We start from the raw sequence: 57671 nt of genomic DNA, 5'->3' as shown, positions 1-57671 counted from the left end.
CACCCGCTATATGGCCCCCGCCGTGGACGCACTCCGTCAGGCCGCCGGCGCGATCACCCCCGCGGACCCTGACCGGAGGATCTGGTCGAACCGGGACGGGGCGAGCATCGGCTCCGGCGCAGAGTTCGTCGACCTGCTGGTCGACCAGGTCGCCTCGCCGGTGCGGTGGGATCTGTGCATGGCGGCCTTCGCCGCCGACGATGTCACCGGAATCGTGGAGCTCTCCCCAGCCGGAACCCTCATCGGCCTGGCCAAGCGTGCGCTGCGAGGCGTGCCGGGTGTCGCCGTCAAGACGCCCGACGACCTTTCCGCCGCACAGGCGCTGCTCCGCAGCGTCGCAGCATGAACGGCACCGACGCATGACCGGAGACTCCGCATGACACGCACGCTCACCCAGCCGACCGGGCCGGCGCACACGCGCATCTACTCCTACGGCGCCGCCCGCGGGGAGCTCTCGGTGCCCAACGACGACCTGATCGGGCCGATCGATTCCAGCGATGAGTGGATCCGTCAGCGCACCGGCATCATCACGCGCACCCGCGCCGTGCCCGAGACGACCGCCATCGAGCTGGCGACGGATGCCGCGGCCGAAGCCGTCGCCCGCTCCGGCGTGGATCCGCAGCAGATCGACGCGGTCATCGTCGCCACGGTCAGCAACCCGAAGCAGACTCCCTCCGTCTCGGCGATCGTGGCCGACCGGATCGGAGCGAACCCGGCCGCCGCCTACGACATCAATGCCGCCTGTGCGGGATTCGCGTACGGCGTCACCCAGGCCGACGCGCTGATCCGCGGCGGCGCGGCGAACTACGTGGTCGTGGTCGGCGCCGAGAAGCTGAGCGACATCGTCGACCCGGCCGATCGCAGCATCTCCTTCCTGCTCGGCGACGGCGCCGGCGCCGTCGTGATCGGGCCCAGTGAGACCCCGGGCATCGGCCCCACCGTGTGGGGCTCGGACGGCTCGCGCGCCGATGCGGTCGGAATGAACCACACGCTCAACGAGTTCCGCTACGGCCAAGCACCGTGGCCGACCCTCCGCCAAGAGGGTCCTGCGGTCTTCCGCTGGGCCGTGTGGGACATGGTGAAGGTCGCGCGTCAGGCTCTCGCCGCGGCCGGGGTCGAAGCATCCGATCTGGCTGCGTTCGTGCCCCACCAGGCCAACATGCGCATCATCGACGAGTTCGCCAAGCAGCTCAAGCTGCCCGAAGGCGTCGTCATCGGTCGCGACATCGAGACGACCGGCAACACCTCGGCCGCCTCCATCCCCCTCGCCACGCACCGCCTGCTCGAAGAGCACCCCGAACTGAGCGGGGGTCTCGTTCTGCAGATCGGGTTCGGTGCCGGACTCGTCTTCGGCGCGCAGGTCGTCGTCCTGCCCTGAGGCAGACGGGACCCGACCCTAGACTGAACAGGCCCCGACGGGGCACCGCCGAAGAACAGGAGAAACAATGGCATTCAGCAACGACGAAGTCCTCGCCGGACTCGCCGAGCTCATCACCGACGAGACGGGGATCTCGACAGACGAGGTAGCCCTCGAGAAGTCCTTCACGGATGACCTCGACATCGACTCGATCTCGATGATGACGATCGTCGTCAATGCCGAGGAGAAGTTCGGCGTCACGATCCCCGACGACGAGGTAAAGAACCTCAAGACCGTCGGCGACGCCGTCACCTTCATCACGTCGAACCAGGCGTGAGCGCAACCGGTGGGGGCCGCGTGCCCCCACCGGCACATCAGCCGTGGGCTGTCGGCCCTGACTGCAAGGAACAAGGACTCACCTACATGACCACGTCACGCATCGTCGTCACCGGGATCGGAGCGTCGTCTCCGATCGGAGGGACCGCTCCGGAGAGCTGGTCCGCCCTGATGAGCGGCGCCTCGGGTGCGCGCACCCTCGACTACGAATGGGTGTCTCAGTACGAGCTGCCCGTGACCTTCGCCGCAGAGGCGCTGGTTCGTCCCGAGACGGTGCTCGAACGCCCAGAAGCCAAGCGCCTGGATCCCGCCGCGCAGTTCGCGCTCGTCGCGGCACGTGAGGCCTGGGCGGACGCCGGCAGTCCGGATGTCGAACCGGAACGGTTCGGAGTCGACTTCGCCACCGGCATCGGCGGCGTCTGGACACTGCTGGATGCGTGGGACACTCTGCGCGAGAAGGGCCCTCGGCGCGTGATGCCGATGACCGTCCCGATGCTGATGCCGAATGCGGCGGCGGCGGCGGTGTCGATGCATCTGAACGCCCGAGCGTATGCACGCACCGTCGCGTCGGCCTGCGCGTCGAGCACGGAGTCGATCGTCAATGCTCTCGAGCATCTGCGGCTCGGTCTGGCCGACATCGTGATCGCAGGAGGCACGGAGTCCGCGATCCACCCGATCACCGTTGCCTCCTTCGCGTCCATGCAGGCGCTGTCCCGGCGCAACGACGATCCTGGGCACGCCTCACGCCCGTACAGCGTCGACCGTGACGGCTTCGTCATGGGCGAAGGTGCCGCCGCCGTCGTCCTGGAGACCGAGGAGCACGCACGAGCGCGCGGGGCGAAGATCTACGCCGTCGTGGCGGGCGGCGGCATCACCGCCGACTCGTACCACATCACCGCGCCGGAGCCGGAGGGTCTGGGGGCATCCCGGGCGGTCCGCCTCGCGCTCGAGGCGGCCGGTGCGTCGGTGGACGACGTCACGCACATCAACGCGCACGCCACCTCGACCCCGACCGGCGACATCGCGGAGTACCGGGCGCTGCTGAGCGTCTTCGGCGATCGGGTGCACGAGATCCCGGTGTCGGCGACCAAGGCCTCGACCGGCCACCTGCTCGGTGGAACGGGTGCGCTGGAGGCGATCTTCACGATCCTGGCGCTTCGCGACGGGCAAGCCCCCCCGACGATCAACCTGACCACGCAGGACCCCGACATCCCGCTGCGCGTCTCCGGCTCGCCGATCCCGCTCGGTGACGGTCCCCAGCTGGCCATCAGCAATTCGTTCGGCTTCGGCGGGCACAACGCCGTCGTGGCTTTCGCATCGGTCTGATCCGCCGCACGACAGACGCCCCCGCGAACGACGCGGGGGCGTCTGTCGTTTCAGGCGGCGATTCGCGGTCTCGGCATCCGGGATTGTCGGCCTCCGACTGCCGGTAGTGGCGCCTCGATCCGCCTGAAGCCTCTTCGGGTCTAGCTCACCTTGTGCAGCCAGACCACGGATGCGTCATCGCTCGCGTGGCGGAACGGCTCCAGCTCCGCGTCCCACGCCGCACCGAGGGCGACCTGCAGCTCCTGGTGCAGCTCAACGGGGTCGCCGGCGGCCAGCTCCATGGCGTAGCGGATGCGGTCCTCGCCGACCACCACATTGCCGGCAGTGTCGGTCTGCGCGTAGTGGATGCCGAGGCCGGGAGTGTGCAGCCACCTGCCGCCGTCGCTGCGCGGGGTGGGATCCTCGCTCACCTCGAACCGCAGATGCTCCCATCCCCGGATCGCCGTTGCCAGGGCGGCACCGGTTCCGGCCGGCCCCTCCCAGTAGAACTCCGCGCGGCGGCTGCCCGAGAGCACAGGCTGTTCCGCCCAGTCGAAGCTGACCGGATGGCCGAGGGCGCGACCGACAGCCCACTCGAGGTGGGGGCACAATGCACGTGGCGCGGAGTGAATGAAGATCACTCCACGCGCCTTGGTCGTCGCCATGATCTCTCCGTTTCGTCAGGTGCGTCTTCCCCTACGACCTGATCCGGAGCGTTCGTGGCTGTGCGGTTGTGCTTGCCATTATCGCCTACCGCCAGCGCGAATGACAAGACTGTCATTCAGCGATTCGCGATGTGGTGACCGCACCGATCGAGAAGGCCGTGGCCCCGACCGATCGGTCGGGGCCACGGCCGCTGCAGGTCCGGCGATCAGGCCTCGCTCATCGCAGTCACTTCGGCCTGTCCCTTGGCCGCATAGTACGCGGCGCGGGCGGCCAGCCGGCGGGCCTGCTCGGCCTGTCCGGCGTCCAGCACGTCCTGAGGCACCTCGACGTTCGGGACGCGCGCCTGGCCGTGGTACTTCTCGATGTACGCGTCCAGCTCGGGGCCGGACGTCCAGGACGTGATCAGGCAGTATCGCGCCTCGTCGCCCGTGTGGGTCGCTGCGTGCCACAGACGCTGCGTGTCGACGATCAGCTGGGCGCCGGCCGGGAGCGCGATGCGGTGCTCGACACTGGGATCGGTGCGGTTCTCGCGCAGGACGAAGTAGCTGTCCTTGTCATCGGTGAGGTTGAAGAATCCCCGCACGACCCAGCCGGTACCGTCCGGGTTCAGACGGTTGTTGTCATCCTGGTGCAGGTTGTAGAGGCAATCCGCGTAGGTGTTCGGCTGCAGCTCGATGACACGGCACCGCCCGACGTTCGCACCGGGCTCCTGAGCGCGGCGGGTCAGGTTCGGGGCCTTCTCGACCTGCGAGGGGATCCACACGCCGTCCTTGTCCGTGCGCGGCGGCTTGTGATTCCAGAATCCGTTGCACTCGATGTCGCCGGCGAAGCTGGCCAGCGGCGCGAAGCGGGTGTCCCCGGAAGACTTCCAGTCGTTGTACTCGAGATCGAGCCACTCCTTGGGATCCAACTCCTGGTTGTAGCGATCGAGGACGACATAGCCGGTCTCTTCCAGAGCGGCGGATTTGATGTAACCCATGATGAGGATCATGCCTTTCGTAGGGGGCCAGCACGTTTTAACAGGCCCGACTTAGGCAAGCCTACATCGGGGTCCCGAGGGCTCCCCGAACGCAGCCGGGACCGCGATCCCCCGGCGCTTCCAGGCGGGTCGGAGGACGGATCAACTAGGCTCGACGGCGGCGTTGTCCGTCTCAGCGAGGGTTCGCACGCCGTACACACAGCGTTCCGAGGGGCGAAGCGAAACCATGGCCACTGCCACGAATATCGATGCGACCGCAGTCAACACCATCGCGTGGCTGTCCGGTTCGGAGGCGACCATCGTCGTCCCGGTCTACCAGCGCCAGTACCGGTGGGACATCGGCGCCTGCGAACAGCTTCTCGCCGACATCCGCGCCGTCGCCGACTCGGACGACCGGCACATGCACTTCATCGGATCGGTGCTCTCCTCCCTCAGCATCGATGCGGGATCCGCGGAGCTGGTGCTGATCGACGGGCAGCAGCGCATCACCACCCTCATGCTTCTGGTCGCGGCGCTGCACCACACCGTCAAGTCCGATCGGCCCGATCTGGCCGGCGACCTGGAAAGAGTCCTCGTCCGCGCGTCCGACCCGACACGGACCAAGCTGCGACCGCATCGTGCGTGGGCGGACGTGTTCGAGAGCGTCGTTCTGGACCGCCGTTCCCCCGACGACGAACAGCGGGAATCCCGCTTCGACGACAATTACGCCTTCTTCCGCAGCCAGATCAGCGCGGAGGAAGCCCCGCGGATCTGGGGCGGCCTGCAGAAGCTCGAGCACGTGGCGATCACGCTCGGCGCGGGTGCCAATGCCCAGCAGATCTTCGAAAGCCTCAACTCCACCGGCGAACCGCTGCGCGATCACGAGCTGATCCACAACTACGTCTTGATGGGGCTCTCCCACCTCGAGCAGAGCGAGATCGAAGACTCCTTCTGGGTCCCCATCGAGCAGAACACCGGTGAGTCGATCGGAAGCTTCTGGCGCCACTTCCTGGTCATGCGAACCGGACGCGAGGTGACCCTGCCCGGGGAACGTGGGGTCTATGACGCGTTCCGGCAGGAGTTCCCGCGGCTCGAGCTCGACAGCCTGCGCGTGCACGCCGCCGAGTGGAAGCAGTACTCGGAGATCTATCGCATCCTGCTCGGTCCGGCTCACGCGCCCGACCCCGACATCGCCAAGATCCTGGGCCAGCTCAACACGTTCGGGCGCGGCATGTACCCGCTCGTGATGCGCGCCTACCGTGACTATGCGCGTGGCGAGCTGGACAAGGCAGCGATGGTCGCGACCCTCGACGACATCCAATCGCTCCTGCTGCGACGAAGCATCGTGGGCGTCAGCACCGACCGACTGGTGGCGCGGCTGTGCCGCGCGCGCGAGCAGGGCCAGCGCACGCTGGAGAACGCGTTCAGCCGGATCACACCGTCGGACGAACGGGTGCGGGTGGCTCTGAAGTACAGCGACCTTCCGCATCCCGCCTACGTTTTGGCGCGTCTGGCGGACGTCGAGAGCCTTGCCGATCTTGCGGTCGACCACGTCCTGCCGCTCGCCCCCGGCGACGGCTGGAGTGGGGACGGCACCCGCACGTGGGCGGACTACAGCGAGGACGAGCAGAACAGCCACCGCGCGCTGGCCGGCACGCTGGGCAACCTCGCTCTCGTCGAGGACCCCATCGCGGAGCGGATCGCCGACCAGTCCTTCCCCGCCAAGCGGCCCGCCTACGCACGGAGCGCCATCGCCACGACCCGCGAGATCGCCGACGTCCCGGTATGGGGCACTGCGGCGATCGCCGCACGGACGGTGGAGCTCACCGACGCGATCCTCGCCGTCTGGGCGCACCCCCCGATCGTCGGCATCGACGACGATGGACTGACTCCCATCCTCGACGCACAGCGTCGGCGCGGTTGGCCCCGCGGCTGGCAGCGCGAGTTCGAATACGTGGAGTACCGCGGCGAGCACTGGGAGGTGCACGACGTCAAATACCTCTTCAACCGCGTGTTCAAACGGCTGTGGGCGGATGCACGCGCAGACGTCGTGGCCTTCAGCGCACGGCGCGGTGGGCCGATCTACACAGCGCAGGCGTGGAACGGCCACTGGGACGCGCTGGACGAGTCCCACTTCCTCTACATGGGCTGGGACTCCAAGTACATGCTCACCGCAGTACAGGGCGTGCTGGAAGAGGCCGACCTTGCTGCGGAGGTGTTCGTGAAGTACTCCTATATCGGCGCCGCGATGTAGGAGCCGCGTGCACCGGCCGTCCCGCAGGCGGTGCACGCTCTGCGTCGGGTCGGTGCGTTAACGAGAAATGGCCACCCAGCGATGGGTGGCCATTTCACGAAAGAAGTCCGGCGGTGTCCTACTCTCCCACAGGGTCCCCCCTGCAGTACCATCGGCGCTGTGAGGCTTAGCTTCCGGGTTCGGAATGTAACCGGGCGTTTCCCTCACGCTATGGCCGCCGAAACACTATTGATGTTTCAATCGTTCAAAAGCATGAATTGCTACACGAATGTAGCGGTCGCTGCGTGGACGCAGCTCATGCGGTTCTCGACCGTACATCGAGAACCACTCAGTGGACGCAAGCACCTGGAACGGTGATTATCAAGTCATCGGCTTATTAGTACCGGTCAGCTGCACGTGTTGCCACGCTTACACATCCGGCCTATCAACCCAGTAATCTGGCTGGGAGCCTCTCGCCCGAAGGCATGGAAATCTCATCTTGAGGCCGGCTTCCCGCTTAGATGCTTTCAGCGGTTATCCATCCCGAACGTAGCTAATCAGCGGTGCTCCTGGCGGAACAACTGACACACCAGAGGTTCGTCCAACCCGGTCCTCTCGTACTAGGGTCAGATCCTCTCAAATTTCCTGCGCGCGCAGCGGATAGGGACCGAACTGTCTCACGACGTTCTAAACCCAGCTCGCGTACCGCTTTAATGGGCGAACAGCCCAACCCTTGGGACCTACTCCAGCCCCAGGATGCGACGAGCCGACATCGAGGTGCCAAACCATGCCGTCGATATGGACTCTTGGGCAAGATCAGCCTGTTATCCCCGAGGTACCTTTTATCCGTTGAGCGACAGCGCTTCCACAAGCCACTGCCGGATCACTAGTCCCGACTTTCGTCCCTGCTCGACCTGTCAGTCTCACAGTCAAGCTCCCTTGTGCACTTACACTCGCCACCTGATTGCCAACCAGGTTGAGGGAACCTTTGGGCGCCTCCGTTACTCTTTAGGAGGCAACCGCCCCAGTTAAACTACCCATCAGGCACTGTCCCTGAACCGGATTACGGTTCTAAGTTAGATATCCAGAGTGACCAGAGTGGTATTTCAACAATGACTCCACATGAACTAGCGTCCACGCTTCAAAGTCTCCCACCTATCCTACACAAGCCACACCGAACACCAATACCAAACTATAGTAAAGGTCACGGGGTCTTTCCGTCCTGCTGCGCGTAACGAGCATCTTTACTCGTAATGCAATTTCGCCGAGTTCGCGGTTGAGACAGTTGGGAAGTCGTTACGCCATTCGTGCAGGTCGGAACTTACCCGACAAGGAATTTCGCTACCTTAGGATGGTTATAGTTACCACCGCCGTTTACTGGGGCTTAAATTCTCAGCTTCGCCTTGCGGCTAACCGGTCCTCTTAACCTTCCAGCACCGGGCAGGCGTCAGTCCGTATACATCGTCTTGCGACTTGGCACGGACCTGTGTTTTTAGTAAACAGTCGCTACCCACTAGTCTCTGCGGCCTCCAAACGCTTTCGGAGCAAGTCCTAATACGTCGAAGGCCCCCCTTCTCCCGAAGTTACGGGGGCATTTTGCCGAGTTCCTTAACCACGATTCTCTCGATCTCCTTGGTATTCTCTACCTGACCACCTGAGTCGGTTTGGGGTACGGGCGGCTTGAACCTCGCGTCGATGCTTTTCTTGGCAGCATAGGATCACCCACTTTTTATCCGCATCGTGTCTCAGCCTTAATGAGTGACGGATTTGCCTATCACTCGGCCTACGCACTTGCACCAGGACTACCATCGCCTGGCTTGGGCTACCTTCCTGCGTCACACCTGTTAATACGCTAACCGCCTCAGCATAGGGTCGTGTGCTAGGCCCAACGCCTCACCCCGAAGGGATCGGTCACTGGGATTCAGACACTTAGCATTACTGGATTGGTTTGGGCGGTTCTTCGCCGGTACGGGAATATCAACCCGTTGTCCATCGACTACGCCTGTCGGCCTCGCCTTAGGTCCCGACTTACCCAGGGAAGATTAGCTTGACCCTGGAACCCTTGGTCTTTCGGAGGACGTGTTTCTCACACGTCTTTCGCTACTCATGCCTGCATTCTCACTCGTGTAGCCTCCACGGCTGGTTCACACCGCCGCTTCGCTGGCCACACGACGCTCTCCTACCCATCAATACGGCTGGACCACGAAGGCCTACCAATAATATCAATGCCACAGCTTCGGTGGCGTGCTTGAGCCCCGTTACATTGTCGGCGCGGAATCACTTGACCAGTGAGCTATTACGCACTCTTTCAAGGGTGGCTGCTTCTAAGCCAACCTCCTGGTTGTCAAAGCAACTCCACATCCTTTCCCACTTAGCACGCGCTTTGGGACCTTAGATGGTGGTCTGGGTTGTTTCCCTCTCGACTATGAAGCTTATCCCCCACAGTCTCACTGCTGCGCTCTCACTTACCGGCATTCGGAGTTTGGCTGACGTCAGTAACCTTGTAGGGCCCATCGGCCATCCAGTAGCTCTACCTCCGGCAAGAAACACGCAACGCTGCACCTAAATGCATTTCGGAGAGAACCAGCTATCACGAAGTTTGATTGGCCTTTCACCCCTATCCACAGCTCATCCCCTCAGTTTTCAACCTAAGTGGGTTCGGTCCTCCACGACGTCTTACCGTCGCTTCAACCTGGCCATGGATAGATCACTTCGCTTCGGGTCTAGGACATGCGACTGAATCGCCCTATTCAGACTCGCTTTCGCTACGGCTACCCCACTCGGGTTAACCTCGCCACATATCGCTAACTCGCAGGCTCATTCTTCAAAAGGCACGCTGTCACCCCTACTAAGGAGGCTCCAACGGTTTGTAAGCAAACGGTTTCAGGTACTATTTCACTCCCCTCCCGGGGTACTTTTCACCTTTCCCTCACGGTACTTGTCCGCTATCGGTCATCTGGGAGTATTTAGGCTTATCAGGTGGTCCTGACAGATTCACACGGGATTTCTCGGGCCCCGTGCTACTTGGGATACTCTTCGCGCCAAGGGAGGCATTTCGACTACGGGGTTCACACCCTCTATGACCGGCCTTTCAATGCCGTTCGTCTATACCTTCTTGTAACGCCGGCTGCTCGGCAGAGCAGCCCGAAAAGTCCCACAACCCCGAATACGCAACTCCTGCCGGATATCACGCGTACTCGGTTTAGCCTGTTCCGGTTTCGCTCGCCACTACTAACGGAATCGCGGTTGCTTTCTCTTCCTGTGGGTACTGAGATGTTTCACTTCCCCACGTTCCCTCTACCCGCCCTATATATTCAGGCGGGAGTCACTAGGTCGGCACGCCGCCCAGCGGGGTTTCCCCATTCGGACATCCTCGGATCAAAGTGTGCTTATCCACTCCCCGAGGCTTATCGCAGATTGCTACGTCCTTCTTCGGCTCCAGATGCCAAGGCATTCACCGTTTGCTCTTAAAGACTTGAAAATCACATGAGTTCGTCTCTTCGGCCCGGACCTAAATCCGGTTTGAAATTGACTAATGATCTTTAAAAGATCATCTTGATGAAACGACCTACGCAACACACACACCAGCAAGCCGGCACATCCATCACGAAAGCCATCTCAAAGATGCTCGCGTCCACTGTGTAGTTCTCAAAGTACGGGCGGTACCCTCCCCCGCTCACCGAAACCGGCAAACCAGAAAAGGTCCTGAGTAATCGTCTGGCCCGAAAAAATCCGAGCACATCCGGTCCCTCAGGACCCAACAGCGTGCATGTGCGATCTCCACCATCCCCCACCGTTCCGGCTGCAAGCAGCGTACTGAGTGAAAAACACCTTCCTTCGCACCTCATCAAATGTTCCACCCATGAGCTACCGGTCGAGAACATACGTCCCGAATCCGGCGCCTGGACACCCCGAAGAGTGCCAGATGCTCCTTAGAAAGGAGGTGATCCAGCCGCACCTTCCGGTACGGCTACCTTGTTACGACTTAGTCCTAATTACCAATCCCACCTTCGACGGCTCCCTCCACAAGGGTTGGGCCACCGGCTTCAGGTGTTACCGACTTTCATGACTTGACGGGCGGTGTGTACAAGACCCGGGAACGTATTCACCGCAGCGTTGCTGATCTGCGATTACTAGCGACTCCGACTTCATGAGGTCGAGTTGCAGACCTCAATCCGAACTGGGACCGGCTTTTTGGGATTCGCTCCACCTTACGGTATTGCAGCCCTTTGTACCGGCCATTGTAGCATGCGTGAAGCCCAAGACATAAGGGGCATGATGATTTGACGTCATCCCCACCTTCCTCCGAGTTGACCCCGGCAGTATCCCATGAGTTCCCACCATTACGTGCTGGCAACATAGAACGAGGGTTGCGCTCGTTGCGGGACTTAACCCAACATCTCACGACACGAGCTGACGACAACCATGCACCACCTGTTTACGAGTGTCCAAAGAGTTGACCATTTCTGGCCCGTTCTCGTATATGTCAAGCCTTGGTAAGGTTCTTCGCGTTGCATCGAATTAATCCGCATGCTCCGCCGCTTGTGCGGGTCCCCGTCAATTCCTTTGAGTTTTAGCCTTGCGGCCGTACTCCCCAGGCGGGGAACTTAATGCGTTAGCTGCGTCACGGAATCCGTGGAATGGACCCCACAACTAGTTCCCAACGTTTACGGGGTGGACTACCAGGGTATCTAAGCCTGTTTGCTCCCCACCCTTTCGCTCCTCAGCGTCAGTTACGGCCCAGAGATCTGCCTTCGCCATCGGTGTTCCTCCTGATATCTGCGCATTCCACCGCTACACCAGGAATTCCAATCTCCCCTACCGCACTCTAGTCTGCCCGTACCCACTGCAGGCCCGAGGTTGAGCCTCGGGGTTTCACAGCAGACGCGACAAACCGCCTACGAGCTCTTTACGCCCAATAATTCCGGATAACGCTTGCACCCTACGTATTACCGCGGCTGCTGGCACGTAGTTAGCCGGTGCTTTTTCTGCAGGTACCGTCACTTTCGCTTCTTCCCTGCTAAAAGAGGTTTACAACCCGAAGGCCGTCGTCCCTCACGCGGCGTTGCTGCATCAGGCTTGCGCCCATTGTGCAATATTCCCCACTGCTGCCTCCCGTAGGAGTCTGGGCCGTGTCTCAGTCCCAGTGTGGCCGGTCACCCTCTCAGGCCGGCTACCCGTCGACGCCTTGGTGAGCCATTACCTCACCAACTAGCTGATAGGCCGCGAGCTCATCCCTGACCGAAGTTCTTTCCAGCTGCTGAAGATGCCTTCGCAGCTCGTATCCGGTATTAGACGCCGTTTCCAGCGCTTATCCCAGAGTCAGGGGCAGATTGCTCACGTGTTACTCACCCGTTCGCCACTGATCCAGAGAGCAAGCTCTCCTTCACCGTTCGACTTGCATGTGTTAAGCACGCCGCCAGCGTTCATCCTGAGCCAGGATCAAACTCTCCGTAAAAGAATTTTGCTGCGAACGAACCGGAATAGGTTCGACCGAGCGAGTTTGAACTGACGATCGGATGTCATTACTGACAAATCCGTTTAATCTCAAAAGAATCTCACCGGCCAGCAAAGCTGACCGCGAGGTTTTTTGGCATTTGACAAGTGCACGCTGTTGAGTTCTCAAGGATCGGATGCTCCCGCAGGTCAGCCTCTCGGCATCCCCATCAGGGCAACTTCTCTATCTTATTCCCCGCGACCCGCCTGTCAAATCCGCACAATCCAACGTTTCCGCCGGAAGCACAATCATCGACCGCGACTCACGAGAAGTCAGGTCCGCCCTGCGTTTAGGCCTTTCAGCCGGTCTCGCGGGGCAACTTGTCTAGCTTACCCCACGAAATCCCGAACCTGCACCACGGCCACCAGACTGACATCCGGGGTCTGATTCTCACTCGCAGCCGATGCCGTCGCCGTCTCGGTCGAGCTTGCTCGAGTAGCCCGGTTCGCCGGCTCGGATGGGTGCGGCACCGGCGGCGCGCACCGCGGTGCAGTTCTCGTAGTAGACGCTCACCGGTGGGGCGGGGGCCGGCTCCACGGGCGCTGGCTGCACGGGCGCCGGTGCGGGCTCGGCGGGCGCGGGTGCAGGCGCGGGAGCGGGAGCGGCGTACGCCGAGGTCGCTGCGGGTTCCTCTGGGCACCCCGCGAGGACGCGGGCGATGGCATCGTGTTCGGCTTGGGTCACCCACAGCCTGTACGTCGCCTTCACCGATACCTGCCGGGCGACGTATGCGCAGCGGAACGCCTTGTTCTTCGGCAACCAGGTCGCCGCGTCCCCGTCGGCCTTCTGCGCGTTGGACTTGCCGTCCACGGCAAGCAGATTCAGCGGATCGTTCGCGAACGTTGCGCGCTGGTCGGCAGTCAGCTGCTGGGCTCCCTTCTGCCATGCGTCCGAGAGCGCCACGACATGGTCGATCTGCACCAGTTCGGAGGTCCCTTGGCCGCGGACGAAGCTGATGCTGGTCCCCGTGAGCGGGTCCGCGAGGACACCGCTCATGACCTTGCAGACTCCGGACTTCACCACGGCGGTCAGGTCCCGAGCAAGGGTGTCGTTGCGGGTGTCGCAGCCGTTTCGGTCGACATCCAGCCAGCGCTGTCCGAACTGATCCCGGTCATACCCGGTCCGCGCCGCGCGTCCCTTCACCTCGAGCGTTGCCAGGACGGCCAGCGCGGTCCTGTCCGCCGTCGCAGACCTGTCCGAGACCGTGGCGGCATCCCCCGCGAATGCGACCAGCGTCTCATCCGGCTCCGGCGCGGCAACCGACGTGGGGGTCGGGGTCGGCGTCGCGGCCGGGATGGCCCTCGCTGCGGCGGCGGGCTCCTTGTTCTGGGGGCCGAGCACAACTGCACTGAGGCTCCCCGTGATCAGGAACCCGATCAGCACCCAGGCCCACATCGGCAGGCGTCTGTGCACCTTTCCCGGAGCAGACGCGCGCGGCGGCACCGTCACAGGACCACCTCAGCCCACGCCGACACGGCGCGTCTCTTCGAGGCGAACTTTTGGCAACGGGTCCCCATGATTTTCCCCTGTGAAAGTCAACGAGGTGAATGCTATATGCACGGCGCCGATATTGTGGCAGCGGCCACGCGCTGCGGGTTATGCAGGCGGCCGTTATACAAAGTCCGGCGACCGGGCAGAATGCGCACTTCGCCGCACCGAATGGCAAGAATGGCCGGAAACGGCTGCATTCCCGACAGTGAGCCGCATTCCACAACTGTGAACGCTCATGCCGCGGATTTCCGCGGCTCGTGGTGGGGCGGGTGGGACTTGAACCCACGATCGTCGGGTTATGAGCCCGCTGCCTTGACCAGCTTGGCCACCGCCCCTCGAGCACCGAGCCTAGCGAACCTCGGTCGCACGGACACGCGTCACACGTTCGCGGCCTCAGCGCGCCGGGCGGTGATCGTCGTCGTCGTCGTGCACCGGCGGCTCCGGCCACACCTTGGAGACCGCCTCCGTCAACCGGACGGATCCGGTGCTCGGGGGCGCGTCGCGTCCGCCGGTCGCGCTGCCGCGTTCGATCGGCAGCTCCTGGCTGTCGCTGAGCACCTGCGGATGATTGCGCGCGAGCGAGATCACCCCGTACACGGCGACCGCTCCGGCCAGCCCGAAGCCGACCAAGGCGGGCCAGGGTGCGGTGGCCGCCTCCTGCAGGATGATCAGCCCGATCAGAACGGCGACCATCGGGTCGATCACGGTGAGCCCGGCGATGACCAGGTCGGGCGGACCGGCCGAATACGCGGTCTGCACGAAGTACGCGCCGACAGCGACCGCCGCCAGCAGTGAGATCAGACACAGCAGCGTGAGCCACTCGAAGTTGCCCGCCTGCACCCGCTTGATCACGACCTTGGCCAGCGTCGCGACGAACCCGTAGATCACGCCGGACGCGACGATGTAGAACAGCGCCTGCGCGCGCTTGCGCAACCAGATCCACAGGATGCTGAACGCGACGATGACCACCAGCAGCAGCAGGAGGATCGTGACCAGCTGCTGATCAGTCACCTTCTGCTCGGTGGCCACGAACGCGGCGATCGTGACGAAGATGAGGATGCCGCCGACGCAGGCGACGATGGCACGGATCGACTTCTTCGTCGGCTTGTGCCCGCTCACGCGCGAGTTCAGCAGCGTGGTGATCACCAGCGCAAGAGCGCCGAGAGGCTGTACGACGATCAAGGGCGCCAGGGCCAGCGCGCCCAGCTGACACAGGATGGCAAGAGCCAGCATCACGGTGCCGGCCACCCACGAGGGCCGTTTCAGCAGGCTCAGCAGCTGCCGTCCGGTCAAGCCCCGGCTGCCGGAAGAACCGGTCAGGCGCTCCACCTTCGCCACACCGCGGTGCTGATACTGCGCGCCGAAGGACATGAAGACCGCGCCCAGCAGCGCAAGGGGAATGCCGAAGAGGATGGCAGGATCGCGGAAGACGCCGACCACGTTCTGGGTCACGTCTTCGAGCGACAGGGGCAGCCACAGCACCCCTCGACACTAACCGCCAAGGCCGCTCGATAGGCTTAAGGCGTGGCCGTTCTGCCGATTCGCATCATGGGTGACCCCGTACTCCATGCCCCCGCTGACGCGGTGGGCGAGATCACCGACGAGGTGAAGCAGCTCGTCGCCGACATGTTCGAGACGATGGATGCCGCCCCCGGGGTGGGGCTTGCCGCCCCGCAGGTGGGCGTGCCGTTGCGGATCTACACCTACAGCTACCAGGACGACACCGGCGCACCCTGGCGGGGCGTGCTCATCAATCCCGAACTGTGGATGACTCCGCCCGAGCCGGGGCAACCGGACCCCGAGGAGGAGTCCGAAGGCTGCCTCTCGTTCCCGGGCGAGCGGTTCCCGCTCCGTCGCTCCGAGCGGGTTCTGGTCACCGGTCTGGACCTGGACGGGGCTCCGGTCGAGATCCGCGTGGACGGGTGGCGGGCCCGCATCATGCAGCACGAGTTCGACCACCTCGACGGCATCCTGTACGTCGACCGGCTGGACGACAGCGATTGGAAGACCGTGCAGAAGATCGCCCGCAAGCGGGGCTGGGGCCGTCCGGGCGCGTCCTGGACGCCGGGCGTCGATGACATCGACGCCTGAGGGAGCGCCTCGGGAAAAAGAAGCGACCCGGGGTGGAAGCCCGGGTCGCAGGTGAGGTCCGCGTTAGATGACGCGGGATCCTCGCTCCCCGGCTTGGACTCGAACCAAGAACCTATCGGTTAACAGCCGATTGCTCTGCCAATTGAGCTACCGAGGAAGACGCCCACCGGAGCGGGCAACTCGATCAGCTTAGCAAAAGGTTGAGCATCCTCTGAACGTCATGACACGACGAGTCGGCGGTCGGCGCCGCCGCTCGGAGTCCAGAGCAGATCATCCGCGCCGCGCCCGTACGCGATCGCGTGACCGCCGCGCAGAACGAGCACCTCGGCGGCGAGCTCGCGGGCCACGTCGGCTTCGTTGGTGACGATGATCGCGGACATGCCGTAGGCCTGCCGACGCCGCAGAATCGCGTCCCTGGCCGCGCGGCGAACTTCCACATCCATGTTGGAGAACGGCTCGTCCGCGATCAGGGTGCGAGGCTGCAGCACCAGCGCGCGGGCGAAGACGACCCGCTGGCGCATCCCTGCGCTCAGCTCGTACGGGTATTTCGCCGCCGCGCCGAGCGGGAGCATCAGCTCGTCCAGAAGGGTCGCCACCCGCACAGCCAGTGCCCGCTGATTCACGCGACGGTCCCGGCTGGTGATCGGCTCGCCGATCACTTCGGCGACCGTCATGCGGGCGGGCAGCCGCGCTCCCGCCGTCTGCGGCAGGTAGCCGGTCAGGTAGGTCAGCGTCCGGTGTGCTCGTCCCGGTCGCCGCACGGCGATCCCCTCGACATGCGCACTTCCTCCGACCACCCCCAGTCCCGGCTCGTCGGCACCCGCGAGCACGGCGAGCAGACTCGACTTCCCGGATCCGGTCGGGCCCATCACCGCCAGCGTCGCACCGTGGGCGACCTCGAACGAGACACCGTCGATGACGCGCAGATCGGGCCCCCCGCGCGCCGCCCGTGCGATCGAGAGGTCATTGGTGCGGATCGCGACGTCGGCGTCTCGAGGGCGTGGCATGTGTTCATCCTGCCGTGCGGCCCGGCTCCGCGCCAGCGACGCCGTCCGCGCTGTCTGCACGGTGCTACTGGTCGGACGCGTACAACTGGCGCTCGGCATCCAGTTCGCGCAGCCGCATCCGGATCACGCGACCCTCCTGCGAGTCTGGAGCGACGCGCTGGATGGCACCCAGCAGCTCCGTCTTCTGCCGATCCACGGCTCGGCCCACCAGCCTTCGTGCCAGCGACCCGGCCGATACGGTCGCGGCCTCATCCGAGAGCGCGGGGAAGTCCGCGGTCAGCAGCTCCGCCGCGAGCGAGCGATAGGGCTCGCGCACGGCGGACACGGCATCCGCAGCCCATCCGGGCCGGCTCATGTCCGGCGCGGCGGCGACGGCCTGGCGGACCGCTTCCAGGGCAGGATGCCGGAAGGGCAGTGAGAGGGAGCGATCGAGCAGGCTCGCGTCCAGGCGGTGTCCGAACTGGAGGATGCCCATGAGGGCGTCCCGTTCGAGCGCGACCTCCGCGCTGCGCGGAAGCGAGGCGATCGTGACGCGAACCGCAGGCTCCGGCTCCCCCGGCTCCTGCCGCGCGGGCGCAGCCGGGGCGCCCTCCCCCGGTCGCTGGGACGCGCCGCGTGCGGCCCGCTCCACCGCGGCGCGCACCTCAGCCAGCTCCAGTCCCAGGCGTCGGGCCAGGACGCGCACATAGCCGGGACGAAGGGACGGGTCCCGGATCTCGGCGACGATCGGAGCCGCGGCGCGCAGGCCGCCGGCACGCCCTTCCACGGTGGACAGGTCGAAGCCGGCCAGTCGTTGGTCGATGACGAATTCGAACATCGGGACCTTGTTGTCCATCAGTGCCCGCACCGCTCCGTCGCCGCGCTGCAGCCGCAGATCGCACGGATCCAGGCCACCGGGCGCGACTGCGACGTAGGTCTGCGCGGCGAAGCGCTTCTCCTCGCCGAACGCGCGCATCGCGGCCTTCTGCCCTGCGGCGTCCGGATCGAATGTGAAGACCACCTCGCCGGAGGCGGAGTCATCCCCCATCACCCGGCGCAGGACAGTGATGTGGTCGGTGCCGAAGGAGGTGCCGCAGCTGGCGATGGCCGTGGTGACGCCGGCCAGGTGGCAGGCCATCACGTCGGTGTAACCCTCCACGACGACGACGCGGTGGTCGCGGGAGATGTCCCGTTTGGCCAGATCCAGACCGTAGAGCACGTGCGATTTGCGGTAGATCGGCGACTCCGGGGTGTTCAGGTACTTCGGTCCCTGGTCGTCGTCGTAGAGCTTGCGCGCTCCGAACCCGATCACCTGACTGGTCACGTCGCGGATCGGCCAGACCGCGCGGCCGCGGAAGCGGTCGTACACGCCGCGCTGGCCCTGGGAGACCAGGCCGGCCGCGCTGAGCTCGTCGTCGCTGAACCCGAGCTTGTGCAGGGCGTCCCGCAGGTTGGACCACCCTTTCGGGGCGTATCCCACGCCGAAGTGGGCCGCTGCTCCCGCGTCGAAGCCGCGTTCCCCGAGGAACCGCCGCGCGGTGTCGGCCTCGGCCGTGGACAACTGGGTTCGGAAGTACTCCGCGGCTGCTGCGTTCGCCGCATACAGCCGCGCGCGACCGGTGGTCTCCGGCACCGCTCCGCCGTCCTCGTAGCGCAGCGTGTAGCCGATGCGACCGGCCAGTCGTTCCACCGCTTCGGTGAACGAGACATGATCCATCGCGCGCAGGAACGAGTACACATCACCGGACTCGTTGCAGCCGAAGCAATGGTAGAAGCCCGCCTGGGCGCGCACGTTGAAGCTGGGGCTGCGTTCGTCGTGGAAGGGGCACAGACCTTTCAGCGAGCCGATCCCGGCCGGCTTGAGCGCGACCCGTTCGCCGATGATGTCCGCGATGTTGGTCCGCGCCTTGACCTCGTCGACGTCCGCCTGCAGGATCCGCCCGGCCATCAGCTCTCGACCCCGCGACCGGGGCGCGACGCCCGGGGGGCCCACACCCCCAGCGATGCGGCGTCCACCTCGCCGACGAGGCGGCCGTGCCATGCGATCGCATGCTGGTCGGTCAGGCTGGCGACCTGGTCGACGACCACGCGGCGGCGCGCGGCATCGGTCTGCGCATCACGGAAGTCCTCGGCGTACACGGCGTCCAGCTCCTCCGGTCGCTCCCAGAGCGCCGTCGCCAGCCGTTTGAGCACCCGGCGCTGCTCCTTGTACACGCTCTTGCGTCCTTCGATCGATACGACCACCGCCCCGATGATGCCCTTGAGGACGGCCATCTCGGCCTCCACCACCCGCGGCACGACGACGTGAGCACGATAGCGCGTCAGCACAGAGGTGGCGTGGGCCTCGCGGGTCGCCGTCGTCGCGGCCCGCGCGAATCGGCCGATCAGATCGGACGTGAGGTTCTTCAGTCGCGCGTGGGACGCCCGCGTCCCGTCGAAGGAGGCGATCCACTCGGGCAGGCGCATCAGCCGGTACAGGGCGTCTTCGAGCTCGTCGCGCGCGAAGTCGAAGCCGACCCAGGACTGGATCGCAGACAGCAGCGCGGCGTGCTCGGAACCGGCGGACAGGAACGCCGGGTCCAGATAGCCGTTGACGATCGCGTCCTCGAAGTCGTGCACCGAATAGGCGATGTCATCGGAGAGGTCCATGACCTCAGCCTCGATGCAGCGCACACGCCCGGGGGCGTCGGCGCGGAGCCAGCGGAAGACGTCCTCGTCGTCCGGATACACCCCGAACTTCAGCCTGCCGCCGGGATCGGGCAGCGGGTGCTCGGACGTCCAGGGATACTTGCAGGTGGCGTCCAGGCTCGCCCGGGTCAGGTTCAGACCGTGGCTGCGCCCCGCCTGGTCGATCACCTTCGGCTCCAGCCGGGTCAGGATGCGCAGCGTCTGCGCGTTGCCCTCGAACCCGCCGCAGTCTGCAGCCCAGTCGTTGAGGGCGCGTTCGCCGTTGTGGCCGAACGGCGGATGGCCGAGGTCGTGACTGAGGCAGGCGGTGTCGACGACATCGGGCGAGAGCTGCAGCGCGGTGGCCAGCTCCCGGCCCACCTGGGCGACCTCGAGCGAGTGGGTGAGCCGGTTGCGGGCGAAATCCGCGGGGCTGGCCGGGCTGAGCACCTGGGTCTTGGCCGCCAGCCGGCGAAGTGCGGCCGAATGCAGCACGCGCGCCCGGTCACGCGCGAAGTCGTCGCGGCGAGAGCGGTGGTGCTCGGTGTAGAAGCGCGCGGCGTCCGCGTCGTCATAGCCTGAGGGGCGCTCGGTGGACAGCCGCAGCGCACCATCAGCCGCCACTGGTGTCCAGTTCCGCTTCGGCCAGGGTGCAGGATGCCTCGACCCCGAGGACTCGCGAATCCAGCCAGCCGTCCGGGAGCGCCGGCCGTTTCGGGGTGCCGGAGCGACCGCGCTGGCCTTCTGCCGGAGCGCCCGGGTAGGGCGCTTCCAGATCGAGCGTCGCGAGGAGAGCGTCGATCTCCTCCAGCGTGGACGCCGTCGCCAGTGCCGCACGGGTGTCGCCCCCGACCGGGTAGCCCTTGAAATACCAGGCGACATGCTTGCGGATGTCGCGGCATCCGCGTCCCTCGTCCTCGAAGAACTCCACCAGCAGTTCCGCGTGCCGGCGGAAGGCGCGCGCGACGAACCCGAGTGTCGCATCCACCGGATCGCCGGCGGCGATCCCCGGAGCGCCGAGCGCACGGGCCAGGTCGCCGAACAGCCACGGGCGACCCAGGCATCCGCGCCCGACGACCACGCCGTCGCAGCCGGTCTCGGCCATCATGCGGACCGCGTCCTCCGCCGCCCAGATATCGCCGTTGCCCAGAACCGGCACGCTGGTCACCGCCTGCTTGAGCGCGGCGATGGCACTCCAGTCCGCCTCTCCGGAGTAGAACTCCGAGGCGGTGCGGGCGTGCAGCGCGATGGCCGCCACCCCCGCGTCCTCGGCGATCCGGCCGGCATCCAAGAAGGTGAGGTGGTCGGAGTCGATGCCCTTGCGCATCTTGATCGTCAGGGGGATCTCGCCCGCTGCGCGCGCCGCACGCGAGACGATCTCTGTGAAGAGCTCGAGTTTCCACGGCAGCGCCGCACCGCCGCCCTTGCGAGTGACTTTTGGGACGGGACACCCGAAGTTCAGGTCGATGTGGTCGGCCCGGTCTTCTGAGACGAGCACGCGCACGGCCGCTTCGACGGTGGCGGGGTCCACGCCGTACAGCTGGATGGACCGCGGCGTCTCGGATTCGTGGTGCGTGATCAGGCGCATGGTCGTGGCGTTCCGCTCGACCAGTGCACGGGAGGTGATCATCTCGGAGACGTACAGTCCGGCGCCGTACTCACGACAGAGGCGACGGAAAGCGGTGTTCGTGATGCCGGCCATCGGCGCCAGTACGACCGGCGCGTCCAGCGCGATAGGCCCGATGCGCAGGGCGGATGCGGGAGCGATGGCAGTGGTCACAGCGTCCATTCTCCCAGAACGAGGCTGGGTACCGGCCTGCGCGCTAGCCTGTGGATATGACAGAGGCGACCAAGACCGATCTGCGCAGCATCCCGTTCGACACCGCCGATGGCGGTACGGCCACTCTTGCTGACTACGGCGATCAGGTGGTGCTCATCGTGAACGTGGCATCCAAGTGCGGATTGGCCCCGCAGTACGAGCAGCTCGAGGAGCTGCAACGGACGTACGGGGACCGCGGGTTCACCGTACTCGGCTTCCCCTGCAACCAGTTCATGGGACAGGAGCCGGGCTCGATGGAGGAGATCCTCGAGTACTGTGCGACCACCTGGGGCGTCTCCTTCCCCATCCTGGACAAGGTGAAGGTCAACGGCGGCAAGGCAGCCCCGCTCTACAAGGCGCTGAAGAAGGCGGACGACGCCGAGGGCGCCAAAGGCCCGATCCTGTGGAACTTCGAGAAGTTCCTGGTCACCCCCGGCGGCGACATCCACCGGTTCCGGCCGAAGGTCAAGCCCGACGACCCGGCGATCGTCGAGCTGATCGAGTCCAACCTTCCCCGCTGAGCCCGCTGAGCCGGCTCAGGCCTGGACGGGTTCCCGGCGTTCGTCCCAGACCTGACGGACGATCTGCGCGAATGCCTCTGCGGGCTGAGCTCCGGAGACGCCGTACTTTCCGTCGATGACGAAGAACGGCACGCCGTTGATGCCGTACGCGCTCGCCCGCGCCTGGTCGGCCCGCACGGCGGGCAGATAGCGTCCGCTCTGCAGCGCCTCACGCGCTGCGTCCGCGTCCAGTCCGACGTCGGTGGCCAGCGAGACCAGCTCGTCGTCGCGACCGAGGTGGCGTCCCTCGGTGAAGTAGGCGGACATCAGCCGCTCGGCCACCTCGTGCTGCCGTCCCTGCTCCTTGGCGAAATGCAGCAGCTCGTGGGCTTTGACGGTGTTGGTGTGCTTGAGCAGATCGAAGCGGTATGCCAGTCCGGCGTCTTCTGCGACACCGGTGACCCGCGCGAGCATCTCGCGAGCCTGCTCCGGCGAGATCCCCTTGTGGCGGCAGAGATACTCCTCTTCGCCGCCCTCGAAATCGACCGGGGTGTCCGGCGAGAGCTCGAACGAGTGGAACTCGACCTGCACGTCGGGAGCATCCGCGTCACCGGATGCCTGCTCCAGCCCTTTCTCCAGATTTCGCTTCCCGATGTAGCACCAGGGGCAGGCGATGTCACTCCACACGTCGATCTTTATGGCATCCGTCATTTTGCCTGCAACCACGCCGGTCGAACGGGAATTCCCGACATCGTGCACCACGGAACGGGAGTTGTGTGACTTTGTGCAATGATGACCCCGGCGCACGTGTCCACCCGGGGAGTGCGCGGAGAACTCGGTGAGGCATCGTGCGGGTCAGGGGAACCCGTCGCGCTGATAGTGCAGCGCGACGATCACGTCGCTTGGGGGCGACGTTAGGATGGTCGATCGGCATACTCGCCGTCGGCCTGTTCGGTCTTGCCGGCGCGGCCGTGGCCAGCGGTCAGGTGGGACAGCTGCTCGGCGGCGCATCGCCGACCCCATCGCTCACGCCCAGCCCATCCGCGACGCCGACTCCGTCGGTGACGCCCACCCCGACTCCCCCTCCGGCGCCGCCCGCCCCACCTGCCCCGCCCGTGCCGGTCTCGCCCGCGGACACCGCGTGCGCCACTGCCGTCACGATGTCCATCTGGGCGCACTATGACGACGACCTCATCTTCGGCAATCCCACCCTCCAGGATGCGATCGCCGGCGGAGACTGCATCCGCTCCGTCTTCCTCACCGCATCCGACGCGGGCCGAGGCACGGACTACTCGAAGGGGCGCGAGCTGGGCATCCTGCGCGCGTACAACACGATGCGCGGACAGCAGGGGTTCTGGGCGGAGCGCCCCGTCACCCTCCTGTCCGGCGCGGTGCTGAGCCAGTGGTCGCCGGAGGATGACCCCGACATCACGGTGGCCTTCCTTCGCCTGCCGGACGGCAACGTCAGCGGCGACGGGTTCGCCTCCACCGGCTACGCCAGCCTGCCGAAGCTGCTCAGCGGCGTGCTGCCGGTGCTCGCCCCGATCTACGGCGCTCCGCCGCTGTCCTCCGAGACGCTCGTCGCCTCGCTCGCAGAGCTGGTCCTGGCCTATCACCCGGCGCACCTCCTCACGCATGTGCCTGCGGATGCGGCCATGCACGCCGCGGGAGACCACCCCGATCACGGCGCGACCGGGATATACGCCCGCGCGGCATGGCAGCGCGCGGGGTTTCCCGCCGGCGAGGTCCGCTACGCCGTGGGCTACCCCTCCGAGTCGTTCACGATCAACGTCACCGGCGACACGCTGATCCGCAAGATCGACGCGTTCCGGGTCTACGCCGCGCAGGACTCCGTCGTGACGTGCGCGACGGATGCCGCGTGCCTGGCCATGCCCCGTTTCGGCGCGTGGCTGCAGCGCAGCTACCTGGCGACGGATGCTGAGCTGTTCCCCGCCGGATGAGCTGCACCCCCGGTGCGCCGCACACACCGGGCCCGACGAACCGTGTGGGATGATCGAAGACGTCCCCGAGGGGATGCGCACACACAGCAGCTTCGGGAACGGTGGCCATGGCCCGGTTCACACGCACGGTCGCCCTGCGGGTGCGGTCCATCCGCACGTTCGCGGTCGCAGCTGCCGTCATCGGCGTCCTCGCACTCGGCGGCTGCACCACCGGCGCGGTCCCGGGGTTCGACGGAATCGAACCCGAGCAGACCGCCGCCGCGGCGCCCCCGCCTCCTCCCTCTTCCCCTTCCTCTTCCCCTTCCTCTTCCCCTTCCCCCGACCCTTCCCCCGACGAGACCGCGCCGCCCACCGCGGTGCCGACGCCACCACCCTGCACCGCGACGACGATGTCGGTGTGGGCTCACCCCGATGACGACCTGCTCTTCCTCCAGACCGTGATCGGCGCCGACATCGCGGCGGGAAACTGCGTGCGGACGGTGTTCCTGACCTCGGGTGATGCCGGCCGCGGAGCCGACTACTCGAACGGCAGGGAAGCCGGCCTCATGCGCGCCTACGACGTCATGCGCGGCGCGAGCACCCCGTGGGCTGCCCAGTCGGTGACGCTGTCCACCGGTGCGCAGACGACCGTGTGGCAGCCCGCGGACGACCCGCGCCTGTCCATCGTCTTCTTCCACCTGCCGGACGGAAACCTCTACGGACAGGGCTACCCCGCCACCGGCGAGCTCAGCCTCGCCAAACTCGCCGCCGACAAGATCCTGACGATCCCCAGCGTCGGCGGCGCGTACCAGCTCAGCTGGGGTCAGATCGTCGACTCGCTGCGCGAACTGGTCGGACAGTTCGCGCCGACCACGCTCCACACGCATGTTCCCGGAAGTGCGCAGCGATGGGCCAAGGGCGATCACGCCGACCATGCCATCACCGGCATCCTGGGTCGGGCGGCGTGGCAGGCGGCCGGTTTGCCGGAGAGCCTGGTCAGGTACGCGGTGGGGTACCAGACGGTGGAGTACCCGCCGAACCTGGCCGGTCCGCTTCTGGAGAGCAAGATCGCCGCGTTCCGCGCCTACGCGGCCGGGGACTCGGTGGTGATCGGGTGTCATGACGACGCGAGCTGCCTCGCGCTTCCCCGGTTCGGCGACTGGCTCCAGCGCGAGTACACGCGGACCGAAGCCGAATTGTGGCAGTGACCGCTGCTCAGAGCGCGGGGATCTCCGGGGTGTCCACGGCTCCGCCGAAACGGCGATCACGATTCACGTACAGACCGATCGCGTTCCACAGCTCCGTGCGGGTGAAATCCGGCCACAGTGTGTCCAGGAAGACGAACTCGGCGTAGGCGGACTCCCAGAGCAGGAAGTTCGAGGTCCGCTGCTCTCCGCTGGAGCGCACGAACAGGTCCACGTCGGGCATGTCGGGCTGGTAGAGCCGCTTCTGGACGAGCTTCTCGGTGACCGCCGAGGGACGCAGGCGCCCCGCGGCGATGTCCTCCCCGATCGAACGCATCGCGTCGACGATCTCCACCCGGCCGCCGTAGTTGACGCACATCGTGAGGGTCAGCACGTCGTTGCCCGCGGTGAGGCGCTCGGCGTACTGCAGTTCCTTGATGACCGATCCCCACAGCCGGGGTTTGCGCCCCGACCAGCGCACCCGCACGCCCCATTCGTTCAGCTGATCCCTGCGCCGGTGCAGGACATCGCGGTTGAATCCCATCAGGAACCGGACCTCCTCCGGCGAGCGGCTCCAGTTCTCGGTCGAGAAGGCGTACACGCTGAGGTGTCGCACCCCGGCCTGAATGGCTCCGGCGACGACATCCAGCAGCGCCGCCTCGCCCGCGCGGTGCCCTTCGATGCGGGTCTGACCTCGGCGGTTCGCCCACCGGCCGTTGCCGTCCATGACGATCGCGACGTGCGCGGGAACCTTTCCCTGCGGGAACGTCGGCGGATACAGTCCGGTCCAGTCGACGCTCTTGTAGGGGACGGCGTCGCGATGGGTGAACGGCTTCGGGCTCACGTGGCAGCCTCGACGTGCTGCAGCGACCGGATGCCGCGCTCCAGGTGCCACTGCGCGTACGCCGCGATCAGACCGGACGCCGATCCGCGGGTGGGGGCGGATGCCGCGTCCACCACGGCCCACTCCCCCTCCATCAGCGCCACCAGCAGAGCGGCGGTGGGCAGATCCACGCGGGCGGCGCCGACGGGCGCGCAGTCGCGGCACACCATCCCGCCGAGCTGCGCGACGAAGGTGTCGTGCGGGCCGGCTGCGCCGCATCGCGCGCAGTCGGCGAGGCCGGGCGCCCATCCGGAGAGCGCCATGGCGCGCAGCAGATAGGAGTCCAGGATGCTGCGGGGAACGTGCTCGCCGCGCGCGAGCGCGCGGAGGCCCCCGACGAGCAGGAGGTACTGCTGCGCAGTGGCTTCCGCCTCGTTGAGCCGGTCGGCCGCTTCCACCATCGCGTTCGCGGACGTGTACCGGTCGTAATGCACCGCGATCTCGGCACCGTACGAGCCGAGGGATTCCGCCTGCTGCACGATGTCCAGCGATCGGCCTTCATACAGCAGCACGTCGGCCACCATGAACGGCTCCAGACGGGCGCCGAACCGCGAGGAGGTGCGTCGCACCCCCTTGGCCACGGCACGGAGCTTGCCGTGCCGGCGGCTGAGCATGGTCAGGATGCGATCCGCTTCACCCAGCTTGTGGGTGCGCAGGATCACGACCTCGTCGCGGAAGGTGGGCACCCCCCAATTATGGTCGCCACCGCCCTGCCCGCGGTGCGCCGAGCCGCGGTCTGACGGCGGGGCGTGTGGGCTGTTGCGGGGATCATCCCAGAATGGAGGCATGAAAGAGCAGGTGTTCACGATCCCGCTGTGGGCCGACCTCCTGGCGGTGGGGCTCGGTGGGATCCAGGGCGCCCTGTTCGCCTCGGGATTCCGGGGTCAGCAGCGCCTGGATCTGCTGGGTGTGGCGATCATCGGCATCGTAGTCGGCATGGGCGGCGGGCTGATCCGCGACCTGCTGCTGAACGAGCCGCCGACCACGCTGCAGAGCAACTGGTACCTGCTCACCGCGATCGCGGCCGCGCTGTTTGGAATGCTGCTGGCCGGTCCGCTGAGCAAGCTCAACGGGATCATCGTCGGGATGGATGCCGTGGTGATCGGCCTGTTCGGCGCGTTCGGGACCAGCAAGGCCCTGGCGATGGGACTGCCGCTGGTGCCCGCCGTCTTCGTCGGCGTGTGCTCCGCCGTCGGCGGCGGAATCCTCCGTGACGTGTTCATGGGGATTCCGGTGGCGATCATGCACGTCGGCTCGCTGTACGCCGTCGCCGCAGCCACCGGATGCTTCCTGCTGGCGGGTCTGGAGGCCCTCGGGGTGCCGCTGGCGATCGCCGCCACCGCCGGGGTGTCCCTGACCGCCGTGATCCGGTTGCTGGCCGTGGTGTTCGACCTGTCGCTGCCCGAGCAGCGCATGCTCTACCGCCGCAAAGTCGCCTCCGAGACCGGTGCCATGCCGATCATCAAGCGTCGCCGTTCCGCCTGATCGGCCGACGCGCGCCGGCTGCGACGCTAGACGCTCGCCAGCTGCGCCGAGGCTTCGCGGGTGCGGATCGCGCGATTCACGCAGGACACGATCGCCTTCAGCGATGCCGTGGAGATGTCGCCGTCGATGCCGACGCCCCAGAGGCGCTCGCCTTCGACCTGCAGCTCGACGTAGGCCGCGGCCTGCGCGTCTCCGCCCGCGCTGAGCGTGTGCTCGACGTAGTCGTACAGCGAGACGTCGAAGCCGCGTTCGCGCAGGATCTCCAGGAACGCCGCGATCGGCCCGTTTCCGTGGCCCGAGGCTTCGACGCGGTCCTCGCCGTCGCGCAGCGAGACCTCCAGGGTGACGTCGCCGGCCAGATCGCTCTGCGTGCGCGTGGAGTGCAGTTCGAACCGTCCCCAACGATCTTCGGCCACGGCGGACGGCAGGTACTCGTCGGTGAAGATGCGCCAGATCTGATCGCTGGTGACTTCTCCGCCGTCGGCGTCCGTCTTGGCCTGCACGACGCCGGAGAACTCGATCTGCAGTCTGCGCGGCAGGTCCAGAGCGTGGTCGCTCTTGAGCAGATACGCCACGCCGCCCTTGCCGGACTGTGAGTTCACCCGGATGACGGCCTCGTACGAGCGCCCCAGGTCCTTCGGGTCGATCGGCAGGTACGGAACGGCCCATTCCAGCTCGTCGACCGAGACCCCTTCTGCGACGGCCTGTGCGGCCATCGCTTCGAATCCCTTCTTGATCGCGTCCTGGTGGGAGCCGCTGAAGGCGGTGAAGACCAGGTCGCCGGCCCAGGGGCTGCGCTCGTGCACGGGCAGCTGGTTGCAGTACTCGGCGGTGCGCTTGACCTGGTCGATGTCGCTGAAGTCGATCTGCGGATCGATGCCCTGCGTCAGCATGTTGATGCCCAGGGCGACCAGATCGACGTTGCCGGTGCGCTCGCCGTTGCCGAACAGGCACCCTTCGATGCGGTCGGCGCCGGCCATGTAGCCCAGCTCGGCGGCGGCGATGGCCGTGCCGCGGTCGTTGTGCGGGTGCAGGGAGAGGATCACATTCTCGCGATGTGCGAGGTGACGGCTCATCCACTCGATGGAGTCGGCGTACACGTTCGGCGTCGCCATCTCGACGGTCGCCGGCAGATTAACGATGACCTTCCGCTCAGGCGTCGGCTCGAAGATCTCGATGACCTGGTTGCAGACGTCGACGGCGAATTCGAGCTCGGTGCCGGTGTAGCTCTCGGGCGAGTACTCGTAGTACACCGTGGTCTCGGGGATGCGCTGCTCGAACTGCCGACACAGGCGCGCGCCCTCCAGCGCGATGTCGATGACACCCTGCTTGTCGGTGCGGAACACGACGTCGCGCTGCAGAACGCTGGTGGAGTTGTAGAGGTGCACGATCGCCTGCTTCGCGCCGGCGATCGACTCGTAGGTGCGCTCGATCAGGTGTTCGCGCGCCTGCGTCAGCACCTGGATCGTGACGTCATCGGGAATGACGTCCTCTTCGATGAGGTGGCGGACGAAGTCGAAGTCGGTCTGGCTGGCAGACGGGAACCCGACTTCGATCTCCTTGTATCCCATGCTCACCAGAAGATCGAACATGATCCGCTTGCGCTCGGGGCTCATCGGGTCGATGAGCGCCTGGTTGCCGTCGCGCAGGTCGACCGCGCACCAGCGCGGTGCGGTCGTGATGCGGGCGCCAGGCCACGTGCGGTCGGGCAGGTGCACCGCGATCTGCTCGTGGTAGGGCCGGTACTTGTGGATCGGCATGCCGGAAGGCTTCTGGTTGTTGTCCATGTCGTCGCTTGCTCTCTCGTCAGATGAGGGGGGCCAACACCAAGCTCCGCGACGAGGAGGGCCCTAGATCGAGGACTCGTCGCGGCGGCTAAGAAGGAGCCGGCCGAAGCGCATTCCTCAACGATACACCGCCGCGAGAGCAGGTTGCGAAGGGGCATGTATCAGAGCCTCCGGAAGCGGGCTCTGAGTCATCAAATGCCGCCGCCCGGCGCACGGCTCGAACAGCCGCGCCTCCCGGTCCGGCCGGTGACTTCCTTCCCTACCTATGCCAGGAGGCAACCGTGTCCATGTTCCATTCCAACACCGAGAGACGCGTCGCGACTGCGGTCGCGCTGGTCGCCGCCGGCGGCCTCGCGCTCTCCGCGTGCATGGCGACTCCCGCCGCCGCCGACCCCGAGAAGTCCCCCGCCGTGGGCTTCGATGACCTGCAGTCCGCGACCGTCTACATCAAGGGCCAGGGCACCTTCATCGACCCCGGCACGCTGGATCCGGCCGAGGGCCGCTGGATCGGGTCCGGGTTCATCGTCAGCGCGGACGGCCTCGTCATGACCAACAACCACGTCGTGACCGGCGCCGGGACACTCAACGTCTACATCGGCGGAGACGAGAAGAAGGAGGTGCGTGCCAAGGTGCTCGGCGCCTCGGAGTGTCTGGACCTCGCCGTGCTGCAGCTCACCGGCGGCGACTACCCGCACCTCGACTGGCACGACGGCGACATCGAGACGGGCCTCGACGTCTACTCGGCCGGCTACCCGTTGGGCGTCGCCGAGGAGTACACGCTGACCCGCGGCATCGTGTCCAAGCAGGACTTCCCGCTCGACACGCAGTGGGCGTCCCTCGACCACGTCATCGAGCACGACGCGCGGATCCGCGGCGGCAACTCGGGCGGCCCGCTCGTCGATGAGGAGGGGCGCCTGGTCGGCGTCAACTACGCCGGCGACGACAGCCTGGACTACAACTTCGCCATCCACCGCGATGAGGCGCAGGCGGCCATCGAGTCGCTCGCGGCCGGTGAGGCGGTCGACTCGCTCGGCATCAACGCCAAGGGCTGGGTCAGCGAGGACGGCTCGATCGCCGGCATCTGGGTGTCGTCGGTGGATGCCGGCGGCCCGGCCGACCGCGCCGGCGTCGAGCCCGGCGACCTGGTGTACAAGCTCGCCGGCGTGAGCGTCGGCGTGGACGGCACCCTCGCCGACTACTGCCAGGTGTTGCGCACGCAGGGCTCGGACGCGACGATCGACCTGCAGATCTACCGCCCCGCCACCGACCAGCTGCTGGACGGCCAGGTCAACGGCAAGGAGGTGACGGTCACCGCCTCGAACGTCTTCGGCGGCACGGCGGCCGACACCGGCGGGTTCACCACCGTGACCGACGACTCGCGCGTCCTGAGCGTCTCGGTGCCGAGTGACTGGTCGCAGATCGACGGCGAGGGCTTCTCGGCCGAGGACGGCACGCAGTGGAATTCGTTGTCGGCGGCGCCCGACCTGGCGGCGTTCTGGTCCGGCTACACCGCACCGGGCATGCAGCTGGTCGCCTCTCAGGGCACCGGCCAGTCCGCGCAGACCATGCTCGACACGATGTCGGCGACCTTCCAGGGCAGCTGCACCTCGGTCTCGGCGGCGCAGTCGTACGACGACGGCTGGTACGCGGGTGTCTACAGCGAGTTCCAGTGCGGCTCGACGACGGCCGTGGTGATCTCGACGCTGGACGAGGCGAGCAACCACGTGGTGGTGATCGTCCAGCTCGCGTCCGATTACGAGAAGCAGTCCGCGCTCCCCGAGATCCTGGCGACGTTCCAGGCCTCGCTCTGATCAGGTGAGACGATGCGGGTCATGCCGACACTGTGAAGACATGACCCGCATTCGTCGTCTCGCCCTCGCCGTCACGGCCGGCGCGCTCATATGCGCGCTGGCGGCCTGCGCCACCCCGACACCGTCCGACTCGTCTCCCGCCGGGTCGGGAGCTTTCGCGTCTCCAGAGCTGCCCGACGGGGACGTCATCGGTCAGGGCACCGTCATCGACGCGGACGGGAGGGTGAGACTGTGCCTGGGACCGATCGCGGAATCGTATCCGCCGCAGTGCGCCGGCCTGCCGGTCACGGGCTGGACGTGGGAGGACGTCGAGGGTTACGAGACCGCCGGCGACACCAGGTGGGGCGCCTACGCGGTGCAGGGGACGTACGACGGCGAGTCGTTCACCGTGACGCAGCCGCCGGTAATCCTGGCTCTCTACGACCCGATGACCAGTCCGGATCCGACCGGGGCCGAGCCGGGCAGGGGAATCGCCACCGAACTGCAGGCGATCCAGGATGAGCTGCCGGGTCTGCTGGGCAGCGACCTGCTGTCCGCGTCGGTCGCGGACAGCAGGCTGTGGATCGACGTCGTCTGGGACGATGGGACGCGGCAGGCTGTCGCGGACGCGGTGTACGGCGAGGAGGTCATCGTCGTGCGCTCCGCGCTGCGGCCGGTGCAGGGCTGACACCGCCGGCGCTGCCGCGGTGGATCAGAAGCCGAGGCGCCCCAGCTGCTTGGGGTCGCGCTGCCACTCCTTGGCCACCCGCACGTGCAGCGACAGGTACACCCGTGAGCCGATGAGCGGCTCGATGCCCGCCCGCGACCGCGCGCCGACGCTGGCCAGCCGTGAGCCCTTGTGCCCGATGATGATCGCCTTCTGACTGTCGCGCTCCACCACGATGTCGGCGAAGATGTCCGTCAGGTCGGAGTCCTCGCGCTTGGCGATGTCCTGCACGACGACCGCGATCGAGTGCGGAAGCTCGTCGCGGACGCCCTCCAGCGCGGCCTCCCGGATGATCTCCGCGATCCGGTCGTCGGTGGACTCGTCGGTGACGACTCCCTCCGGGTACAGCGCGGGACCGGTCGGCATCAGCGAGAGCAGCTCGCGCGTGAGCACATCCAGCTGCTCGTTGGTCAGCGCCGACAGCGGGATCACGGCATCCCAGTCATCGCGCAGGGCGTCGACCTCGAGCAGGCGCTCGGTGATCTGCTCCCGGCTGGCGGCATCCGTCTTCGTCACGATCGCGACCTTCTTCGCGCGGCGGTAGCCGTCCAGCGATTCCGCGATGCGGCGATCTCCGGGCCCGACCTTCTCAGTGGCGGGCACGCAGAAGCCGATGACGTCCACGTCGCCCAGGACCTGTTCCACCAGATGGTTCAGCCGCTCACCCAGCAGGGTGCGCGGACGGTGGATGCCGGGCGTGTCCACGATCACGAGTTGACCGTCCGGCCGGTTCAGGATGCCGCGGATCGCGCGCCGGGTCGTCTGCGGCTTGTCGCTGGTGATCGCCACCTTCTCGCCGACCAGGGCGTTGGTCAGGGTCGACTTGCCGACGTTCGGACGTCCGACGAAGGTGACGAAGCCCGATCGGAAGTCCGGCCCCGACCTGAATTCGGAGGTTCGCGCCGACCCCGGCTCGGCCGAGGACTCTGCGGGCTCGCTGGGCATCATTCGCCTCTCTTGGCGCCGCTCTTGGCGACGCCGATCTCGCCGGTGCGCGGTGGGCGCCCGCCGTTGACTTCTTCGGCGGCGCGCGACGGTGCGCTCCGTTCCACGAACACCGACGCCAGGCCGCGGCCCCGGCCGCGCGACGCGCCGCCGGTCAGAATCAGTCCGCCGTACTCGGCCGTCACGCCGGGCTGGGGCACCTGCCCGAGCGCCTTGCCGAGGAGGCCGCCCACGGAGTCGACGTCCTCATCCTCGAGCTCCAGCCCGAACAGGTCGCCGACCTGGTCCAGTCCGAGGCGCGCGCTGACGCGGTACTTTCCGGGCTCGAGTTCCACGACCTCATCGGCACGGGGGTCGTACTCATCTGAGATGTCTCCGACGAGCTCCTCGATCAGATCCTCGAGGGTGACCAGACCGGACACGCCGCCGTACTCGTCCACGACCAGGCAGACGTGCACCGCTTCGCGCTTCATCTGCTGCAGGAGAGTCTCCGCCTTCATCGACTCCGGGACGAAGACGGCCGGACGCGCGATGCGGCTGATCGGCGCGTCCCGCCAGCCGGTCTCATCCCGGAAGCCGAATTGCACGAGATCCTTCAAGTACAGGACGCCCACCACGTCGTCGGCATCGTCATCGACGATCGGGATGCGCGAGACGCCCTTCTCCAGGAAGGTCGTCATCGCCTCCCGCGTCGAGGCGGCCGCATCGACGGTCACCATGTCGGTGCGGGGCACCATCACGGCCCGCACGAACGTGTCGGTGAAATCGAAGACCGAGTGGATGAGCTCGCGGTCGTCCTCCTCGATCAGCTCGTTCTCGGCCGCTTCGTCGATGATGCTGAGCAGCTGCTCTTCGGACGCGAAGGACGAGCCGCGCGCGACGCCAGGGGTGACGCGATTGCCGAGGGCGACCAGTCCGTGCGCGAGCGGGCCGAGGAGGATGCGCACGCCGCGGATGACCGGCGCGGCGCCGCGCAGCAGGCCCTTGGCGTGCTGGCGCCCGACGGTGCGCGGGCTGGCGCCCACCACCACGAAAGAGACACCGGTCATGATGACCACGGCCGCCAGCATCGCCCACCAGATGTTCTCGAACAGGATGGTGAATGCCACCGTGACCAGCACGGCGGCGCCGGTCTCGGCCAGGATTCGGATGAAGACCACCGCGTTGGCGTGGGCGTCCGGATCGATCGCGATCTTCCGCAGCGCGGCGGCGTTGCGGCCGCCCTCGCCCAGCTCGGCCAGATCGGCTCGGGAGGTGACACTCATGGCCGCATCGATCGCGACCATCAGAGCGCCGAACGCGATCAGCAGGATCGCGGCGAGCAGGAGAAGTGCTGCGGTCATGCGCGCCGTCGTCGCTCGGCGACGTGGAAGCTCATGATCAGGTCGTTCTGCACACCGAACATCTCGCGTTTGTCCTCCGGCTCGGCATGATCGAACCCGAGCAGGTGAAGCAGGCCGTGGGTGGTCAGCAGGATCAGCTCATCCATCGTGGAGTGCTTGGCCGCGACCGCCTGCGTCTCGGCGACCTGAGGGCACAGCACGATGTCGCCCAGGAGCCCCGCCGGGGTCGGCATCTCCTCGGTCCCTGGGCGCAGCTCGTCCATCGGGAAGCTCAGCACGTCGGTCGGGCCGGGCTCGTCCATCCATTGGACGTGCAGCGCCTCCATCGCGCCCTCGTCCACGAGGAGGATGGCCACATCGGCATCCGCGCTCACGTGGAGCTCGGCGAGGTTGTGCTCCATGAGACGAAGCAGCACGGTCTCATCGACCGCGAATCCGGATTCGTTGCCGATCTCGATCGTCACGATCTGCCCCGCTTCGGAAGGTGGTCGCGCGGACCGGCCGGTCGCGCGCTGGTGCGCCGTTCGGCGCGGTTGGCGAACTCGGCGGCCTCGTCGCGCTCGCGACGGGTGGCGAGTCGGCGTTCGTCGTACTCGGTGTACGCGTCGACGATCCGCCCCACCAGATTGTGGCGCACCACATCCTCGCTGGTGAGGTACGCGAAGTGGATGTCCTCGATCTCACTGAGCACGCGGGTGACCAGTCGCAGACCGGACGCGCCCTGCGGGAGATCGATCTGCGTGATGTCGCCGGTCACGACCATGCGGGTACCGAAGCCCAGCCGGGTCAGGAACATCTTCATCTGCTCCGGCGTGGTGTTCTGCGCCTCGTCCAGGACCACGAACGAATCGTTCAGCGTCCGGCCGCGCATGTACGCCAGCGGTGCGACTTCGATGGTTCCGCTCGCCATCAGCTTGGGCACCAGCTCGGGATCCATCATCTCGTTCAGCGCGTCGTACAGCGGCCGCAGGTAGGGGTCGATCTTGTCGTTCAGCGTGCCGGGCAGGAAGCCGAGCCGCTCGCCGGCTTCGACCGCGGGGCGGGTCAGGATGATCCGGCTGACCTCCTTGCGCTGCAGCGCCTGCACCGCCTTGGCCATGGCCAGATAGGTCTTTCCGGTGCCGGCCGGGCCGATCCCGAAGACGATCGTGCTCTCCTCGATGGCGTCGACGTACGCCTTCTGTCCGAGGGTCTTGGGCCGGATGGTCCGCCCCCGCGACGAGAGGATCGCTTCGCCGAGCACTTCGGAAGGGCGCGGGGAGCCTTCGGATTGGAGGATGCGGTTGGAGGAGGACACATCGGTCGGACCGAGCGAGTGACCGGCTTTGGTCATCGCCAGCAGCTCTTCGACGAGGCCGCGCGCAGCGGCGACGGCCGCGGCATCCCCGGTCAGGGTGATCTCGTTGCCTCGGACGTGCACATCCACCTCGGGGTGCTCGCGCTCGACGACGCGCAGCAGCCGGTCCTGGGGTCCCAGGAGCTGCACCATCGCGACCCCGTCCGCGTACAGACGTTCCACCGTGGCGTCGGCGTCAGCCACCGAGACCCGATTCGGTCAGGTCCCCGGCCAGGACGTGCCCGTGGACGTGGAAGACGGTCTGACCGGAGCGGGGGCCGGTGTTGAAGACGAGTCGGAAATCGCCATCCGCGTGCTCGGCGGCCACCGAGTTGGCCAGCCCGACCAGCTCGGCGAGCAGGTCGGGATCGCCCGCCGCCAGCTCCACGACGTTCCGGTATTCGTCGGACTTGGGGATCACCAGCAGGTGCACGGGCGCACGGGGCGCGATGTCGCGGATCGCGAACGCGTTCTCCGTCTCGGCGATGATCTCCGAGGGGATCTCGCCGTTCAGGATGCGGGTGAAGATCGACGGTTCGCTCATCCGGCCAGTCTACCGGCGGGGCACCTGCCGCGGCGGGCGCTCACCAGCGTCCCAGTGCGGCGTTGAGGACGGCCAGGGCCGCGGGACCGGCGGTCGAGGTGCGCAGCACGGTGTCCCCCAGTCGGGCCGCGGTCGCCCCGGCGCGCTGCAGGAGCAGCAGCTCTTCCGGAGCGATGCCGCCTTCTGGTCCGACGACGAGGATCACCTCGCGCGTTCCGGGGCTCAGGCTCAGAGCGCTCAGGCGCAGGTCGGCGGAGGGCTCGAGGACGATGACGTGGGATGCCGCGGCGCGCGCTGCCAGCTCGGCGGCCGTCGCCAGCGGTGCGACGTCCGGAACCCACGCCCGGTGCGCCTGCTTGGCGGCTTCGCGCACGATCGCCGCCCAGCGAGTGCGGCCCTTGTCCGCCTTCGCCGCGTCCCACCGGGAAACGCTCCGGGCGGCCTGCCACGGGAGGATCTCGTCGACTCCGAGTTCGGTCGCCGCCTGGACCGCAAGCTCATCGCGATCCCCCTTGGCCAGCGCCTGCGCGAGCACGATGCGCGGGACGGGAGCGGGGATGTCGGCGCGCGCCGTGATCCGCACCACCACCTCTCGAGGCGACACAGATTCGCACTCCCCCGACAGCCACGTACCTCGGCCATCGCCGACGGTGACGCCCTCACCGACCCGGACTCGGCGGACCGCCGCCGCGTGATGCGCCTCGGCGCCGGTCAGCAGAACCGTGTCACCGGGCTGCGCCTCCACCGCGCTGCGCTGGACGGCCTCCGGCAGCAGGAAGTGCAGCGCCACCGGTCATCCGTTCCGGAAGCGGTCGCGCAGCTTCGCGAACAGTCCCTGGTGGAATTCGGCCAGTCGCGGCGGCGGCGACTTGGTCCGCTTGGCGAACTCTTCGACCAGGGCGCGCTCCTTGGCATCCAGCCGGGTGGGCGTGACCACGTGAACGCCCACGCGCAGGTCGCCGCGCTGCGTGCCCCGCAGCGGGGTGATGCCGCGACCCTTGATGGTCAGCACGTCGCCGCCCTGAACCCCCGGCCGGATCTCCAGGTCGACAGGTCCGTCGAGGGACTCGATGGTCGTGGTGGTGCCCAGGATCGCATCGGGCATCGACACCTCCAGCGTCGCGAGCAGGTCGTCCCCGTCACGGCTGAACTCCTCATCCGGCGAGACGGTGACCTCGATGTAGAGATCGCCGTTGGGACCGCCGGCGGGGCCGACCTCGCCGGACCCGGGAAGCTGCAGCCGCAGACCCGTCTCCACGCCGGCGGGGATGTCGAGCGAGACGGTGCGTCGGGCGCGGACGCGGCCCTGGCCCTGGCAGGTGGCGCACGGGTAGGGGATCGTCGTGCCGTAACCCTGGCAGACGCCGCACGGCTGGCTGGTCACGACGTTTCCGAGCAGGCTGCGCACGGTGCGCTGCACGTGGCCGGACCCGTGGCAGATGTCGCACGTGACGGGGGACGTTCCGGGCTGGGTGCACGATCCGTGGCACGTGTCGCACAGCACCGCGGTGTCCACGTCGATGTCCCGATGCACGCCGAACACGACGTCCTTCAGGTCCAGGGTCACCCGGACCAGCGCGTCCTGCCCGCGCTCACGACGGGACCGCGGCCGTCCGGCGCGCTGGCCTCCCCCGGACCCGAAGAAGGTCTCGAAGATGTCGCCGAAGCCGCCGAAGCCCTGCGCGCCGCCGCCGAAGGGCGAATCGTTCCCGCCGACGTCGTAGCGCGCCCGCTGATCGGGGTCGCTCAGCACGTCGTACGCGTGGGTCACGAGCTTGAATCGCTCGGAAGCGTCATCTCCGGGATTGACGTCGGGATGAAGCTCCCGCGCAAGACGCCGGTACGCCTTCTTGATCTCGTCCGGGGTCGCGTCGCGCGCAACTCCGAGGACCTCGTAGTGGTCGACCACAAATCGCCTTCCTGTCCGCGCGTCGCGCGGGATCATCTGGTTCCGGATGCCGCGTCAGCGGGCACTCTCGTCTTCGTCGAGCATCCGGGTGAGATAGCGCGCGACGGCTCGTACCGCCGCGAAATTCGTCGGATAGTCCATCCGCGTGGGGCCGAGCAGGCCGACCCTGGCCCGAGCGCCGGTGGCGTCGTATTCGCTCGCCACGACCGATGCCTCGGCCAGCCCGAACGGCTCGTTCTCCCGACCGATGCTGGCCGCCAGACCGTGATCGTCCGCCACCATCTCGCTCATCAGCTTCATGAGGGTCACCTGCTCCTCGATCGCCTCGAGCAGCGGATAGATGCTCCCTCGGAAGTCCGCCTCGCTGCGCGCGAGATTGGCTGCGCCGGCCATGACGAGCCGGTCGTGGCGGAATTCCTCGAGCTCTTCGGCGAGGACCCGCACGATCGCCGCGGTCGCCACGTCCGGTGGCGTCGGCGACGGGTCATCCTGTGCCAGGCGCTCCTGCACGCGCTGGACGCCCTCACGCACAGGCAGGCCGACCACGAGGGAGGCGACCTCGGCGCGCACCCGAGCCAGATCCTCGTCGTCGAACTCGTCTCGGACCAACGCGAGCCGCTGCGAGACCCGGCCGGTGTCGGTCACCACGATCACCAGGATGCGCCCGCCGCCGAGCTGCACCAGCTCGACGTGCGAGATCGTGGCGCGCGCGAAGGACGGGTACTGCACGATGGCGACCTGACCGGTCAGCTGAGTCAGCGCACGCACCGTCCGCGCCAGCACGTCGTCGAGGTCGCCGGGGCCATCGAGGAACGCCGAGATCGCGCTGCGCTGGGCCGGCGACAGGGGCCGCACTTCGGCGAGATGATCGACGAAGACGCGATAGCCCTTGTCGGTGGGGACGCGACCAGAGGAGGTGTGCGGGGCTGCGATCAGCTCCTCGTCCTCCAGCAGGGCCATGTCGTTGCGGATCGTCGCTGCGGACACGCCGAACGCGTGGCGTTCCACGATGGCCTTGCTGCCGACCGGCTCGCGCGTGTCGACGAAGTCCTGAACGATCGCCCGCAGCACCTGCAGTCCTCTGTCGGTGACCATCTCGCCTCCCCACGCGCTCGAATTGGCACTCCTACGATCTGAGTGCCAATTCTACCGGATCGCAGACGCGGCGAGCGGGATGCTCCTCAGTCGGTGAGGGCGCGCACCACGGCGTCCGCCAGCAGCCGGCCCCGACGGGTCAGCACGATGCGACCGTGCACGGCCGCGGAACCGTCGATCAGACCGTCGGCGATGAGGGCGGCGACCGCGTGGCGGCCCTCGCCGAGCAGTTCGGAGATGGGCAGTCCCTCCCGCACGCGCGTGCGCAGCAGCACGCTCTCCAGCGCCCGTGCTGCGGCATCCGGTCGCTCGCGCGCCGCGGCGGGCGACTCGCCCGCCGCCAGGCGCTGGGCGTACGCGGCGGGATGCTTCACATTCCAGAAGCGCACGCCGGCCAGGTGGCTGTGGGCACCGGGACCGAAACCCCACCAGTCCGCACCCTGCCAGTAGGCCATGTTGTGCCGGGAGCGGTGCGCCGCATCGCGGGTCCAGTTGGACACTTCGTACCACTGGTAGCCGGCGCTTTCGAGCAGGTCGTCTGCAAGCTCGTACATGTCCGCCTGGAGGTCGTCATCGGGTGTGACGACCTCGCCGCGGCGGATCTGGCGCGCGAGCTTGGTCCCCTCCTCCACGATGAGCGCGTAGGCCGAGATGTGATCCGGCTGCAGCGCCGCGGCCGCCTCGAGCGAAGCCCGCCAGTCCGCCAGCGACTCGCCCGGCGCTCCGTAGATCAGGTCCAGGCTCACGTCCAGTCCCGCATTCCGCGCGGCCTCGACCGCGGTGCGGACGTTCCCGGGTACGTGGGTGCGATCCAGCGCCGCGAGAACGTGCGGGACCGCGGACTGCATCCCGATCGACAGCCGGGTCACCCCGACCGCGGCGAGCATCGACGCGGTCGCGCCGGTCACCGTGTCCGGGTTGGCCTCGACGGTGATCTCGGCATCCGGCGCGATGCCGAACGTCGAGCGGACACCCTCGAGCATGCGCACCAGGTCACCCGGTGGGAGCAGCGTCGGCGTGCCCCCGCCGAAGAACACGGTGGCGGCGGGGCGGGGCGGACCGATCTGGGACAGCACCCGACCGGCCAGCTGCACCTCCTGCAGCAGAGTGTCGGCGTACTGGTCCTGGCGCGCCCCGCGCAGCTCATCCGCGGTGTAGGTGTTGAAGTCGCAGTATCCGCACCGCACGCGGCAGAACGGCACGTGCAGATAGACGCCGAACTGCGCAGCGGGATCGATGGTCGCCGGAACGGACCCGTCCCGCGGCACGGGCTCACCGAGCGGGAGCGCCGATCCCATCAGGGCGTGGTGTACAGGGGCGAGATCGCGCGGAGGTAGCGCGTGAACAGCTCGCGGCGGCGGCGGCGGACCAGACGGGGGAAGACGCGGTAGAGCAGCGCGGAGGGCGCGTCGAACGCGCGCACGGTGAACCACACCTCATCGTTGTCGTACCACTGCACCATGAACGATTCCTCGCCGCTCACGACCGATCCGCCGACGGTCCCCAATGCGAAACCGACCCGCCGAGGCTCCTCGATCGCGAAGATGACGCGCAGCTCCCCGCCGACGCTCATGCCGCGGACACGACCGTCGACACGGACGGTGGTGCCCGGCCCGACGTACGGCGTACCGTCCGAGTCGAAGCGCTGATCCGCTTCGAGCTTGCTGGGGGCGAGCGGATTGCCTTCCGAATCGAAACTGACCCCGGAGTACATCGGCCCCGCGGCGGGTCGCACGTCGCTCAGCTCGAGTCCCGCGCCCCGCTGCGCACCCCAGGACAGGAGCGCGTCGCTCGCGCTCTCGAACCGCGCCTGGCCGCTGCCGATCCGCCAGGATTCCTCTGCGGGCAGGCTCCGCTCGGGCGGATAGTGCATCAGGTCTGCGGCCTGCGTCGCTCCCACGGCGGCATAGTCGACCGTCTCATCTCTGAAGGTCCCGCGGCGCATGGATTCCAGCCTAGTTCGGGTTCCTGAAGGCGTCATCGGACGCGTTCAGCAACTACTTCTTGTCTTTGGTCTCGGTGTCCCCCGACAGCGCGGCGATGAACGCCTCCTGGGGGACCTCGACGCGTCCGACCATCTTCATGCGCTTCTTGCCCTCCTTCTGCTTCTCGAGGAGCTTGCGCTTGCGGGTGATGTCGCCGCCGTAGCATTTGGCCAGGACGTCCTTGCGCATCGCGCGGATCGACTCGCGGGCGATGATGCGGGCGCCGATCGCGGCTTGGATGGGAACCTCGAACTGCTGACGCGGGATCAGCTTCTTCAGCCGCTCCGTCATCAGCACGCCGTACGCGTAGGCCTTGTCCCGGTGCACGATGGCACTGAACGCATCGACGGGCTCGCCCTGGAGCAGGATGTCGACCTTGACGAGGTCGGCCTCCTGGTGCCCGCTCGGTTCGTAGTCCAGCGAGGCGTAACCGGCCGTCTTGGATTTGAGGTGGTCGAAGAAGTCGAAGACGATCTCGCCGAGCGGGATGGTGTAACGGATCTCGACGCGATCCTCACCGAGGTACTCCATGCCCAGGAGGGTGCCCCGCCGTGACTGGCACAGCTCCATGATCGTGCCGACGTAGTCCTTCGGCGCGAGGATCGCGGCCTTGACCATCGGCTCGGTGACGCTGGCGATCTTGGTGCCCGAGGGGAACTCGCTGGGGTTGGTGACGGTGTATGTCTTGCCGTCGTCGGTGGTCACCTCGTAGGTCACCGACGGCGCTGTCGAGATCAGATCCAGTCCGAACTCGCGCTCCAGGCGCTCGGTGACGATCTCCAGATGCAGCAGCCCGAGGAACCCGCAGCGGAATCCGAACCCCAGCGCCACCGAGGTCTCCGGCTCGTAGTTGAGGGAGGCGTCCGAGAGCTTCAGCTTGTCCAGCGCCTCACGCAGCACGGGGTAGTCGCTGCCGTCGATCGGGTACAGGCCGGAGAAGACCATCGGCTTGGGATCGGTGTAGCCGGGCAGCGCGTCCTTCGACGGCTTGGCCGCGCTGGTCACGGTGTCACCCACCTTGGACTGACGGACGTCCTTCACGCCGGTGATCAGGTATCCGACCTCCCCCACGCCGAGACCGCGTGTGGGGGTGGGCTCGGGCGAGGAGACGCCGATCTCGAGCAGCTCGTGGACCGCGCGCGTGGACATCATCTGGATGCGCTCGCGGGGACTGAGCGACCCGTCGATCATGCGCACGTAGGTGATCACGCCACGGTAGGAGTCGTAGACCGAGTCGAAGATCATGGCGCGAGTGGGCGCAGTCGGATCCCCCTGCGGGGCGGGGATCTGCCGGATGACCTGGTCGAGCAGCTCTTCCACGCCCACGCCGGTCTTGCCGCTGACGCGCAGCACGTCCTCGGGCTTGCCGCCGATCAGGCTGGCGAGCTCTCTGGCGTACTTCTCGGGATCCGCGGCGGGCAGGTCGATCTTGTTCAGCACCGGGATGATCTGCAGATCGTTCTCCAGGGCGAGGTAGAGGTTCGCCAGCGTCTGCGCCTCGATGCCCTGAGCCGCGTCCACCAGCAGGATCGCGCCCTCGCACGCCGCCAGCGAACGACTCACCTCGTAGGTGAAGTCCACGTGGCCGGGGGTGTCGATCATGTTCAGAGCGTGCGTGACCCCGTCCAGCTGCCACGGCATCCGCACCGCCTGGCTCTTGATCGTGATGCCGCGCTCACGCTCGATGTCCATGCGGTCGAGGTACTGCGCACGCATGTCACGGTCGGAGACGACACCCGTCATCTGCAGCATGCGGTCGGCAAGGGTCGATTTGCCGTGATCGATGTGAGCGATGATGCAGAAGTTTCGGATCAGCTCAGGAGGGGTCGCGGACGGCTCGAGCGTGTTTAGGGCGCGCGGTGACATATGGGGGCCATTCTACGGGCCGAACGCGCCCCCATCGCTCCCCCGCCCCTTAACCCTCCGGCAGGAGTGCGCCGAGCGCATGTTCGTCGGCAATATCCTGGGCGGATGGTCGTCCAGGTCGTGCTCGTGCACGGCATCCGGACGTCCGCGACCATGTGGCGCGCGCAGGTGGCCGCTCTCCAGGAACGCGGCAATCCAGCGGTCGCGATCGATCTGCCCGGCCATGGCACCCGCATGGCCGAGGATTTCACGATCGAATCCGCTTTCGCCACGATCGATGCGGCGGTGAGGGAGGCTGCCGCACGCGGGCCGGTGCTGCTCGTGGGGCATTCCATGGGCGGCCTCCTGTGCATCGAATACGTGGGTCGGAACGACCCGCCGCCGGTCGCCGGGTTCGTCGCCGCCTCCTGCACGTCCATCCCGCGCGGAGTCGGTCTGCGCACCTACCGCCTGCTCGCGCGCGGCTTCGACTCCCTCCCCGACCGCGGGATGTGGCTGACGAACCGGATGCTGGAGCGGACCCTTCCGCCGGAGACCCGGGCCGACTTCGGCGCCGGCGGCTACGCGTTCGACATGCAGGACACCGCGCTGCGCAGTCTGTCGGTGCTGGATCTGCTCGCAGCGCTGGAGCGGATCACCGTGCCCCTCTGGTTCGTCAACGGCCAGTACGATCAGCTTCGACTCAATGAGCGGCTGTTCCAGCGGATCGCCCCGCACGCCGAGCTGATCGTGGTGCCGCGCACGAGCCATCTGGTCAGTGCCATGCGCCCGGGCGTGTTCAACGCCGTCCTGGGTCTGGCGATCACGACGGTCGAACGGACCTGATAGACTCGGTGATCGGCTTGCGTGTGGGTTGATTCCCTCACGTCCGTCGTGCGACAGCCCTCTTCTGTCACTCGACACTTCAGATCGATTCCTCCGAACGAAAGACCGTCGTCAAACGTGGCAAACATCAAGTCGCAGATCAAGCGCAACAAGACCAACGACAAAGCACACGAGCGCAACAAGGCCGTGAAGAGCGAGCTGCGCACGCAGGTGCGTCGCACCCGTGAGGCCATCGCCGCAGGCGACAAGGCCGCCGCCGAGAAGGCGCTCGCGAAGGCGACCAAGAAGCTCGACAAGGCAGCCAGCAAGGGTGTCATCCACGCGAACCAGGCTGCCAACCGCAAGTCGGCCATCGCGAAGCAGGTCGCAGCTCTCTGAGCTCACCTTTCACGACAAGCCCGTCCCCCTGGGGGCGGGCTTTCGGCTTTGTCCGCGTGCTCAGGAACTACCGTAGGGTGCGCGAGTGGCGATGACGGTGATCAGCCGCTCCAGCGCGAAGATGCTGTCTCGTGAGCCGCCCTTGACCTCGGCGTCGGCGCGGGCCGCGGCCTGGATCGCCATCCCCAGCGACGCGTCCGACCAGCCGGTCAGATCGCGGCGGGCGCGATCGACCTGCCAATCCTTCAGCCCCAGGCGGGCCGCGAGAGCGGATGCGGGTTCCCGGTTGCCGGCGACCCGGGCCATCGTGCGCAGCTTGGAGGCGATGGCGGCCACCAGCGGTACCGGATCGGCGCCCGACGCCAGCGCGTGGCGCAGCGATACCAGCGCATCGCCGTAGCGTCCGGCGATGGCGGTGTCGGCGACCACGAACGCCGAGGTCTCCACCCGCCCGCCGTAATAACGTTCGACGACGTCCGCGGTGACATCTCCCGGCACATCCGAGATGAGTTGCTGGCACGCTGCCGCGAGCTCGGTCAGATCGTCTGCGAACGCCGAGACGAGCGTGCGCAGCGCCCCCGGGGCGATGCGCTTGCGCGCCGCGGCGAACTCGCCGGCTGCGAAGTCGAACCGGTCGGAATCGCGTTTGACGGCCGGACAGGCGATCTCGATCCCGCCGCCCTGGCCGGCCCGGACGGCGTCCAGGAGCTTCTTGCCGCGCACCGAGGCTCCGGTGTGCCGCAGCACGACGGTCGCGCCGTCCTGCGGCACAGCCAGGTAGCTGACCGCCTCGGCGAGGAACGCGTCCGAGCACTTCTCGACCCCGGTGATGCGCACCAGGCGCGGCTCGCCGAACAGCGATGGCGAGGTGACCGCCAGCAGGGTGCCCGCCTGATAGTCATCCGCGCGCAGATCGGTGACCTCGAGGCTGGGATCCTCGGCGCGAAGATACTCGCGGATCCCCGCGATGGCCCGTTCCGCGCAGATCTCCTCGGGACCGGACACCAGCACGACCGGTGCCGGCTGCGGGGTGCGCCAGGACACCTGCGGGATGCTCGTCCGGGCGCGCCCGGCCGGGGTCCGTCGGGTGCTGGTCGCCATGCTCCCAGCCTACCCAGCCGGCCCGACGTCGCTTCCGCGCTCGCGCCACACCCGCAGAGCCTGTCCGTCCCGCCACACCGCGATCGCCCCCGCCCGGTCCGTACGTGCGATGCGCGCCCCGAGCAGGCTCAGCGCGTCCAGCACCTCGGCGCGCGGATGGCCGTACCTGTTCTCGCCCACCGTGATCAGGGCGAGCGCAGGCTGCGCCCCGGCGTACAGGTCGGGATCCTGATCGGCGCTCCCGTGGTGGGCGACCTTCACGAGGTCGTACGGCGGATCGAGCACGGCCGAGGCGGCGAGCGCCCGCTGCGGGGAGGCCGACAGGTCGCCGAGGAACAGCGCGGCCGGCATGCCGCCGCCGCGCACGTCCAGCACCACGCTGGCATCGTTGCCCGCCTCGAATGCGCGACTGCGCGGTGGCGGCCAGAGCACCCGCCAGCGCGCATCGCCGAGGCTCCCGGTCAGTCCCGCCCGGGCGGAGACCATCCGCGCGCCGCCCTCCTCGAGGAGCGAGAGCACCGCCGAGGCTTCGGGCGATCCCGCAGGTCCGTGCAGGGCGGTTCCGACGCGGTCCGCGACAGCGGCGACGCCCCCGACATGGTCCAGGTCGAAGTGGGTGAGCAGGAGCAGGTCGATGCGCTGAACTCCGGCACGTGCCAGGCATGCCTCCAGGCGAGCCGGCTCCGGGCCGGCATCGACCAGCGCCACGGCCTGGCCCGAGCGCAGCAGCACCGCATCGCCCTGACCCACGTCGCACGCCAGGATGCTCCACGAAGACGGGAGCGTCCACCGCCCCGCCACGGAGCTCAGGGCGGCACCTCCGGCCGAGACACCGGTGACGGCGGCGAGCAGGAACACCGCGACGAGCCGGACCCGGCGCTGCCGGGTCGACCCGGTCGGCGGCAGCGCGATCGCGATCGCGACGGCGCTGCCGACCACGGCCAGGCAGAGCACGCCCGGCCAGCCCGACAGCCACGGGATCTGGTCGCCCGGAAGCGCACTGAACGTGGTGGCTGCGCCGGCGATCCAGGATGCCGGAAGCCAGGCGAGGGCCGTCAGGCCGGACTGCAGCCACGGCAGCGGCGCGGCGACGCACGCGGTCAGTCCGAGGACCGTCGCGATCGGCGCCGCCGGCGCAGCGAGCAGATTCGCCAGCACCCCGTAGAGCGGAACGCTCGGCGTGACCCCCAGCAGCAGCGGACCGCAGGCCAGCTGCGCTGCCAGCGGCACCGACAGCGCGAGCGCCAGCGGGCGCGGCATCCATCGCTCCAGGCCGGCCGCGAGGGGCCGCGCGAACAGCAGCAGCGAGGCGGTGGCGACGGTGGACAACGCGAACCCGAGCGATCCCGAAAGCCACGGATCCCCGACGAGCAGCACAGTGACGGCGAGCGAAAGCACGCCCATCCCCATGCCGGTGCGGCCCAGGAGCACGCCCAGCATCGCGATGCCTGCCATTGCCGCAGCCCGCACCACGCTCGGCTCGGCCGTGACCAGCAGGACGAACCCGAACAGGGCCGCCGATGCGACAGTGACCCGGGCGCGGCGCGACCCCCCGACGGCCGCGACGGCTCCGAAGGCGAGACCCACGACGATCGCGCAGTTGGATCCGGACACCGCGGTCAGGTGCGAGAGGGAGGATCGCTTCATCGCCGCGTCCAGCTCGGCGGACACGGCGGAGGTGTCCCCGACCGCCAGCCCCGGGATCAGCTCCGCCCCGGGCGCGGGCAGCCCCCCGGCCGCGCGGACCAGGCCTCGCCGCAGCTCGCCCGCCACGGCGAGCACCCCCTGAGGCGCAGACAGCACCCGCACGCCGCGTGAGGCGTTCACGGCCAGCACAGCGCGGGCACCCGAAGCCCCAGGGCGTGCCGTCCCGCTCACCTCGACGGCCGAGCCGACATCCAGCAGCGGCGCACGGTCCACCCGGGACGGCTGCACACGGACCGTGACGTCGATGCGGACGGCGTCCGCCACCGCCCCGGTGCTGACATGTGTCGCCACCGCATCGAACTCCCATTCCCCGCTCGCACGCGTCTCCACCTTGCCGGCCACCGTCGCGTCGAAGACCACCGCCCTCCCCCCGCCCAGTGCGAACCGCTCCACCTCCGCGCGCGCCGGCTGGGCCAACGCCACATGGGAGCCCACCGCCGCCGAGGCAGCCAGCAGCAGTGCCAGGACCACCGCCGCCCGCATCCGTCGCCGGCGCACTCGAGGTGTGCGGTGCTCGCGCCGAGCAGCCGCCAGCAACCCGCACAGCGCCGCCAGGCACGCGCCCCACAGCGCCAGCGCGACCGGCGCCGCAGCCGCCGGGAGGAGCGTCGAGATCAGCGCCGCTGCCCACACGGCGCCGGCGACCGGCACCAGCCGCAGCTGCGCCTGCCGCCGCGCGGGAACCACGACGGCGCCGTCCGCCACCGTGGCCGTGCCGCGGCTCACGTCACACCGTGACCAGATCGCGGAGGGCCTCGAGCATCTTGTCGCCGATGCCGGGCACGGCCAGCAGATCCTCGACGCTGGTGAAGCGCCCATTCGCATCGCGCCACTCGATGATGCGCGCCGCGAGCGCCGGTCCGATCCGCGGCAGGGTGTCCAGCTCGGCCTCAGAAGCGGTGTTCAGGTTGACTCGGCCGTCCCCGGGCGGACTCACCGGCGCGCCGCCCGGCGCGGCCCCGGCTGTGTCCCCGGCGGTCGGCACGTGCAGCTGCTCGCCGTCGCTGATCGGACGGGCCAGGTTGACGGCCATCTCGTCGGCTCCGGCGGCGAAGCCTCCCGCGGCCGAGACGGCATCCATCACCCGAGCCCCCGCGTGCAGGACGTACAGGCCCGGCGCGGACACGGCGCCGGAGACGTGGACGTACACGGATTCCGGCGTCGCGGCATCCACCCGCCCTGCCTCCGCGACGGTCACCGTCTCGACCGGTGCGGCGGCACCACGCAGGATGCCGATGCCCACGGTGACGCTCAGTGCCAGCAGCACCACCACGATGGCAGCCCCCAGCCCGAGTCGCACGCGAGGCCTCGCCGTGCGGGATCCCTCGGCAGTCGACACACGGCGAAAGTAACCGCGTCGACCCTCACCGATGCGCGGCCCGTGCGATCCCGTGGACGCTCACCGCTCGCCTCCGTCTGGGGAGGAGACGGGCGGAGAGCGCGTGCTCGGGGCGCGGCTCAGCCGAACGTGAAGCAGTACGCCTCCACTCCGGGTGAGCCGAACTCGATCTCGAACAGACGGTCGACGATCGGCTCGGGCTGCCGGACGAGCTGGTACGTCTTCTGATCCAGCACCACCCCGGTCCCGTCGGCCGCCGCATCGGTGCCACGGCCGTCGCCGACCGCTTCCCCGTCCAGCAGGATCCGGAACGGGATGCTCTCGCCCGCGCGCGCCGGCCCCATCACGAGATTGACATCTCTGGCGTGGAACGCGAACGAGATCCGACCGCCGGAGCGGTCCGCCACGACCGCCTGGCTGGTCACCGTCCATTCGCCGGTGAGGTCCCACCCGTTCAGCGGCAGCCGCGCGGCGCCGCTGTAGGCGTGCCGACGGTCAAAGGCCGCCGGGTCCTCCGAGGCGAACCCGGCACTCTGGGCGTATCCGAGGTAGCTCTCCGGGGATTGCAGGGACCGCCAGTCGGCGGCGACCTCCACCCCCACCGGGTCGACCAGCACCAGCTCCCGGTCCACCCGGGGGCTGCCCGCGTCGACGAGAAGCCGTTGGATGACCATTTCGGTCCGCTCGTACTCGCCTTCGCCGTAGTGGTGGAACCGGATCCGTCCCGCCGCGTCCGCGATGTACAGCGCCGGCCAGTAGTGGTTGGCGAACTCGTCCCACACGCCGTAGTCGTTGTCGATGGCAACCGGGTAGCGGACGCCGAGGTCCTGCGCCTGCATCCTGACGTTGCGGAGGGAGTGCTCGAAGCCGAACTCGGGTGTGTGCACGCCGATGATGCTCAATCCCGCGTCGGCGTATTTGGCATGCCACGCCGACAGGTACGGCAGCGTCCGCAGCCAGTTCACGCAGGTGTAGGTCCAGAAATCGACCAGGACGACGCGACCGCGAAGCGCCACCGGAGTGAGCGGATCGGACTGCAGCCAGCCGGTCGCCCGGTCGAAGGACGGCAGCCGTCGCTCGTCCGGGAGGAGCTCCCGGTCCCCGGCAAGCCGGTGCGCGATCGAGCGGACCAGCCCGCCGCGGGCGGGGGTGTCGACCGGTCCCTCCGCATCCTCAGTGCAGACTCGCCGCGACATCGACGCTCGCCTCCTCCGCCTGCTCCGGCCGACGCGTCCCGGCCACGTCGAGGACGGCGTCGGCGAACGCATGCGGTGCTTCTTGCGGGAGGTTGTGGCCGACTCCCCCGCCGATGAAGCGGTGCTCGTAGGCGCCGGCGAACAGCGCCGCAGTCCGATCGAAGGTCTGCTCGTCGAAGTTCCACCGCGGCGAGGCGGTCTTCCAGATCAGCCGCGCGAACTCGCCGCGGTACTGCTCGTACCCGCGACGCCCGCGCTCGGTGGCGTCGTACGGCCACCCGTGCAGCAGCAGGACCGCGGGACCGTCCGCCGGCCCCAGATCGACCAGGCCCACGCTCAGCTCGCCGGCGTCGATCTGGGACAGCGGAGCGAACGCGCCGTCGCTGGGGGACACGGCGGATCGGACTGCGTCGGTCATGATGTCACTGTCCCCGGGGCTCACCGCAACGACCGGAAAGCGGCGCGCATCTCCCGCGAGAACAGGTCGGGCTGCTCCCAGGCCGCGAAGTGGCCGCCGCGATCCAGGCGGTTGAAGTGGATCAGGTTCGGGTACGCCTGCGCGCTCCAACTGCGCGGCGCCGCGTAGATCTCGTCGGGGAAGACGCTCACCGCGACCGGCAGCGTGACTCCCTTGGGCGCGAAGAACGGGAGCTTGCTCTCCCAGTACAGACGCGCCGAAGACACCGCCGTGTTGGTCAGCCAGTACAGCGTCACGTTGTCGAGGATGTCCTGCGCAGTGAGCCCTTCGCTGCCGCCCGCGAACACCCGCGCGATCAGGTCATAGCTGCGGGAGTCGTGATCGAGCATCCAGGCGGCCAAGCCGACGGGCGAGTCGGCGAGCCCGTAGAGCGTCTGCGGTCGGTTTCCCATCTCCTGGGCGTAGGCCAGCCCGTGGGCGTAGAAGAACGCCAATTGGTCCCACGCGCCGCGCTCCTCCGGCGAGAGGTCCTCGGGCGCCGGCTCGCCGGCGCTCAGTGCCGCTTGAATCGCGTCCGGGACCGTGGCCGGCATGTTGGTGTGGATGCCGATGAGTCCCGGCGGGGTCAGCAGCGCCATCTGCTCGGTCACGGCGTTGCCCCAGTCCCCGCCCTGTGCGACGTAGCGCTCGTATCCGAGCCGGCGCATGAGCTGCACCCAGGCCTTGGCGATGCGGATCGGGTCCCAGCCGGTCGCGTCCGGTGCGGCGGAGAATCCGTGTCCGGGAAGGGACGGGATGACGAGGTGGAACGCGTCCTCGGCGCTCGCGCCATGCGCGGTGGGATCGGTCAGGGGGCCGATGATCTTCAGCTGCTCGATCACCGAGCCCGGCCATCCGTGCGTGACGATCATCGGCAGGGCGCCTTCGTGCGCCGACCGGACGTGGATGAAATGGATGTCGAGCCCATCGATCCGCGTGACGAACTGCGGCAGCTCGTTGAGCCGTGATTCGACGGCCCGCCAGTCGTAATCGTCGGCCCAGCGCTGTGCGAGCTGCTGGACGACCTGGAGCTGGACCCCCTGCGAGGCGTCGTCGACGGTCTCCCGCTCCGGCCAGCGGGTCTCACGCACCCGCGTGCGCAGGTCATCCAGGTCCTCCTGCGCGAACTGCACGGTGAACGGACGAAGCGCGGTGTCGTCGCTGCGTTGTTCGGCCCGGTCTTCGGTCATGGTCATGGTGATCTCCTCTGCGAACGCGGCCGCGTTGTGCCGCACGTCGAATGCTCCCGCGGCACCGCCGCCGACGGCGTCCGCGGGAATCCTCAACTGTCCCGCCGAGTGCGCACCCCCGTGTCGGCAAACCCTCAACCGCCGACCCGCTGCCGCCGATCAGGCCAGGCCGTGTCGGAATGCGAAGGCGGTCGCTTCGCTGCGACGGGCCACGCCGATCTTGCGGTACAGGCTGGTGACGTGCCGTTCGACGGTGCGGTCGCTGAGCCACATCATCCCGGCGATCTCCTTGTTGCTCAGGCCCTGGGCCAGCAGTCCCAACACCTCGGTCTCGCGACGGGTCAAGGAGGGCACGGCCGAGCGGACGCCGTCGCGGGACGTGCCGCCCGCCGGCGCCGGCGGCACCGCTTCCCGCACCGATGGCAGGCCGGTATCGGCACCGAGCGCCGCCAGCAGCGAATCGACATCGTTCTGCAGCTGCGCGGCCTCCTGCATCCGGCGCGTCAGCGCCGCGAACGACGGACCGACATCTTCGGCCAGGGCGCGCACCAGCTCGTGCTGTCGGCGCAGAGCAGCCTCCGCGGCGACGCGCGCGGCGTGCTCGCGCCCGATGCGGCGCGCGGTGTGGATGGCGATCGCGGCTTGACTGACCGCGATGCGCAGCAGATGCGTCTCCATGGCGGTCGGAAAGTCCTCCCGCTCGGAGGAGACGAGCACCAGCCCGCTCTCCCAGGGGAGTGCCAGTGGCACGCTCGTGACGCGGACGGTGCGCCGCCCGTCGGCACGCACCGGCGTGGTCGTCGTCCCGGCCCCCGGCGCCCCCGTGTCCAGGAGGATTCGAAATTCCGGGGGCGGGGTGGATCCGGAGGGCCGCCAGCATTCCAGCGGAACGCTGCCGGAGGGCAGGTCCTGGAAGCGCGCGTACGCGCCCTCGAGCTGCAGGACACCGGCCAGCACGCTCAGCAGGCCGGTCGCGATCTCCGCGGGTTCATGGTCCACCCACATGGCCGGCAGCGCGAGCAGCGCGCCCAGGTCGCGCATCCATCGTCGCGAATCGGCTGCGGACAGCGCGAGATCAGCCGCCTTGGCGGGCCTCGACGATGCGTCCATCACCGGGATGGCCCCGTCAGGCATCCGAGGTCGCACTGCGCTCCCGCAGGAACTCGGACGGCGGGACGAAGAACGGGTTCTCCTGCAGGATCCCGCCGATCAGGACCATCGGATGGGTGCGCAGGATGTCGATCACGAACGAGCCGTCGAACCTCGTCGCATCGTAGGAGCAGATCACGACGTGCTCATGGCGGGCGTGGATGAAGTTCGCGCGTGCCTCGAACCGGATCAGGCTCTCCGCGATCCCCGGGCGGTCCACCGCCCACCCCATGTCGCACAGCATGCGGGTGCGGGGCGAGTCGCCGGCTCCGAGCATCCGGTCCAGTTGATCCAGCATCCGTCCCTGATCGAAGCTGCCGCCCTGCAGGTAGGTCTCCGACCAGGTCCGCACTTCACAGCGATGCTCTTCGAGAAGCCGTCCCGCGTCGTATCCCAGGTGCCGGATGTGCGTCACCGGCGCTGCGGATGCCGCGGGATCCACGACGTAGAGCAGGCGGTCGCCGTGATCGATCCCCTGGGCGATGAACGGATCCAGAACAGCATCGTCGGCCTGCCCGTCCATGAACGCGCACACGTGGCGGTAGCGGTCCAGCACGCCACCCGCGAAGGTGATCGGGTCGGCTGCATGACGGTGTTCGGATGCCATTTTCCCGCCCCAGCGAGGAACCGGCTCGATCGGTTCCGGAATCTGGAGGATAACCCACGCGCTCCGGGCACCACAACGGCATCAGCTGGTGCTGAAACTGACCACCTTCGGCGGACGCACCACGGCGCGGGTGATCTCCCGGCCGTTCAGCGCGCGCTGCACGCGGGCATCGGCGCGTGCCAGCGCTTCCAGCTCGTCCGGATCGATCCGGGCGGAGACCTCGATGGTCGCGCGGACCTTGCCGTCGATCTGGATGACGGTGGTGACCGTGTCCTCCACCAGCAGCGTCGCATCGGGCTGGCGCCAGGGCACCAGACCGACGAACGGCTGGTAGCCCAGCATCTCCCACATCTCCTCCGCAGTGTGCGGGGCGAACAGGTCCAGGACCATTGCGGTCGTCTCGGCCGCCTCGCGGACGGCGGGATCGGCCGGGCCGGCCCCGCTGTCGATCACCTTGCGGGTGGCGTTGACCAGTTCCATCAGCCGCGCGACCACCACGTTGAACTTGGTGTGCTCGACCAGCCCGGGAGCGTCGGCGAGCAGGCGGTGGGTGACGCGTCGCAGCGCCTGGTCGCCCTCGGCCCAGACCACGTCCGGGCTGCTGGCCACGTCCTGGGCCACGCGCCAGGCCCGCGCCAGGAACTTCTGCGCGCCGGTGGTCGAGACGTCCTCCCAGTTGATGTCGTCCTCGACCGGACCGGCGAAGGCGACCGCGACGCGCACGGCATCCGCGCCGGGGTCGACCATGCTCGCGGAGAACTCGACCAGGTTGCCCTTGCTCTTGGACATCTTGGAGCCGCCGAGCAGGACCATTCCCTGGTTGATCAGGGTCGAGAACGGTTCGGTGAAGTCCACCAGACCCATGTCGAAGAGGACCTTGGTGATGAAGCGCGCGTACAGCAGATGCAGGATCGCGTGCTCGACGCCGCCGATGTACGAATCGACGGGCGCCCACTTGGCGGCCTCTTTCGGCGAGAACGCCTCGGTCGGGTCACCCGGTGAGAGGAAGCGCAGGAAATACCACGAGCTGTCCACGAAGGTGTCCATCGTGTCCGGATCGCGCGTGGCCGGTGCGCCGGTCTCGGGGTCGGTCGTGGCCATCCACTCCTTCGCGGCACCCAGCGGCGACGTTCCCCTCGGCGCCAGGTCGAGTTCCTTGGCGTCGGGCAGGGTCAGCGGCAGCTGCTCGTCGGGCACCGGAACGGTGCGGCCGTCCTCGGTGTGGATCATGGGGATCGGGGTGCCCCAGAAACGCTGGCGTGAGATGAGCCAATCCCGCAGTCGATAGGACTTCGACGTGCGGCCCGTGCCGGCAGCGGTGAGCTGCTCGGTGATGCGCGCGATGGCGTTTCGCTTGGAGAGCCCGTCGAGCGGTCCGGAGTTGATCATCCGGCCCTCGCCGGTCAGCGCGACGCCGGTCGTTGCCGGGTCCAGGTCGGGGACGGATGCCGCGCTCGGGCCGGGATCGATGGGATCGCCGTGCTCGTCCAGCTCGATCACGGCGATCGCGCCGGTCACCGGCGCGGTCGTGTCCACGACCACCCGCACCGGCAGATCGAAGGCGCGCGCGAAGTCGAGGTCGCGCTGGTCGTGGGCGGGCACGGCCATGACGGCGCCGTGCCCGTAGTCGGCCAGCACGTAGTCGGCAGCCCAGATCGGCAGTCGCTCGCCGTTGATCGGGTTGATGGCGTACCGCTCCAGGAAGACGCCGGTCTTGGGACGATCCGTGCTCTGGCGCTCGATCTCGGAGGTGCGGCCGACGCTGGTCAGGTAGTCCTGGAATCGGAGCTGCACCTCGCTCGACGCCCCCGCCGCCAGGGTCGAGGCCAGGTCGGAGTCGGGGGCCACGACGAAGAAGGTCGCGCCGTACAGCGTGTCCGGGCGCGTGGAGAAGACGGTGACCTTCTCGGGGTGTCCTTCGATCTCGAAGTCGATGTCGGCCCCGATGGATCGTCCGATCCAGTTGCGCTGCATGCGCAGCACCTTCTGGGGCCAGAAGCCTTCGAGCTGGTTCAGGTCGTCCAGGAGGCGGTCGGCGTACTCGGTGATCCGGAAGTACCACTGGGTGAGCTTCTTCTTGACCACTTCGGTGCCGCAGCGCTCGCAGCGGCCGTCCACGACCTGCTCATTGGCCAGCACGGTCTGATCGTTCGGGCACCAGTTGACCGGGCTCTCCTTGCGGTAGGCCAGACCGCGCTCGTACAGGCGCTGGAACAGCCACTGGTTCCAGCGGTAGTAGTCCGGGTCGCTGGTGTGCAGGATCCGGCTCCAGTCGTATGACGAGCCGTACTCGCGGAAGCTCTTCTTGTGCTGTTCGATGTTCGCGTACGTCCACTCGCGCGGGTCGGCACCGCGCTGGATCGCCGCGTTCTCGGCGGGCAGCCCGAAGGAGTCCCAGCCGATCGGGTTGAGCACGTTGTAGCCGCGGTGGCGCCAGAAACGCGCCACCACGTCGACGTACGCATAGCTCTCGGCGTGACCCATGTGCAGGTCACCCGAGGGGTAGGGGAACATGCCCAGCACGTACTTCCGCGGCCGTCGATCCTCGGCGCCGCCCGCACGGAACGGGTCGGCCTCGCGCCACCGCGCCTGCCACTTCTGCTGGATGGCGTAGGCATCGTACCCGCCCTCGGAGGGCGCGGCGGTGTCGGGCGGAAGGGTCTGACTCACGGAAAGATGCCAATCGTGGGGGTGTGCTGGACGCGCAGAGCGCGCCTTCTAGGCTACCGGACCGCGCCTCGTCACCAGCCGGGAGGCAGATCCGCGCCGATCGCGGCCAGTGGGCCCCGGGCCTTGACGCCGACCTCGGCGACCTCCGCGGCGGCCTCGGACCGCCATGTGATCCCTCCGCCTGCTCCCACGTACGCTCCGCCCGGGTGCACGACGATGGAGCGGATCACCATCGCCAGATCCAGCGCACCGTCGCTGCCGATCCATCCGAAGCAGCCGGCGAACACGCCACGTGGGCCACGTTCCAGCTCGTGCAGGATCGTCATCGCGGACAGCTTCGGAGCTCCGGTCATGCTCCCGGCGGGGAAGGTCGCATCGAGCAGGTCGCCGACGGTGACGTCCGGTGTCAGCGTCCCGGACACGGTGCTCACCAGCTGGTGCACCGCCGGATACGACTCCACCTCGAGAAGACCCTCGACGCCCACTGAGCCGGGTTCGCAGACACGCGACAGGTCGTTGCGCATCAGGTCCACGATCATGACGTTCTCGGCCCGTTCCTTCTGGCTGGTCCGCAGCTCCTCGGCCAGGGCGGCGTCCTCGATCGGATCGGAGCCGCGCGGCCGGGTTCCCTTGATCGGCCGGGTGCGCACGACGCCGTCCTCGACCTCCAGGAAACGCTCGGGGCTCGCGCTGGCGAGCGCGAACTCTCCCGAGCGGACGAGCCCGCCGTGGTGCGCCGGCGTCATCCGTCGCAACCGGGCGTACGTGGCCACCGCATCGACCTCGGCATCCACGGTGAACCGCGTCGTCAAGCACAGCTGGTAGGCATCGCCTTCGCGGATGGCGTCCCGGCAGCGTTCGATCAGCGCCGCGTACGCGTCCGGCTCATGCCGGCCCGTCGCCTGCACCCGCAGCGGCACCGGCGCACCGATGCCCGGGTGGGGAGCAGTCACAGCCGCCGCGAACGCTTCGACCGCTTCGGCGGGCGCCACCGCCCAGGCGCGGCGACGGGCATGATCGAAGGCCACGAAGCGCTCCACCCGGAGCCACCGCTCGGTGGGCGCATCGGGACCGGCCTCACTCACCGGCGCTCCCGCACGAGCAGCCGCGTCCTCGTATCCGAGCCACCCGATCCACCCGCCGCGGAAGCGGCCGGCATCCCACCCGTCCCGCGGCCGGGCGCCGGCCAGCGCGACGGCGCGCACGCGGTCGGGATGATCCTCCACGACACCGTCGCCCACCCAGCTCCAGCCGCTCTCGGCCGATGGTCCTGCGTCCAGCCAGAAGGAATCAGAGGAGCAGCCGACGATGAATGCGTGGACGGACGCCGGGTCCTGCCACCCGCTCAGAGGGACGGCGATCAGGGGCTCCGGCATCCTCCCAGGCTAGAGGGCCGCGGGGCCGCTCTAGGCTTCAGGTGTGAACGAGTTCCTCACCTGGCTGCTCGACACCGTCCAGAGCGTCGACCCGCTGCTGCGGACGGTGCTGGCCGGGCTGGCGATCATGCTCGAGACCAGCGTGCTGGTCGGGCTGGTCGTCCCGGGTGACACCGTCGTGATCATCGCGGGCACCGCGGTGGCATCGCCGCTCGAGGGGGTGCTGCTGGGCGTGGCGGTCGTGATCGGCGCGCTGATCGGCGAGAGCATCGGATTCGGGCTCGGCCGCTTCCTCGGTCCGAAGATCCGTCACTCGCGGCTGGGCCGGCGCATCGGTGAGGACAACTGGAGACGCTCGGAGAGATATCTGCGCAGACGCGGCGGACCCGCCATCTTCGTATCCCGGTTCCTGCCCGTGCTGCACTCGCTGGTGCCGCTGACGGTCGGGATGAGCGGGTTCTCGTACCGCCGTTTCCTGGCATGGACCCTCCCCGCCTGTGTGATCTGGGCGGGACTTTATGTGTCCGTCGCCGCTCTGGCCGCCGGAAGCTACCGCGAGCTGGCCGATCGACTGCACTTCGCGGGCTACATCTTCGTCGCGATCATCGTCGCGTTCGTCCTCCTGGTCTTCGTCGCCAAGAAGCTCATCGAGCGGGTCGAGCTCAGGCACCTCTCCGACGATGACGGGGAGCCCGACGTGTCCCCCGGGACGATGGGCACCGCGGATGACGTGAAAGACTGAAGGGATGCCCCCTTCCTCGACGACGCCCGAGCGCCCGAAAGTGCTGTGGCTCGCCAGGCTCGAGTACCGCTTCCACTCCTGGCGGGAGCGCCGGGCCCGTGCCCGCGGCCTCACGCCGACGGTCACCCCGTTCCCCGGATACGGCGGACCCGACTGGGTCCGGGTACTCGGCCGCGTGATGATCGTCCGGCCGGCGCCGTCGTCGGCGT

49 protein-coding genes, 2 tRNA genes and 3 rRNA genes (2 of these 54 only partly in view) are annotated in these 57671 nt (G+C 67.9%); 16 read left to right on the top strand and 38 right to left on the bottom strand.

Going from position 1 to position 57671, the window contains the following annotated elements; all coding sequences use genetic code 11:
* From QNO12_RS07920 to QNO12_RS07905, 4 genes are all read left to right on the top strand, one after another.
* On the top strand, positions 1–346 hold the 3' portion of the coding sequence (locus QNO12_RS07920; protein WP_257503869.1) for an ACP S-malonyltransferase. Its footprint begins 569 nt before the window's first position; the window shows 346 of its 915 coding nt (coding positions 570–915); its start codon lies beyond the left edge, outside the window; its stop codon occupies positions 344–346.
* Positions 347–376: 30 nt separating this feature from the next.
* Positions 377–1378, top strand: coding sequence for a beta-ketoacyl-ACP synthase III (locus QNO12_RS07915; protein WP_257503870.1), 1002 nt, complete (start codon positions 377–379; stop codon positions 1376–1378).
* Positions 1379–1445: 67 nt separating this feature from the next.
* Positions 1446–1694 (top strand): acyl carrier protein, encoded by a 249-nt coding sequence (locus QNO12_RS07910; protein WP_257503871.1) that lies wholly within the window; start codon positions 1446–1448, stop codon positions 1692–1694.
* Positions 1695–1780: 86 nt separating this feature from the next.
* Positions 1781–3019 carry a beta-ketoacyl-[acyl-carrier-protein] synthase family protein gene (locus tag QNO12_RS07905; protein ID WP_257503872.1) on the top strand — a complete coding sequence of 413 codons (1239 nt, stop codon included), beginning with the start codon at positions 1781–1783 and terminating at the stop codon, positions 3017–3019.
* A 140-nt stretch (positions 3020–3159) separates the two neighbouring features.
* Here QNO12_RS07905 and QNO12_RS07900 read toward each other — a convergent pair whose 3' ends face one another.
* Positions 3160–3663, bottom strand: a complete 504-nt coding sequence (locus QNO12_RS07900) for a DUF3145 domain-containing protein (RefSeq protein WP_257503873.1) — start codon at positions 3661–3663, stop codon at positions 3160–3162.
* Between the two features lie 206 nt (positions 3664–3869).
* A complete protein-coding gene (locus tag QNO12_RS07895) occupies positions 3870–4643 on the bottom strand; it encodes a hypothetical protein (protein ID WP_257503882.1) in 774 nt (257 codons plus the stop codon).
* 226 nt (positions 4644–4869) lie between these two features.
* Between QNO12_RS07895 and QNO12_RS07890 the strand changes: the two genes are divergently transcribed.
* Complete coding sequence (locus QNO12_RS07890; RefSeq protein ID WP_257503883.1) at positions 4870–6876, top strand: DUF262 domain-containing protein; 2007 nt, start codon at positions 4870–4872, stop codon at positions 6874–6876.
* Between the two features lie 105 nt (positions 6877–6981).
* Here QNO12_RS07890 and rrf read toward each other — a convergent pair.
* From rrf to QNO12_RS07860, 6 genes are all read right to left on the bottom strand, one after another.
* Positions 6982–7098: ribosomal RNA gene (gene rrf, locus QNO12_RS07885) — 5S ribosomal RNA — on the bottom strand.
* A gap of 134 nt (positions 7099–7232) precedes the next feature.
* Positions 7233–10336, bottom strand: a 23S ribosomal RNA gene (locus QNO12_RS07880).
* A 455-nt stretch (positions 10337–10791) separates the two neighbouring features.
* Positions 10792–12313: ribosomal RNA gene (locus tag QNO12_RS07875) — 16S ribosomal RNA — on the bottom strand.
* Together the 16S, 23S and 5S rRNA genes form the textbook arrangement of a ribosomal RNA operon.
* A gap of 429 nt (positions 12314–12742) precedes the next feature.
* A complete protein-coding gene (locus QNO12_RS07870) occupies positions 12743–13801 on the bottom strand; it encodes a GmrSD restriction endonuclease domain-containing protein (protein WP_257502221.1) in 1059 nt (352 codons plus the stop codon).
* A gap of 300 nt (positions 13802–14101) precedes the next feature.
* Positions 14102–14178: transfer RNA gene (locus QNO12_RS07865), tRNA-Ile, on the bottom strand.
* Positions 14179–14236: 58 nt separating this feature from the next.
* Positions 14237–15325, bottom strand: coding sequence for a DMT family transporter (locus tag QNO12_RS07860; protein WP_374761024.1), 1089 nt, complete (start codon positions 15323–15325; stop codon positions 14237–14239).
* A gap of 42 nt (positions 15326–15367) precedes the next feature.
* On the opposite strand from QNO12_RS07860, the gene def reads away from it, so the two are divergent.
* Complete coding sequence (def, locus tag QNO12_RS07855) at positions 15368–15934, top strand: peptide deformylase (RefSeq protein WP_257502220.1); 567 nt, start codon at positions 15368–15370, stop codon at positions 15932–15934.
* Between the two features lie 84 nt (positions 15935–16018).
* Here def and QNO12_RS07850 read toward each other — a convergent pair.
* The 5 genes from QNO12_RS07850 to dusB all read right to left on the bottom strand — a co-directional run bounded on the left by QNO12_RS07850 (position 16019) and on the right by dusB (position 21376).
* Positions 16019–16091, bottom strand: a tRNA-Asn gene (locus QNO12_RS07850).
* A 61-nt stretch (positions 16092–16152) separates the two neighbouring features.
* Positions 16153–16941: an ATP-binding cassette domain-containing protein gene (locus QNO12_RS07845; RefSeq protein WP_257502219.1), complete on the bottom strand. Its 789-nt coding sequence runs from the start codon at positions 16939–16941 to the stop codon at positions 16153–16155.
* 64 nt (positions 16942–17005) lie between these two features.
* Positions 17006–18868, bottom strand: coding sequence for a DNA primase (gene dnaG / locus QNO12_RS07840; protein WP_257502218.1), 1863 nt, complete (start codon positions 18866–18868; stop codon positions 17006–17008).
* Positions 18868–20211: a deoxyguanosinetriphosphate triphosphohydrolase gene (locus QNO12_RS07835; protein WP_257502217.1), complete on the bottom strand. Its 1344-nt coding sequence runs from the start codon at positions 20209–20211 to the stop codon at positions 18868–18870. Before QNO12_RS07835 ends, dnaG begins: the two co-directional genes overlap by 1 nt.
* Entirely contained in the window at positions 20201–21376 is a 1176-nt protein-coding gene (gene dusB, locus QNO12_RS07830) for a tRNA dihydrouridine synthase DusB (protein ID WP_257502216.1), read from the bottom strand. The genes QNO12_RS07835 and dusB overlap by 11 nt, the downstream gene beginning before the upstream one ends.
* Positions 21377–21423: 47 nt before the next feature.
* On the opposite strand from dusB, the gene QNO12_RS07825 reads away from it, so the two are divergent.
* Positions 21424–21927, top strand: coding sequence for a glutathione peroxidase (locus QNO12_RS07825; protein WP_257502215.1), 504 nt, complete (start codon positions 21424–21426; stop codon positions 21925–21927).
* Between the two features lie 15 nt (positions 21928–21942).
* On the opposite strand, the gene QNO12_RS07820 is transcribed toward QNO12_RS07825, so the two are convergent.
* A complete protein-coding gene (locus QNO12_RS07820; protein ID WP_257502214.1) occupies positions 21943–22617 on the bottom strand; it encodes a DsbA family oxidoreductase in 675 nt (224 codons plus the stop codon).
* Positions 22618–22808: 191 nt separating this feature from the next.
* Between QNO12_RS07820 and QNO12_RS07815 the strand changes: the two genes are divergently transcribed.
* Together QNO12_RS07815 and QNO12_RS07810 are read left to right on the top strand one after the other, a co-directional pair.
* Positions 22809–23867: a PIG-L deacetylase family protein gene (locus QNO12_RS07815; protein WP_257502213.1), complete on the top strand. Its 1059-nt coding sequence runs from the start codon at positions 22809–22811 to the stop codon at positions 23865–23867.
* Positions 23868–23974: 107 nt separating this feature from the next.
* A complete protein-coding gene (locus QNO12_RS07810; RefSeq protein WP_257502212.1) occupies positions 23975–25054 on the top strand; it encodes a PIG-L family deacetylase in 1080 nt (359 codons plus the stop codon).
* A 7-nt stretch (positions 25055–25061) separates the two neighbouring features.
* Here QNO12_RS07810 and QNO12_RS07805 read toward each other — a convergent pair whose 3' ends face one another.
* Both QNO12_RS07805 and recO read right to left on the bottom strand, forming a co-directional pair.
* Positions 25062–25874, bottom strand: coding sequence for an isoprenyl transferase (locus tag QNO12_RS07805; RefSeq protein ID WP_257502211.1), 813 nt, complete (start codon positions 25872–25874; stop codon positions 25062–25064).
* Positions 25871–26599, bottom strand: coding sequence for a DNA repair protein RecO (gene recO, locus QNO12_RS07800; protein WP_257502210.1), 729 nt, complete (start codon positions 26597–26599; stop codon positions 25871–25873). Before recO ends, QNO12_RS07805 begins: the two co-directional genes overlap by 4 nt.
* Positions 26600–26699: 100 nt before the next feature.
* Here recO and QNO12_RS07795 point away from each other — a divergent pair, with 100 nt between their 5' ends.
* On the top strand, positions 26700–27398 hold the full coding sequence (locus QNO12_RS07795; protein ID WP_257502209.1) for a trimeric intracellular cation channel family protein: 699 nt from the start codon (positions 26700–26702) through the stop codon (positions 27396–27398).
* Between the two features lie 26 nt (positions 27399–27424).
* Here the strand turns inward: QNO12_RS07795 and leuA are convergent, their stop codons facing one another.
* Positions 27425–29185 (bottom strand): 2-isopropylmalate synthase, encoded by a 1761-nt coding sequence (gene leuA / locus QNO12_RS07790; RefSeq protein ID WP_257502208.1) that lies wholly within the window; start codon positions 29183–29185, stop codon positions 27425–27427.
* Positions 29186–29472: 287 nt separating this feature from the next.
* Here leuA and QNO12_RS07785 point away from each other — a divergent pair, with 287 nt between their 5' ends.
* Both QNO12_RS07785 and QNO12_RS07780 read left to right on the top strand, forming a co-directional pair.
* A complete protein-coding gene (locus QNO12_RS07785) occupies positions 29473–30996 on the top strand; it encodes a S1C family serine protease (RefSeq protein ID WP_257502234.1) in 1524 nt (507 codons plus the stop codon).
* Between the two features lie 40 nt (positions 30997–31036).
* Complete coding sequence (locus QNO12_RS07780; protein ID WP_257502207.1) at positions 31037–31663, top strand: hypothetical protein; 627 nt, start codon at positions 31037–31039, stop codon at positions 31661–31663.
* Positions 31664–31687: 24 nt separating this feature from the next.
* Here QNO12_RS07780 and era read toward each other — a convergent pair whose 3' ends face one another.
* The 11 genes from era to lepA all read right to left on the bottom strand — a co-directional run bounded on the left by era (position 31688) and on the right by lepA (position 42725).
* The gene (era, locus tag QNO12_RS07775) at positions 31688–32647 is read right to left on the bottom strand and encodes a GTPase Era (RefSeq protein WP_257502206.1); all 960 of its coding nucleotides are present in this window, start codon (positions 32645–32647) and stop codon (positions 31688–31690) included.
* A complete protein-coding gene (locus QNO12_RS07770; protein WP_257502205.1) occupies positions 32647–33990 on the bottom strand; it encodes a hemolysin family protein in 1344 nt (447 codons plus the stop codon). The genes era and QNO12_RS07770 overlap by 1 nt, the downstream gene beginning before the upstream one ends.
* Positions 33987–34454 (bottom strand): rRNA maturation RNase YbeY, encoded by a 468-nt coding sequence (gene ybeY, locus QNO12_RS07765; protein WP_257502204.1) that lies wholly within the window; start codon positions 34452–34454, stop codon positions 33987–33989. The genes QNO12_RS07770 and ybeY overlap by 4 nt, the downstream gene beginning before the upstream one ends.
* On the bottom strand, positions 34451–35479 hold the full coding sequence (locus QNO12_RS07760; protein WP_257502232.1) for a PhoH family protein: 1029 nt from the start codon (positions 35477–35479) through the stop codon (positions 34451–34453). Before QNO12_RS07760 ends, ybeY begins: the two co-directional genes overlap by 4 nt.
* Positions 35480–35522: 43 nt before the next feature.
* Positions 35523–35870, bottom strand: coding sequence for an HIT domain-containing protein (locus QNO12_RS07755; protein ID WP_257502203.1), 348 nt, complete (start codon positions 35868–35870; stop codon positions 35523–35525).
* A gap of 40 nt (positions 35871–35910) precedes the next feature.
* Positions 35911–36660 (bottom strand): 16S rRNA (uracil(1498)-N(3))-methyltransferase, encoded by a 750-nt coding sequence (locus QNO12_RS07750; RefSeq protein WP_257502202.1) that lies wholly within the window; start codon positions 36658–36660, stop codon positions 35911–35913.
* Between the two features lie 3 nt (positions 36661–36663).
* Positions 36664–37779, bottom strand: a complete 1116-nt coding sequence (gene dnaJ / locus QNO12_RS07745) for a molecular chaperone DnaJ (protein WP_257502201.1) — start codon at positions 37777–37779, stop codon at positions 36664–36666.
* A 54-nt stretch (positions 37780–37833) separates the two neighbouring features.
* Positions 37834–38874 (bottom strand): heat-inducible transcriptional repressor HrcA, encoded by a 1041-nt coding sequence (hrcA, locus tag QNO12_RS07740; protein ID WP_257502200.1) that lies wholly within the window; start codon positions 38872–38874, stop codon positions 37834–37836.
* A gap of 86 nt (positions 38875–38960) precedes the next feature.
* Positions 38961–40172, bottom strand: a complete 1212-nt coding sequence (hemW, locus tag QNO12_RS07735) for a radical SAM family heme chaperone HemW (RefSeq protein ID WP_257502199.1) — start codon at positions 40170–40172, stop codon at positions 38961–38963.
* Positions 40172–40819 carry a DUF1990 domain-containing protein gene (locus QNO12_RS07730; RefSeq protein ID WP_257502198.1) on the bottom strand — a complete coding sequence of 216 codons (648 nt, stop codon included), beginning with the start codon at positions 40817–40819 and terminating at the stop codon, positions 40172–40174. The genes hemW and QNO12_RS07730 overlap by 1 nt, the downstream gene beginning before the upstream one ends.
* Positions 40820–40871: 52 nt before the next feature.
* On the bottom strand, positions 40872–42725 hold the full coding sequence (lepA, locus tag QNO12_RS07725) for a translation elongation factor 4 (protein ID WP_257502197.1): 1854 nt from the start codon (positions 42723–42725) through the stop codon (positions 40872–40874).
* Between the two features lie 105 nt (positions 42726–42830).
* On the opposite strand from lepA, the gene QNO12_RS07720 reads away from it, so the two are divergent.
* Complete coding sequence (locus QNO12_RS07720; protein ID WP_257502196.1) at positions 42831–43550, top strand: alpha/beta fold hydrolase; 720 nt, start codon at positions 42831–42833, stop codon at positions 43548–43550.
* A gap of 117 nt (positions 43551–43667) precedes the next feature.
* Entirely contained in the window at positions 43668–43928 is a 261-nt protein-coding gene (rpsT, locus tag QNO12_RS07715) for a 30S ribosomal protein S20 (protein ID WP_257502195.1), read from the top strand.
* A gap of 60 nt (positions 43929–43988) precedes the next feature.
* On the opposite strand, the gene holA is transcribed toward rpsT, so the two are convergent.
* The 10 genes from holA to pabB all read right to left on the bottom strand — a co-directional run bounded on the left by holA (position 43989) and on the right by pabB (position 56720).
* Positions 43989–45029: a DNA polymerase III subunit delta gene (gene holA, locus QNO12_RS07710; RefSeq protein WP_257502194.1), complete on the bottom strand. Its 1041-nt coding sequence runs from the start codon at positions 45027–45029 to the stop codon at positions 43989–43991.
* A gap of 9 nt (positions 45030–45038) precedes the next feature.
* Entirely contained in the window at positions 45039–47462 is a 2424-nt protein-coding gene (locus tag QNO12_RS07705) for a ComEC/Rec2 family competence protein (protein ID WP_257502193.1), read from the bottom strand.
* 1 nt (position 47463) lies between these two features.
* The gene (locus tag QNO12_RS07700) at positions 47464–48036 is read right to left on the bottom strand and encodes a ComEA family DNA-binding protein (RefSeq protein WP_257502192.1); all 573 of its coding nucleotides are present in this window, start codon (positions 48034–48036) and stop codon (positions 47464–47466) included.
* 158 nt (positions 48037–48194) lie between these two features.
* Positions 48195–49271, bottom strand: a complete 1077-nt coding sequence (locus tag QNO12_RS07695; protein ID WP_257502191.1) for a redoxin domain-containing protein — start codon at positions 49269–49271, stop codon at positions 48195–48197.
* The gene (locus QNO12_RS07690) at positions 49249–49689 is read right to left on the bottom strand and encodes a hypothetical protein (protein ID WP_257502190.1); all 441 of its coding nucleotides are present in this window, start codon (positions 49687–49689) and stop codon (positions 49249–49251) included. The genes QNO12_RS07695 and QNO12_RS07690 overlap by 23 nt, the downstream gene beginning before the upstream one ends.
* A gap of 20 nt (positions 49690–49709) precedes the next feature.
* Complete coding sequence (locus QNO12_RS07685; RefSeq protein WP_257502188.1) at positions 49710–50924, bottom strand: epoxide hydrolase family protein; 1215 nt, start codon at positions 50922–50924, stop codon at positions 49710–49712.
* Between the two features lie 153 nt (positions 50925–51077).
* Positions 51078–52052, bottom strand: a complete 975-nt coding sequence (locus QNO12_RS07680; protein WP_257502187.1) for a helix-turn-helix transcriptional regulator — start codon at positions 52050–52052, stop codon at positions 51078–51080.
* Positions 52045–52674, bottom strand: a complete 630-nt coding sequence (locus tag QNO12_RS07675) for an MEDS domain-containing protein (protein ID WP_257502186.1) — start codon at positions 52672–52674, stop codon at positions 52045–52047. The genes QNO12_RS07680 and QNO12_RS07675 overlap by 8 nt, the downstream gene beginning before the upstream one ends.
* 81 nt (positions 52675–52755) lie before the next feature.
* The gene (gene leuS, locus QNO12_RS07670; protein ID WP_257502185.1) at positions 52756–55344 is read right to left on the bottom strand and encodes a leucine--tRNA ligase; all 2589 of its coding nucleotides are present in this window, start codon (positions 55342–55344) and stop codon (positions 52756–52758) included.
* A 71-nt stretch (positions 55345–55415) separates the two neighbouring features.
* Positions 55416–56720: an aminodeoxychorismate synthase component I gene (pabB, locus tag QNO12_RS07665; protein ID WP_257502184.1), complete on the bottom strand. Its 1305-nt coding sequence runs from the start codon at positions 56718–56720 to the stop codon at positions 55416–55418.
* A gap of 43 nt (positions 56721–56763) precedes the next feature.
* Between pabB and QNO12_RS07660 the strand changes: the two genes are divergently transcribed.
* Together QNO12_RS07660 and QNO12_RS07655 are read left to right on the top strand one after the other, a co-directional pair.
* Positions 56764–57462 (top strand): DedA family protein, encoded by a 699-nt coding sequence (locus QNO12_RS07660; RefSeq protein WP_257502183.1) that lies wholly within the window; start codon positions 56764–56766, stop codon positions 57460–57462.
* Between the two features lie 4 nt (positions 57463–57466).
* Positions 57467–57671 carry the 5' end (the start) of an App1 family protein phosphatidate phosphatase gene (locus QNO12_RS07655; protein WP_257502182.1) on the top strand. 833 nt of this gene lie beyond the right edge of the window, so the window shows 205 of its 1038 coding nt (coding positions 1–205); the start codon lies at positions 57467–57469; the stop codon falls past the right edge of the window.

Source organism: Microbacterium sp. zg-B185 (assembly GCF_030246885.1).
GTDB lineage: Bacteria > Actinomycetota > Actinomycetes > Actinomycetales > Microbacteriaceae > Microbacterium.
The sequence above is the reverse complement of the archived record's forward strand: the minus strand, read 5'-3'. Positions and strand labels throughout refer to the sequence as shown.

Excerpts from the sequence above, each read along its gene's own strand:
- QNO12_RS07915 (WP_257503870.1), top strand. The coding sequence starts at position 377 with ATGACACGCACGCTCACCCAGCCGACCGGGCCGGCGCACACGCGCATC.
- QNO12_RS07910 (WP_257503871.1), top strand. The coding sequence starts at position 1,446 with ATGGCATTCAGCAACGACGAAGTCCTCGCCGGACTCGCCGAGCTCATC.
- QNO12_RS07905 (WP_257503872.1), top strand. The coding sequence starts at position 1,781 with ATGACCACGTCACGCATCGTCGTCACCGGGATCGGAGCGTCGTCTCCG.
- QNO12_RS07900 (WP_257503873.1), bottom strand. The coding sequence starts at position 3,663 with ATGGCGACGACCAAGGCGCGTGGAGTGATCTTCATTCACTCCGCGCCA.
- QNO12_RS07895 (WP_257503882.1), bottom strand. The coding sequence starts at position 4,643 with ATGGGTTACATCAAATCCGCCGCTCTGGAAGAGACCGGCTATGTCGTC.
- QNO12_RS07890 (WP_257503883.1), top strand. The coding sequence starts at position 4,870 with ATGGCCACTGCCACGAATATCGATGCGACCGCAGTCAACACCATCGCG.
- QNO12_RS07845 (WP_257502219.1), bottom strand. The coding sequence starts at position 16,941 with ATGCCACGCCCTCGAGACGCCGACGTCGCGATCCGCACCAATGACCTC.
- dnaG (WP_257502218.1), bottom strand. The coding sequence starts at position 18,868 with ATGGCCGGGCGGATCCTGCAGGCGGACGTCGACGAGGTCAAGGCGCGG.
- dusB (WP_257502216.1), bottom strand. The coding sequence starts at position 21,376 with ATGGACGCTGTGACCACTGCCATCGCTCCCGCATCCGCCCTGCGCATC.
- QNO12_RS07825 (WP_257502215.1), top strand. The coding sequence starts at position 21,424 with ATGACAGAGGCGACCAAGACCGATCTGCGCAGCATCCCGTTCGACACC.
- QNO12_RS07820 (WP_257502214.1), bottom strand. The coding sequence starts at position 22,617 with ATGACGGATGCCATAAAGATCGACGTGTGGAGTGACATCGCCTGCCCC.
- QNO12_RS07810 (WP_257502212.1), top strand. The coding sequence starts at position 23,975 with ATGGCCCGGTTCACACGCACGGTCGCCCTGCGGGTGCGGTCCATCCGC.
- QNO12_RS07795 (WP_257502209.1), top strand. The coding sequence starts at position 26,700 with ATGAAAGAGCAGGTGTTCACGATCCCGCTGTGGGCCGACCTCCTGGCG.
- leuA (WP_257502208.1), bottom strand. The coding sequence starts at position 29,185 with ATGGACAACAACCAGAAGCCTTCCGGCATGCCGATCCACAAGTACCGG.
- QNO12_RS07785 (WP_257502234.1), top strand. The coding sequence starts at position 29,473 with ATGTTCCATTCCAACACCGAGAGACGCGTCGCGACTGCGGTCGCGCTG.
- QNO12_RS07780 (WP_257502207.1), top strand. The coding sequence starts at position 31,037 with ATGACCCGCATTCGTCGTCTCGCCCTCGCCGTCACGGCCGGCGCGCTC.
- era (WP_257502206.1), bottom strand. The coding sequence starts at position 32,647 with ATGCCCAGCGAGCCCGCAGAGTCCTCGGCCGAGCCGGGGTCGGCGCGA.
- QNO12_RS07770 (WP_257502205.1), bottom strand. The coding sequence starts at position 33,990 with ATGACCGCAGCACTTCTCCTGCTCGCCGCGATCCTGCTGATCGCGTTC.
- QNO12_RS07760 (WP_257502232.1), bottom strand. The coding sequence starts at position 35,479 with ATGGTGCAGCTCCTGGGACCCCAGGACCGGCTGCTGCGCGTCGTCGAG.
- QNO12_RS07755 (WP_257502203.1), bottom strand. The coding sequence starts at position 35,870 with ATGAGCGAACCGTCGATCTTCACCCGCATCCTGAACGGCGAGATCCCC.
- hrcA (WP_257502200.1), bottom strand. The coding sequence starts at position 38,874 with ATGGTCACCGACAGAGGACTGCAGGTGCTGCGGGCGATCGTTCAGGAC.
- hemW (WP_257502199.1), bottom strand. The coding sequence starts at position 40,172 with ATGGGATCGGCGCTCCCGCTCGGTGAGCCCGTGCCGCGGGACGGGTCC.
- QNO12_RS07730 (WP_257502198.1), bottom strand. The coding sequence starts at position 40,819 with ATGCGCCGCGGGACCTTCAGAGATGAGACGGTCGACTATGCCGCCGTG.
- lepA (WP_257502197.1), bottom strand. The coding sequence starts at position 42,725 with ATGTCACCGCGCGCCCTAAACACGCTCGAGCCGTCCGCGACCCCTCCT.
- QNO12_RS07720 (WP_257502196.1), top strand. The coding sequence starts at position 42,831 with ATGGTCGTCCAGGTCGTGCTCGTGCACGGCATCCGGACGTCCGCGACC.
- holA (WP_257502194.1), bottom strand. The coding sequence starts at position 45,029 with ATGGCGACCAGCACCCGACGGACCCCGGCCGGGCGCGCCCGGACGAGC.
- QNO12_RS07695 (WP_257502191.1), bottom strand. The coding sequence starts at position 49,271 with ATGTCGCGGCGAGTCTGCACTGAGGATGCGGAGGGACCGGTCGACACC.
- QNO12_RS07690 (WP_257502190.1), bottom strand. The coding sequence starts at position 49,689 with ATGACCGACGCAGTCCGATCCGCCGTGTCCCCCAGCGACGGCGCGTTC.
- QNO12_RS07685 (WP_257502188.1), bottom strand. The coding sequence starts at position 50,924 with ATGACCATGACCGAAGACCGGGCCGAACAACGCAGCGACGACACCGCG.
- QNO12_RS07680 (WP_257502187.1), bottom strand. The coding sequence starts at position 52,052 with ATGCCTGACGGGGCCATCCCGGTGATGGACGCATCGTCGAGGCCCGCC.
- QNO12_RS07675 (WP_257502186.1), bottom strand. The coding sequence starts at position 52,674 with ATGGCATCCGAACACCGTCATGCAGCCGACCCGATCACCTTCGCGGGT.
- pabB (WP_257502184.1), bottom strand. The coding sequence starts at position 56,720 with ATGCCGGAGCCCCTGATCGCCGTCCCTCTGAGCGGGTGGCAGGACCCG.